Genomic DNA, 57,532 nt, shown 5'->3' on the forward strand with positions numbered 1-57,532 from the left:
TAAAAAAACATCAGGCTTGAATTTTCGCTATATTGGCTTATTTTTCAGTAATTACCAAGCCTTTTTTAAGATAGATTTCAAATCTTCCAGCGTGGCTTCTTTCGGATTGTAAATGATAGAACCATCATTCAGGGCTTTCTCCGCGACCTCATCCAACTGTGCTTCAGAAATCTTGCCGGTTTCACGTAATGTACGCGGCAATTTGGTCAGGCTGTAAATGCGGTCTCGCATGGTCAGAATGGTGGCAATGGTTTTGTCAGCACGTAAATGTGCGGGGGTTTGTGCATAAATATCGGGGCCGGCCAAAGGGAGCAACAGATCAGCAATCTTGTCGCCATTGACTTCTTTGTTGTATTCCAGCACATAAGGCAGGAACAGGTTCATGCACAGGCCATGTGGCAGGTGTGCAACCGCACCAAGCGAGTGTCCAAGTGAGTGTACAATTCCCACCATCGAATTGGAAAAAGCAATACCGGCCATGGTTGAAGCCTGTGCCAGTTCCAGACGGCCTTGCGCATCAGCAGGATTGTCCAGCACATTGAATAGATGGGCACTGATCTTCTTGACTGCGGCGGTTGCATAAGCATCCGAAATTGGATTGGCAGCCATGCAGGTATAAGCTTCGACCGCATGGGTCATGGCATCCATCGCTGTCATCGCGGTTAAATGTGCTGGCAAGGTCTGGGTCATGCGCGGATCTAAAATCGCTGCATGTGGCATCAGATAATATGAGGCAAATGGCATTTTCACATTTTTTTCAGTATCGGATACTACCGCCACCATAGTGACTTCCGAGCCTGTACCGGAAGTTGTTGGAATCACAAAAAATGGCTTCAGCGGCTTAGGCAGGTTATGCGCACCTGAATATTTCAGCAGGTCATCACCCCCTTCAGACACCAGAATATTGGTCGCTTTTGAGGTATCAATCACTGAACCACCGCCTACGGCAATGATCGCATCGCAGTTGTTGTCGCGGTACAGCTGAGCAGCGCGACGCACTGTACCTAAGCTGGAATCGGGTGGCACATCATCAAAAATCGCTGCGATCGTTGCATCAGCCATTTCAAAGGCCGCTTCAATGGGTATCAGCAGATTGTTGGCACGCACACCTTTGTCGGTAATGATCAGAGGACGTTTTGCGCCTAAGGTTGCAAGTTCAAACGGAATATGTTCTAACGCGGCATGACCGGCAATGACTTTGACCGGACAAAAAAATTCATAATAAGGTTTAGCCATGTTATACACTCCGTTTTAAATAGGATTGAGCGATTTTCAGGTAAATGCTGCTCGCTTCAGTTAATTTTTCTTTTAAGCTCAGATTGTTTGGATATTCTTTGACGGCCAGTTGTGCCACCAGTTTCGGTAAAATCAAGGCTTCCATTTTATTCAGGCAGCGTACCAGACGAATGGCATTAGAAATATCACCATCAGCAATCATGCGGTCATTGGCAAAGGCTTGAGAAGTACTTTCCTGAAAAGAAAACACCAGAAAGGCATGGTGTAGATGCTTGAACGTAATGGTTAAGTCCGGTGCCTTTTCCAGATTTTTGACCAGTTCCAGCTGTTTGTCCTCGGTGACGCGTGCCACAAAGGCCGGGCCATTCGGAAAAACTTTCATGGACAGACTGAAATTCGCCGGAAAATGAGCAACTTCCTGTTTGATTTCATCATCTACCTGACTTGCCATGACCAGACCGCGGCCAATCACATCCATCATGAGTTTGACATAGGCAAGCTGCAAGGCGGGTTTTACGGATTTTGTCGTAATCACGTGATAATCCCTATCTCAATATTATTAGTTTAGAGTAAATACTCTAATTTATTTGCGGGCGAAATGCAAAGGCTTTATCTTTGCTCGACAGTTACCTGATTAAAGTACCCGCTGTTGCGCAAAGTTTCAATAATTTCACTACATAACTGGCTGAATTGCGGCGGTTGTTGTAGCAGGTCACTGATGCGAACCATTTCCAGTCCGGCATAACCACAAGGGTTAATCGTATTAAATCCACTCAGGTCACAATCCAGATTCAGGGACAGGCCATGATAGCTGCGGCCTTTACGGATTTTAAAACCCAGTGAGCCAATCTTGCGTTCAGCGACATAGACGCCCGGTGCATCCGGTTTGGCATAGGCCTCAATACCATATTTTTTCAGTAGGTCGATCATCAGGTTTTCAGCATAAGAAACTAGTGTGCGCACATTCCAGCCCAGACGGTTCAGGTCAAACATGAAGTAAGCCACCAGTTGCCCCGGCCCATGCCAGGTCACCTGACCACCACGATCGCTCTGAATCACCGGAATATTGCTGGGTATCAGAATATGTTCTGGCTTGCCGGCCTGTCCTTGAGTGAGTACCTCCTGATGCTGCAAAATCCACAATTGATCCGGACTGTGTTGATCACGCGTTTCTGTCAAGGATTTCATTTCCAGAAAACGATCTGCATAAGGTGTTAGGTCGTTATATTGGCGAATAATGAGGGAGGGTTTTTGAACCGCATCTGTCACAGTGTGCGTCCTTAGAAAATTAAATAATACTGCCAATAATTATAATGATTTCAGCGGCAGATAGGGGAGTGATTGCTCGTCATTGTCTACAGTAAATTCATAAGCATAAAAAAACACGCCCATGAGCGTGTCTTTTTTATGCAGCCGGCATGAAGCAAAATCAGGCTTAAAGCGCAGTTTTGATCAGCGGACAAGCGGCCAGGTCGGCATATACGGCATGAACCTGTTCCAGTTCTAGAAAACGTAACTGGGCAGTGATCGAATGATATTTACCTGTACGCGAAGGCGTAACGGTCATTTTACTGCCATCAAATTCAGGAAAATGCTTTACAAAGATCTCATTTACCGCCTGATGCAGCTCAATACCAGCAAGGCCAATCAGTTTGATCGGATAGTCCATCGGGAACACCCAGAGATGTTCCTGTAATTCACGAGAAGGTGTACGGTCTAACATGGTAGTCCCCTTATTTGAAACGCCTGCAATCATGCAGGCGTTTGGGTCTGTCTTGGCTAGTTAAAATGGAGACCCTGAAGCAAATTTCAAGTCTCCAGAACAAGCATCAAATCTTAATCATTCTCAAGGAATGAGCGTAAGTGTTCTGAACGTGATGGATGGCGAAGTTTACGTAGTGCTTTCGCTTCAATCTGACGAATACGCTCACGGGTCACATCAAACTGTTTGCCCACTTCTTCCAGAGTATGGTCGGTCGGCATGTCGATACCAAAACGCATTTTCAGGACTTTGGCTTCACGTTCAGTCAGGTTTTCCAGAACTTCACGTGTTGCTTCTTTCAGGCCTTCAGACGTTGCAGCATCAATCGGTGATGTGATGTTGCTGTCTTCAATGAAGTCACCCAGATGCGAATCTTCATCATCACCGATCGGAGTTTCCATCGAAATCGGCTCTTTGGCGATCTTCAATACTTTACGTACTTTGACTTCGTCCATTTCCAGACGTTCGCCCAGTTCTTCAGGAGTCGGTTCACGGCCCATTTCTTGAAGAAGCTGACGGGATACACGGTTGATCTTGTTGATCGTTTCGATCATGTGTACCGGAATACGAATGGTACGTGCCTGATCCGCGATCGAACGGGTAATTGCCTGACGAATCCACCAGGTGGCATAGGTCGAGAACTTATAACCACGACGGTATTCAAACTTGTCGACCGCTTTCATCAAACCGATGTTACCTTCCTGAATCAGATCCAGGAACTGTAAGCCACGGTTGGTGTATTTTTTCGCAATCGAAATTACCAGACGCAAGTTGGCTTCAACCATTTCTTTCTTGGCGCGACGTGCCTTGGCTTCACCGACCGCCATACGTTTGGCAATGTCTTTGATACCTTTTACATCAAGACCGAGTTCTTTTTCAATATCGGCAATCTTCTGCTGGAATGCCAATACATCCGGACGTACTTTTTCCAGATAGCCTTTCTGGTCTGCAGGCGTTTTTGCAATCTGTTCATCTAACCAGGCCGGATTCGATTCCTGCCCCGGGAAGCTGGTACGGAACTGGGTACGGTCCATACGGCCACGACGCACGGCATAACGCATCACTTCACGCTCCGCACCACGGATCTGGTCATGCGTACCACGAATCATTTCAGAAATGATGTCGAACAGACGCGGCGTGAATTTGAACATCATGAATACAGTCGCCAGTGCTTCAAGTGCCACATCGGCTTCTTTGCTGTCACGACCATGTTTCTCAATCGTTGCTTTGGTATTTAACCAAGCATTTTCCAGTTCAGTAAAACGCGCTTTGGCAATTTCAGGATCGGGGCCAGAATCTGCTTCAGAATCATCTTCAGTTTCAGCTTCTTCTTCCTCTTCATCATCGTCCAGTTTTACATCTTTGGTCGATTTTTTCGAAGCTGTATCATCTTCAGCAATAACTGCTTCTTCTTCTAGAACTTCAGGAATTTCTTCATCAGATTCAGGATCTAAATAACCTGATAACAGGTCAGCAAGACGGCGTTCGCCTGCTTCATAATCTTTATATTCTTGCAGTACAACTTCTACCGCATTTGGCCAGTAGGCAATTGAATGCAGAACGTCACGAATACCTTCTTCGATACGTTTTGCAATACTGATTTCGCCTTCACGTGTTAAAAGCTCAACAGTACCCATTTCACGCATATACATGCGGACTGGGTCAGTGGTACGACCTGGCTCATTTTCTACAGATGCAAGGACTGCTGCAGCTTCTTCTTCTGCAACTTCGTCGGCAGCTTCTGCAGTATCCTCGAACATCGTATCATCAGATTCAGGCGCGCGATCATGTACAGGAATACCCACGTCATTCAGCATTTGAATGATGTCTTCAATCTGCTCGCTTTCTGTGATGGAGTCCGGTAGATGATCGTTAACCTCAGCGAAGGTTAAGTAACCTTGTTCTTTGCCTCGGCTAATCAGAGCCGCTACTTGAGAAGTAGGGGAAGTCATATCGCTCATCTTTTGCTTACTCTTCGTTGAATCTGTGACAGGAAAAACCGTACAACTGTGCACGATTTAAGCTCATTAAATTTATTGAATAGCTTACCTATTTCATCAGAGGATTCAGCATGAAAGCTGTCTGATAAAATATTTAAAATGAAATTCAGTAATTTAAGATGGGGATGAATTTGTTATTTTCAAGTCCAACCCCGGCATCTCTGTATCTGACCAAAAAATGTGTAGTCAAAAAACATAAGGACGCAGGGTGGATTATATCATGCCACACAATGTACTTCGAAAAAAAGCCCTAATTACAAATTTAAAATACGAAAATTTAAATAAAACTTGACTTGTAAATTCAGGCAAGATAAATAGCGCTAAAACCTTTACATTTTTCACTATGAGGAAGTTTTAGTGTCTTCTACAGATTTTGAACTAGATGATAACTTCGGTGAGGATGATGTTAATTTCGATGAGGCTTCTAGCAAGCTCAGTGCTAAAGAGTCGTTGGAAAAACGTCGTCTGATCGATGATCTGCTGACCCAACGTCGTTTAGAGCGCGAACTCAAAGATTTTGACTATGACTTCGACGATGACGACGATTTTGATGACGAAGATTAACGAATTCGGATTTAGCATGGCCTGAATAAATGCTATGCTAAACCTTTCGGTTTTCTAAGTTTGGATGTTAGATGAGTGCTTTAGATTTAGACCTGTTGAGTGAATATCTAGATGGTGACCAAAATGAACATGGTCTAGATTTCGCAGCAACCCATGGTTTCTTATGTGCTATTGCAGTAGGCCCAAAATTTGACAAATGGCTAGACGAACTTTTTGATAGCAATCAAAAGAAAGTGCCTGCAGAAATCATCACTCAGGTGCAAGCATGGTTAGAGTCTATCCGTCAAAGCTTAGCCAATGAAGAAGGGATTACATTCCCGTTTGAAATTGAAGAAGCAGATACCGAATCAAGCTTGGGTGACTGGAGTGTGGGCTTTGTCGATGCCATGTTCCTGAATGAAGAGGCTTGGTTCACTGAAGAATTTGAAGAGCAGCTGGTTGATTTAACTCTGCCAATCATGGTCTTCAGCGGCATTGATGATGAAGATCCGCAAATGGAAACTTTCCGCCGCAATGGCCAGTTAATGGACGAGCTTGCAGAAGAAATTCCAGAAAACCTGAATGAATTGTACCTGATGTATCACACACCAGAATAATTCATAAAAAAAGCACCTTAAGGTGCTTTTTTTGGCTTTGCAGCTTGGCCACCCTGTTTGATCCCATCCTGTTTGATCTTAGTGGCCCTTTAACTTGATACGCTTATTCAGGCTATAGCGGGCATAGCCATTATAGGCGATATGAAACAGCAAGCCATGCAGGGCAATCGCTCCTGCCATCAGAAATGAATTCGGACCTCTTCCGGCATACGCTATATTATTCAGGATGTGTTCGGTGTGTGGATGCATCCAGATCACTATCCATATAAAGATCAGCCCAAATGTAATCGCAATCACGGTAGAGCCCCAGACCAGTTTGCTCTTTTCCTGCTTGCTGGGTAAGCGCTGTTCTTTCTTGACAAAATATCGGGCACTGAGAAAGGCAGACGCGATCAGGGCAGGGATCAGCAGGATGATGCCCAGGTTGAGCGTATAGATAAGTACGCCCACCAACAGAACCAAGCTGAGATAAACGGTGGCAAAATATTTAAGATAGTGCGACATCGTTCTAGCCTCCTTATGCTGAGGTCTATTCAGGATGGACGATTTTTGCGCTGCTGTCTACGGTATAAAATCCAGCCAATAATGATAACCACAATAGCAATAATCAAATAGCTGACCTGACTAAAAATTTGCTGCATCAACTCTTGGTTTTCACCGAAGTAAAATCCGACACAGGCCAGAAAAGTGGTCCAGATGATGGTGCCCAGGGCGCTATAAAACATGAATTTCCAGAAAGGCATCCGGCTCATGCCGGCAGGAATGCTGATCAGTGAGCGGACTGCAGGAATCATGCGGCCGAAGAATACAATCCGGTGCCCATAATGCTCAAACCAGCTTAATGATTTTTTCACATCAGCTGATTTGATAAATAAATATTTGCCATAACGGTCGACAAATTTAAAAATGGATTCATGGTTGAATCTGTAACCGACCCAGTACAGCACGGCTGCTGCCAGCAGGGAGCCGATACAGCCGGCCATGATCACACCCATTAGCATTAACTGGCCCTGAGAGGCTGAATAACCGGCAGAAGGCATGATGATTTCGGAAGGGATTGGCGGGAAAACATTGTCAAGAAACATGAGCAGGGCAATACCCCAGTAACCCAGCTGTTCCATGACGGAAATAATCCATTCAGTTAAATTCATAGTATGGTCAAAATAAAAAATACTGCCTGTATCCTAAGCAGTATTTTATGTGCGGTAAAGTCTTGGAATATAAATGACGAGGCAGAATCAGCTATGGGTTAAGGTATAAATATAGACTTTGCGTAAGCCATAGGCCAGACAGATCGGTAAAAGACTCAGCAGCATAAAATGAATTATGCTGATATTGGTATGGTAGCCAATGAACAGGGCTAAAATCGCACCAATCATTGTTCCCAGAATAACCACAAACAAATGGGACTGGCGTTCAAGCTCGTCATTCATCTGGTCAATTCGTTGTCGTTTTATATTCTCTTTGGGTTGAAACTGAACCAGATTATCTGGATCTTGAGCAAGTGAACCTGTCATTTTATATTCCTTTTCATTTAAAATTTTAAGTTAATAATGAAAGACTTAGCTTAAAATGGACTTTTCAATAGACTAACAATCTTGTTGAGGAAAAAATGCAGTTCTTGGTAAGAAATTGGTAAGAGTTTTATTACAGCTGTAATTTTTATGTAAATAAAAAACCCTCCGAAGAGGGTTTTTATATATTGGTTTACAAAAGGCTGGCTTAAAGGCGTTTACGTTTTGCTGCCAAAATTTGTGACTGACGCATACGGAAACCTTCTTTTTGTTTTTCACTGGTCTTGTCGATGCAATAGACACAAGATACACCATGTTCATAGCTTGGCAGTGCCACTTCTTCAGGCAGTAGCGGCCAACCGCAGGCATGACACTTGGTATTTTGACCTTCTTCAACACCGTGGGTAACTGCTGTACGGCCATCAAATACGAAGCATTCGCCTTCCCACATACTTTCTTCAGCAGGGGTTTCTTCCAGGTATTTTAAAATACCGCCTTTCAGGTGATAGACCTCTGTAAAGCCTTCCTGCAAAAGAAGTGATGTTGATTTTTCACAGCGAATCCCGCCAGTACAGAACATCGCAATTTTCTTGTCTTTGTGTTGTTCCAGGTTTTGTTTTACATATTCTGGAAATTCACGGAAGGATTCGGTTTTTGGATCAATCGCGCCTTTGAATGTGCCAGCTTTGTATTCATAATCGTTACGAGTATCGACCAGAATCACGTCATCACGTGCAATCAGTTCATTCCATTCTTTTGGATCGAGGTAGTGACCGACCAGATCACGCGGTTTTACTTCCACACCCAAAGTCACGATTTCTTTTTTCAGTTTAATTTTCATTTTACGGAATGGTTTTTCAGAACTGTCTGATTCCTTGTATTCCATTTCGTTAAAGCCTTCATTTAGAAGGAACTGGTGAATTTGATCAATCGATGCACGGTCGCCTGCAACCGTACCGTTAATCCCTTCACCCGCTACAATGAGTGTTCCACAAAGGTTGATTGTTTTTACCAAGTCTAAAAGACGTTGCTGAAGACCGGCAGGATCTTGAACTTCTTTGAATTGATAAAGTGCGGCAACAACCCAACCTGAGGTCGCTTGCTGTTCTACAGGTGCAAGCTGTTCTACAGTAGCGTTCATGGAATACTCCAACGTAGCATGATAATTTGAAAGGCGCATATTTTAGCGTGATTCGAGTGAATAAGCGAGTAAAACACGGCTCTTTTAACAGGCTTCAATTCATGGGGGAGAGCGTGTATAGTCATGCCCGGGCCGAGGTTTTATGCCGTTTTAGGCAGTAATCAGCTACTGAAAATTCAGTATCGTTGGAGTATGTTTTGAGTTCAGATCGTCGTATTGCATCTTTAACCCCATGTGCAGGGCGTTGCTCGACCGTATTTGGTGATGCGGTATGTCGTGGTTGCCGCCGTTTCAATCATGAGGTCATTCACTGGAATGCCTATAGCACTGAACAGCATCATGCCGTGTGGCAGCGTCTGGATGCCCAATTAGATCAGATTCTGGTGCCCATGCTCCCGCATGCCGATCTTGTCCAGGTGCAGAGCTTTGTCCTGTCGAAACGTGTGCGTTTGCGTGAGGATGCATCCAGAGGGCGTAAGCTCTATCATGCATTGAAATTGTGTGAAAAGAACCGCCATTTTACCGATGCAAGCGGCTTGGGAATTCATTACAAGCAGGTACGTCCGCTCTGGGATGAGTTTGAGCGCCGGATCTTGGCCTTGGCCACTGCAAGTTATGATCTGGCTTTTTTACGTGCGGATAGCATCGGCCAGCGTCTGATTCAGATGCAAGAAGAGAACTAGATTGTCTTTCTTGGACTGCAGAATATCAAGGACTAAGGGGGCAGCATGAATATTAGTGAGTATCTCTTGTATTGCCTGGCTGTTGTGGTGATGATTGCCACGCCTGGGCCAGTGATGCTCCTGGTGGCCAGTGCCGGTCTCAAAGGTGGTTATGCAGCGGCTTTAAGAACCATCTTTGGTACCAATTTAGCCTCACTGCTCCTGATTGCTTTATCAGTATTAAGCTTGAAAGGGTTGCTGGTGATCAATCAACACTGGCTGGATGCCATCAAGCTGCTCGGCTGTCTGTATATTGGCTATCTGGGGCTGCAAATATTCCGCGAGGTGATCTTTCAACAAGCCGAATCAACTCAAAAGACCTTATCTCCGGTACGTGGCGGCTTTCAGCAGGGTTTTCTGGTCGGTATTTCCAATCCCAAAGATATTATTTTCTTTGCGGCTTTTTTCCCGCAGTTTATTGCTATTACATCTGATCTCGATTTGAGTCTCATGATCTTGACCCTGAGCTGGATCGTACTGGATTTTCTGACTTTATCTATGGTGTATTTGGGATTTAATCGTTTATCACATTCTCGGTTGTATCCGTATTTGCTGGCTCTGTGTGGCCTAATTTTGCTCATTATTGCGCTTTACGGCATTTATCAGATCCTGATTTAAAAAAGTACTGCACAGTTGGAAGGTTGTTGCCTGGTATATGCGTTAAAAATCATGCTAAGGTAAAATCAAATAAAAATTGAACAGACCAGCATGTCTAAAACAGTACTCAAGCCAGATCATCCATTCTCACCGCTGTTATTTATTCAACCTGCTGTTATTCAGATTCTTCAAATTATTGGAATGGCTTTAATTGCTATCAGTGTCCTCTATCTGCTGGCTGCCAACTGGTGGATGCTGCCCAAATTTGTCCAGCTGTTTATTCCTCAGGTTTTGTTGTTGGGCTCGGCGCTGCTGAGTATACGTTTTGCTGAGAAAGAGAAATTACGCCAAAGTATGGATACGGTATCCGGCTTGATGCTGGGCTTAAGTCTGGCGGTGATCGGACAGATTTATCAGACTGGTGCGGATAGTTATCAACTATTTTTGCTTTGGGCATTGTTGCTCTTGCCTTGGTTGTATCGGCCGAATATCGGTATTTTTGCTTTATTTTGCGTGGTCAGTCAGCTGGCGCTTTATTTTTATTTTAAGCAAAGCTTTTGGTTGGTGCGTGCTGAAACTGCCTATCTGCTCGGTCTGAATTTGTTGACCGGGCTAAGTCTAATCTATGCATTACGCTCTTATCCGGTTTTGCGTTATCTGTTGATTGCCGTGGTGGTGCTTATTTCGCTATGGAGCATGTTGCGATTTATCGATGTGGATTCGCTCTGGTATCTGTGTTCGGTACTGGTCTTACCCCTGTTAGTGAGTGCTTATTTCTATACCCGGCAGCGACAGCTGGAAACCAGTTTGCTGATGGCAGGGCTGGCACTCAGTTTGAGTATTCTGATTTTTGACCTGACTGAGCAATATTTACAAAATTCCGCAGCAGGCTTGTTGGTACTGGCCTTGCTGATATTTGGCTGGTTCGCGGCGATTAGCGCGCTGCTGATGAAACTGTTGCCCAAGAGCCGCTTCTCGGTCATTCCACTGGCTTTAGGTGCGTGGATTGCTGGTGTGATTTTAGCCATGTTATTGCTGACTTATTGGGAAAGTTTTTCCATCCTGATGGGGCTAATCTTCATTGCAGTGGCATGCTGGCTGATTCGTAGCGCGCCTTCGGTTTTTCTACGACAGCTGGCGTATTGTCTGTGGGTCTGTGGTCAGGCGGCTGTCCTGATTCATACTGAGATATTGACTGATAGCTTGTTACTGATCTGGCTCATACAGTTGGCTATGAGCTTGGCAAGTATCATGCGTCGCATGCATTGGCTGGTGGTCTTGTTGCAACTATTACTTGCTCATGCGTTAGCAATAGCTGTTTTAATCGAACAGCATTCATTTTCGGATGAACATCTCATCACCTGGGTCATGCTGTTGAATTACAGCACTTTGACAGGAGCTTTACTTACTGCAAGACGATGGCTCGCTTCATGCTATGCCAAAACGATGCATCTGTGGATGATCAGTATTCTGGCAGCAACGGCCATGTTTCAATGTTTGTTGCAATTTGACGTGGCGCAGCAACTGTATCCGCGCGGCGTAGATGAATTGATTGTTTTCTATATCTTGCCCGTGATTTGGCTGCTGAGTTTTATTGGCATACATCTGAAGCAATTTTCACTGACAGCGCTCTGGTTGATTCCTGTTATGGGCGTTTTGCTGATTGCGCTGGGTTATTTTGAGATTTTTATCATTCTGGTCTTGCTGGCCTGGGCAATGGTCAATCGACAAGGACTGATGCAAGCCTTGTTGATCTTGCTGCTGATCTTCTGGTTATGGCTGCTGTATTACAATCTCGGGCTGAGTTTTTTATTTAAAAGCATCAGTATTTTTGCTTCAGGTCTGCTGGTTTTGCTCTTGGCTTCTGTATTGGATTCACCGAAATTTCAGTCGAAAACAGGAGTAGCCTTATGAAAAAGTTCTGGGCATTACACCTGAGTATTTTTAGCATTGCCTTATTTGTGGGTCTGATTGTTCAGCATGAATGGCACTTAAGAAATAGCCAGAGTATTTTCATAGAATTGGCACCCGTCGATCCACGTTCGATGCTGCAGGGCGATTATATGGCGCTAAATTATCAGCTGCATTTTGCTGCTATGGCTACGGATGCAAGTTCTCCAAATCCAGCAAGTTCAGACATTCGTGTTCAAGATTTCAAACATCAGTCTCAGGTCATGAGCTATATACTGTTAGATGCCCAGCGACGGCTGATTAAAACCAGTTTTGATCCGCGGCTGTTACAGGCCTATCCGGCATCTTCCGCCCAACTGCTGTTAAAGAATCCACGCAATAGTTTTGAGGCTTTGTATCCCGCAGCAAACAGCTTTATGTTCGCCGAAGGCCTGGAGCCGTGTTATCGCAATGCCAAATTTGCTGAAATCAAGCTTCAGGAAAATGGCAAGGCTTTGCTGCTGGATCTGGTCGATTCGCAGTTAAAGCCCTTAAATTGCGAAAGTTGGAAAAACTGGCGACAGGGCAGTTGAGTACTCACAATATTCTGGGCATAAAAAAGCCCGCGATGTGCGAGCTTTGGAATATCTGGTCAAATCGGCTTATGCGACTTGTACCGGAATACAGTTGGCAGTGTGGCTAACTGTGTTGTTTGGATTGGCATAAACCAGACGCGGCTGATGTGCATTGGCTTCTGCTTCGGTGAAATCACCAAAGGTTGCAATAATCACGATATCGCCAACATCGGCCTGATGTGCAGCACCGCCATTGACTGAAATAATGCCTGAATTGTCTTCGCCACGAATTGCATAAGTTGCAAAACGTTTACCATTGGTCACGTTCCACACATGAATTTCTTCGTATTCACGAATGCCAGCCAAATCCATCAAAACGCCATCAATTGCACATGAACCTTCATAGTGTAATTCTGCATGTGTAACGTGAGCGCGGTGAATTTTGCATTTTAATAAACGAGATAGCATGGCTAGCGTCCCCTGAGTTGACCTAAGAGTTTGATCATATGGTTAAATCAATCTTGCTTGCTGTATGGTGAACAATCGAGCAGAGGCATTTTGCGCTTAAATGAACTTTCTGGCAAGCGGAATTGTCCAGCAATTTTTGAATGCTTAGTTCGGCTTGTAGGCATTGATTTGATTCATGGCTTGCTGTACTTCGCCATTGACCAGCATTTTGGTACGTCCCAGTGCATGGGAAATCGCATCATCCATCAAATTCTGTTCGCTGCTTGGGGCTTTGCTGAGTACATGACCGGAAACACGATCTTTGGCACCAGGATGGCCGATTCCGATTCGCAGGCGATGGAAGTTCGGACCGATATGCGGCACGATATCGCGCAGACCATTATGACCACCGTGACCACCACCTGTTTTCAGGCGAATGACACCGGGATTCATATCCAGTTCATCATGGGCGATGAGTATGGCTTCGGGTGCGATATTGTAGAATTTGGCGAAAGGAACAACACTTTTACCGGAAAGGTTCATAAAGGTTGTTGGTAGAAGGAGACGGACGTCTTGACCTTCGATATTGCCACGACCGCTAAATCCATTGAATTTCGGGTCTTTTTTGAGGTTAATGCCATATTGTCCTGCAAGGCGTTCTACGAACCAGGCCCCTGCATTATGGCGGGTTTGGGCATACTCAGAACCTGGGTTGCCCAAACCAACAATCAGTGAAATATTTGACACTAATTACACCATTAACACTTATGCGCGTTTGAAGTCAGCGTGCATAGGCGTGTTTTTAGCTGGGTGACGTTGTAAAGCTTGGATTTTAACGCTTTCAACTTTACCGTCTACTTCAATTTCGATAACTTCTTCGAAGAATGAATTGTTTTCTAGGAATTTAACAAGCTGACGAAGTTCAACAGTTACAGCTACAGGAGCAGCTTCGCCACCGTAGATGATTGCTGGTACTTTAGCAGCATGGCGAAGGCGGCGGCTCGAACCTTTCCCTTGTAATGCTACTTCACGTGCTTCAGCGTTTAATACGAAGTTTGCCATGATAGACATCCTATTTAAGTTTTAAATGAACTAGACCTGCGACCGATCTAGTGAGTAAAAACCCTGCCAAATGGCAGGGCTTTGAAATTCAGCGCTCTATTATAGATAAGAATCGAACATTGCGCTAATAGATTCTTCGTTGTTAATACGACGAATCGTTTCGGCAACCATGCTGGCTACTGAAACCTGGCGAATCTTACCAAGTGCTAAAGCTTCATCAGAAAGTGGAATGGTGTCAGTAACAACCAGTTCATCAATCACAGAATTCTTTAAGTTTTCAATCGCTTTACCAGAAAGCACTGGATGCGTTGCATAAGCAACAACCTTGCGAGCACCGAAAGTTTTCAATGCATCAGCAGCTTTACATAAAGTACCCGCTGTATCTACCATGTCATCGACGATGACACAATCACGATCTTTAACATCGCCAATCAAATGCATCACTTGTGATTCATTCGCTTTTTGACGACGTTTATCGATGATTGCAAGATCGATATCACCCATTTGCTTGGCAACAGCACGTGCACGAACTACACCACCCACGTCAGGTGAAACCACCATCAGGTTATGATGTGACTGCTGACGCAAGTCAGCCAGTAATGCTGGCGTACCATAGATGTTGTCTACAGGTATATCGAAGAAACCTTGAATCTGGTCAGCATGCAGATCGATCATCACGACACGGTCGATACCCACAGTTGTCAGCATGTCTGCAACTACTTTGGCAGTAATTGGCACACGGCTTGAACGTGGACGACGGTCTTGACGAGCATAACCAAAGTAAGGAATCACGGCAGTAATACGACCTGCACTTGCACGACGCAAAGCGTCAGCCATTACCAAGATTTCCATCAGGTTATCGTTGGTAGGGGCACAAGTAGGTTGTACAACGAATACGTCTTTACCACGAACGTTTTCAGTAATCTCGACAGCAATTTCACCGTCAGAGAACTGACCTACAGAGGCAGCGCCTAGAGGAATGTGTAAGTGGCTTACGACTTTTTGAGCGAATTGTGGATGCGCAGATCCACTAAAAACGACAAGATTGGGCATGAAGCACCCTTGGCGGTTGGGATATATGGGAATAGATGGCAGGGGTAGCTGGATTCGAACCAACGGATGCCGAGATCAAAACCCGGTGCCTTACCACTTGGCGATACCCCTAATGCGGCAGAACTTTAATATTTTTGCGGCAAAGTGTCAAGGTGAATTAACAGTGTTGCTGCAAATCTGTTCTGTCTTTTTTCGAGAAAATGGCAGGGGTAGCTGGATTCGAACCAACGGATGCCGAGATCAAAACCCGGTGCCTTACCACTTGGCGATACCCCTAAATTTGATGGACTGTAAGATGGCAGGGGTAGCTGGATTCGAACCAACGGATGCCGAGATCAAAACCCGGTGCCTTACCACTTGGCGATACCCCTAATACAGTACATCTACAGGTGAAAAATGGCAGGGGTAGCTGGATTCGAACCAACGGATGCCGAGATCAAAACCCGGTGCCTTACCACTTGGCGATACCCCTATCTACACTTTAAACCGAACTAAAGGTGATTCTTTCAAACTGTTCACCAGGTAAGCTTTACATGGTGCATTTGCAAGAATATCTTCGATATTCAGATTTTCAGTGACTTCAATAAACACACAAGCACCTGTACCTGTAAGTTTTGCAATACCGAACTGGTCGAGATATTGCATCGCTTCATCTACTTCAGGATATAAGCTTCTTGCCAGTGGCTCAAAGTTATTTCCAAAATCAGATGGCGTTTGCTGATAGGCGCAAAATTTAGTGCTCTTCGTGTCTCTTGTCAATGCTTTTTGCGAAAAAAGCAGTTGAGTGCTGATAAAACAGTCAGGTTTTAACACAATGAATTGTTTTTGATCTAAGTCTATGAATGTTAAGTGTTCGCCAATGCCTTCTGCCCAGGCATTTCGGCCATGTACAAATATCGGAACATCCGCGCCCAGCTTGACCCCGAGTTCGGCCAGTTGTTCAATATTTAGACCGCATTGCCATAGCTGGTTCAGCACAATCAGGGTGGTGGCTGCATTGGAAGAACCGCCACCAAGACCAGCTCCCATCGGAATGTTTTTTTCCAGAGAAATGTTCAGGCCGGATGGCGCTTGAGCATAGGGTTTCAAGAGCTGGGTAGCACGATAGATTAAATTCTGTTCCAGATCGACGGAGGCTAGACCTTCTATCTGAATCGCATCATCAGCGCTTTGTTTAAATTCCAGCCAGTCATACAAGTCAATCAGTTGAAAGATACTTTGCAGCTCATGATAGCCGTTCGGGCGGCGACCGGTAATATGTAAAAACAAATTCAGTTTAGCAGGTGAGGGAACACGAATCATCATGGGCTTGAATCAGGTCAATTAGCGGTTTTGAATAAGCATTGTAATACGGTTTTCTGCACCATTTCCAAGTGACTGCTTTAAAATCAACTGGTTTGGTAGTCGTGACTGCTGGTTATAATTGAGATCGACTGTCCAGCCTTGTTCAATAATCTGGCTGATTCGCTGTGCATCATCTTTTTTAAGCTGTGCTGCTGCGGTGGCAGGTCGTGCCTGTACCCAGTCGACTAGATGACTAATCGGCGCTTGCCAGCCGGTCGCGCGTTGTAATAATTCTTCGGCACTGGCTGCCTGAATCACACCTGTTTTGGCACTGTTTAAGGTCACTTGTCCGGGCGTACCAGAAATCTGGGTTTTGCCAACACCTAAAATGCCACTCAGCTCAATATCAAATTCTTCCTGCTGCTGTACCCAGGTGAAGAATGCACTGCCGGTCTGTTGTGGTGTGCGCACACCAATTTTGCCTTGCAGCTGGAATTGATTATCTGCCTGTACGCTTGGCGAAGCCGGAGTTTGTGGCTTGATCATCTGCTGACAGCCAGTTAAAAACAAAGCAGTCGCTGCAAAGGCACAGCAACCAAATTGGCTTATATTGCGCATAAATTTATTAACTCGTTTGGGTATGTGGTGCTAACAATAGCGAATTAAGTTGTTTCAATTCTGGGTCATTTGGATGGTTTTGTTGTAATTGTTGTAACACTTCATGGAAATGTTGTAGATCACCCTGCATATAAAGCGAGCGTGCATAACGTACCCCAATCTTGACGCTTGGATTGAGTTGATAGGCTTTGTAGAGCACATCTGCAGCGGTAGCAAAATCATTCTGTAAATAACAGATATACCCATAGGTATCCAGAATTGACGCCTGTTCTGGCGCATATTCCAATGCCTGCTCGACATAACGCCGCGCATCTTCCAGACGACGGTTCTGCATGGCCAGGGTATAGGCATAGGCATTCAGGTAGGTTGGACTATTTGGTTCAATTTTAAGTAAAGTGCTGAGTAATTCATCCAGCTTGTCACGATCCTGATGCGGGTCCATCAACAGGACTTGCGCATAGACCAGTTCCGGATCATCCGGCAGGTTTTTACTGGCTTCTTCCAGCAGGCGAATCGCAGCTTTTTTATTTTGCATACGATTTAGAATTTCGGCTTGAGCCTGATACAAAAAGCTGGCATGTTGCGGATAGTTGACCCTTTCCTGAGTCAGGAAACGCAGTGCATCATTGCGTTTATCCTGCTGGGCAAAAATCGAGATCATGTTGCGGCGCGAGACGGTATACAGGCTGCCATCGACCAAACGGTAATAGGCCTTGGCTGTTTCATAATGCTGTTTACGTTCGGCATTGACCGCCAGATAATAATAGGCTTCGTTCTGATACTGTGCAGAATAACGCAGTTCGACCAGATATTTTTCAGCCTTCTCATATTCTTCCAGATCAATACTGGTCAGTCCGGCAATAAACAGGGCCTCTTCAGCAGTTGGCCATTTTTTCAGAATATCCTGCAGTTTCTTGAGTGCCAGTGTCGCTTCATTTAACTTGACCAGATATTTAACCTCGGCCAGACGTATATCCAGATTATTCCGGTGTTTGCGACTGGATTTTTCATACCATTTCAGGGTGGCATCGGTATCGCCCAAGGCGTTGAGCAGATTGGCTTTCATCAGGATATAGCCAGTCGTATTCGGACGTTTCTTTAAGGCGCGATTGACCGTATTTAAAGCCTGTTCCAGTTGGCCATTCTGTGCTTCCAGACCAGCCACCAGTACCAGAATAGATGGATTATCTTTGGCTTTACTGGCACTGAGGGCACGAATTAAATAACTGCGGTCCTCTGTTCCTTCCGGTGAAATTCCAGCCAGAATTTCTTCCAGATCGGCACTGTCATCAATCAGCAGGATTTTTTCCAGGGTTTCTGCAGCCAGCTCATATTCATGTGCCTTTAGTGCAATATGAGATAAATAAAACAAAGCCGGAACATCTTGCGGCTCTTGTACCACCCAGTGGGTCGAGATATCCAGAGCAGCCTGTAAATCATTGTGTTCCAGGGCGACATTGAGTGCGCGCTGCTTGACGGTGGTTGAGTTGCTCCTGATCGCCAGAACGGTATAGTTGTGCAAAGCCGTGGGAATATCATGCGCGGCAAGTGAAAACTCGGCCATCATACTTTGTTTTATAGCATCATAATTTTGATTTGCATGGTAAACTGCTTCCGCTGCATAAAGATGAGCAGTTGAAGCCATGCTACCCACCAATAAGAATGTGGTAGAATATTGCTTAATTGTAGGGCCGTTGATACGGCTGATTGTTTGACGCAATTTTTCTTGATCCAAGTAATGCTTTTTATGACACCGATGTTGCACAATAGCATAAATTTATTGAAATGATGACCTGATATGTCTTTCTTTGCATTGGGTGTCAACCATCAAACTGCCTCTGTAGAACTGCGGGAACAGGTCGCGTTTAATCCTGAAAAGTTAAGCGCCATTCTTGCTGAACAAAGCCAGCACCCTGAACTGAACGACATGGTGGTGGTGTCTACATGTAATCGAACCGAAGTTTACGCGATGTCTGAAAATATCGACATGGTGCTAAACTGGCTCGCCCAAAAAAATGGGGTGGATGTCAAGCAACTGCAAAATCATGTCTATCGTTATGAAAATGCTCAGGCCATGACTCACCTGATGCGTGTCGCCAGTGGTCTGGATTCCCTGATGCTCGGTGAACCGCAGATTCTGGGACAGGTCAAAAATGCCCTTTCTCTGGCCAAAGAATCCCAGACCGTTTCACGTCATTTAAACCGAATTTTTGAATATGCTTTTTATGCGGCCAAACGGGTGCGTTCGGAAACGGCTGTCGGCAGTCATGCAGTATCCATGGGTTATGCAGTGGCACAACTTGCCTTACAGGTGTTCAGTCACCCGGACAAGCTGACCATTATGGTGGTGGCAGCGGGTGAGATGAACAGTCTGGTTGCCAAGCACCTTGCAGAAATGAGTGTGGGCAAGATTATTATCTGTAACCGTACCCGCGAACGTGCAGACCTTCTGGCGAAGGAAATTGCCCATCGGGTAGAGGTGGAAATTATTGACTTCGACCAGTTGGCGGCAAACCTGCACCGTGCCGATGTGATTTCCAGTTGTACTGGCAGTTTGCATCAGGTGATTCACTTTGCCGATGTCAAGGCGGCATTAAAAAAACGCCGTTATCAGCAAATGCTGCTGGTCGATCTGGCCGTTCCACGTGATATTGATGCCAAAGTTGAAAGTCTGGATGGGGTCTATCTATATGGTGTCGATGACCTGCAAACGGTGATTGAGGAAAATCTGGCACAGCGCCGTCAGGCTGCTGTTGAAGCCGAGGTGATGGTCAATCAGCTGGCCACTGAACTGATGACCCAGCAAAAGGTGAATCAGGCTGGTGCCACCATTCATGCCTATCGTGATCATGGTGAAACCTTACGCCAAGAAGAATTAGAGCTGGCGCTGCAGCGTATTGCCAAGGGTGAGAAAGCTGAAACAGTCATGACGGAATTTGCCCACCGCCTAACGCAAAAACTATTGCATCCAACCTCAATTTTACTGCGTGAAACGGCAAAAGCGGAAGATCCGGGTTGTTTTGACCTGATGCGCGATACCTTGCAAGCAGTAGTCGATACACGTCGCAAAACCAAATCTTAGCCAACTCTTTTACCGTATTTGCTGGGAATCAAGGCGTTTAGAAATAAGCGCCTTGTTTTGTTTATGTGATCACATCAGTTGTCATTTGCAGTAATTATAATTTAGTAACCTAGACGCCATTGCAACATAACTCATGCGGCTTGCTAAAAAAGAATTTCAATCTGAGAGTTGTTATAGTGCTAATACTTATCCAATAAATAAGAGAATTAAGTTGGTGCAATACACGGCAGAAAAAATAGTAAAAGCTCTATTACTTGCTCCTTTGCCTTTATTTTTCTTTACAGCATTGCTGTTTATCATAATAAATCGTGAATATAGCCTATATTCAATTGTCATGGTTATTGCGGTGCATGCTTTCATTTATTTAGCTTATTGTATTTTGACTGTACCTTTTAGTTTTATAATCTCAATTATTTTAAATCGTTATAGCCTTCTCAATTTGCTAACTGTTGGTATTAGCTCTCTAATTATTGCTACGCCATTTTTCATTGTTTTTGGATGGAGTCATACAGGGGAGTTCTCTAAACAATGGTGGAAAATCTATGCTGATATACCAACAATTCTTTTAGCGCTATTTCCTAGTTTATGTTATTGGTTAATTTTGAAAAAATTGACAACTTAATATTTTTATTAAAAACGATCTATATCAAATATTTATATATAAAATCAGCGACGTTATCTTATCAAAGAAATATAATCAATTTTTTATGAAGGATAAGCTATGTGGCATGCAACGTATAAATCCAAACCTGTTTAATCTTCCAGTAAGGTCATGGAGCGCTTTTTATCAATTTCATAAATCCGCATTTTCAGGTTTTTCATTTCCGCAATGCTGCTAAATTTCTTCGATTTAATTTTATTTTTCAGACACTGGTATTGCAGCTTGGTCGAGAAGTCTGCCGCCAGTTTGTCGGCCTGTTCAGGCGAAGAGGTATAATCACTGACATTGGCATGTTGTAAAATATGCTGCAATTCATGATGATGGGCTGCGCAGGCACCCAGTACATAATAGACCGAAAGTTCAGGATCATCCGGCAGGTCATCAAAAATCACATTCAGAATATTCAGAATCTTAAATAACAGCTGATCTTCAGATACCAGAGCGCGTAGTGGTTCAAAATGGATATACAAATATGGGTGGTTCATCAGGATCGCAATCACGTATTCTTCAGCATCAATTTTGGTGCTAAAGCTTAAGGATGCATCGGTATTGACCTTGGGTTGCCATTTACGGTTAAAACCGAGTTTTTCCCGAAAAAATTGCTGCAGCAAATAGCGGAATGAACCATGTTTAGGCAACAATTCCGTCAGGTTTTTCAGCTCACCCATGACCTGACTTTTACCTTCAGGCGTGGTGATGTCCTGATTTTGAGTCAGATATGCAAAGACAAAGTCTGACATCAGTGGTGCCTGATCGAGCAGGCGTCTAAAGTTTTCAATCCCTTCACGCCGGATCAATGAATCCGGGTCATGGTCGGCAGGCAAGACAAAGAACTTCAGCTCACGGCCATCATTCAGTAGTGGCAGGGCAATGTCCAAGGTGCGACGTGCAGCTTTTTGTCCGGCAGCATCCCCATCAAAGGCGATAGTTAGCCGGTTATTCTGCTTAAACAGAATATTCAGGTGATCGGTATTGCTGGCTGTACCCAAAGTTGCGACTGCGCCATGAATGCCGTATTGCTGCAGCGCAATCACATCCATATAGCCTTCCACCATCAGCCATTCCTGGGCTTTCTGCTTGCGACCTTCATACAGGCCATACAACAACTGGTTTTTATGGAAGACTTCCGAATCTGGCGAGTTGATATATTTGGGCTTGATCTCGTCATTCAGCGCACGTCCCCCAAAGCCGACCACCCGGCCTTTGCTGTCACGAATCGGGAAAATCACCCGTTCACGTAGCAGGTCGAAATCACGGCCACTGTCGCTGGTACGGATCAGCCCTAGAAGTTTCAGGCCTTCAATATCCTGAGGAAAGGCTTTTTCCAGATGTTGCCAGTCTTCAGGTGCATAGCCTAAGCGCCAATAGGCAATCGTTTCTGCCGTCAGGCCACGTTGTTTGAAATATTGCTGGGCACTGGCACTATTGGGTAGCTGACGCTCATAAAACTGGGCAATATTTTCCAAGAGGTCGTAGAGATTACCGTCTTGCTGGACTTCGGCCATCGGCATTTGCTCAAATGCAGCAAAAGGATCGCCATAGAAATCCTGTTCGGGGGCCTGAAACTCTGCAAAGGGATCAAAATTGGCAGGAGGGGCAGACACCGAAGTCTCTGCTCCTGAGTTTGGCAGCGTTTGCGTATTCTCAACCTTGGTTGTAGCAACAGGTTTCGGCTTGGCAGCTTCGCGTTTGTATTTTAATTTGCTGGAATCAGTATTGTCTTTTGGCAGTTCAATGCCGGTCTGACTGGACAGGTCTTTCATCACTTCGACGAAATTACGGCTGCCAATATCCATCAAAAAACGGATGGCATTACCATTGGCCTGACAGCCAAAACAGTGAAAATACTGTTTGTCACGATAGACATGAAAAGAAGGCGATTTTTCCTGATGGAAAGGGCAGCAACCGGAATAGGTACGGCCGGTCTTTTTCAGTTTCACGAATTGACCAATCACATCGACAATATCGGTGCGATCGAGAATCTGATCAATCGTATGCTGAGGAATTGCCATAATATGTTGAGCTTCTCGTGCTGTGTTTAAGACCTAAGTTATTGAATCAATAAGGCTGAAATGCTTCAGCCCCATCCATTCTAAATCCTTTGTACATCTTTTGCACGATTTGTTTAAGCATGGCCTGAACAACGCAAAAGGGCAGGTATAATACCTGACCCTTCGCAAAAATACATCTGAAACAAATGCCTTATTCGGCAGTTGTGCTGTACTTAATCAGCAGATTTTGGTCGGTCAAGCAAACCAAACGAGATGCGGTTGGTCCAGCTACGCTTTTCAGTTTCTGCAATTGCAGGCTGTGCATTTGGATCAGTCACGGTTTGAGCTTCCTGGCCAAAAATTCCCAAGGTGGCGCGGTTAATCCAGCTGGCTTCATTACGTGCTGCACGCAAGTTGACGCTACCATCAGATTTGACCAGATTCGGATAATTCAGCTTTAACACATCAACATACTGCTGAGAAGTCGCTTTATCGCCAAGCTTGTCATAACCATAAGCGATGGTTGCCAAAGCTTCCGGGATCTGTGGGGTTTGTGGATAATGTTCCACCACCCATTGTGCACGCTCAACTGCCGCCAGATAGGCTTTACGTTTTAAATTAAAACGTGCTGCATTCATTTCATGCTCAGCCAGTTCCTGACCGATAAATTTCATGCGCTGTGCAGCATCCACGGCATAGGTGCTAGACGGATAGCGGCGAATGAAATCGACAAAATTCTGATAAGCCACTTTCAGATAGCTGACATCACGATGCGACTGTTTTAGCGAGGTATAACGCAGTAGACCATTATAATTCTGCTCCATATTGGATACGCCGCGTACATAGTAGGCATAGTCAACGTTCGGGTGTTGCGGATTCAGACGGATAAAACGTTCTGCCAGCGCCACCGCACCTTCATAATCTTTTTGCTGGAATTTCACATACAACAGTTCAAGCTGCGCTTGCGGAGCGTACTGACTGGTCGGGAAATAGGTTTCCAGCGCTTCTAACTGTTTTGCTGCATCGGTATATTGATTACGATCTAGCGCTTTCTGTGCTTTTTGAATATAAACCTGTTCGCTAGATTCCGGACCTTTATCCACGACTTCTTTTTTTGGATTACTGCTACAGCCTACCATTGCCGATGCTATGCCAATCGTGAGGGCAAGCATTGTCATTTTATAATGTGGTAGCGACATAAAAATTCCTCTGTTAATACGGGCAATGAGCTACAATTGCACTATTAAACCACTTTTGTCTGAATGAGCAAATGAGTCAAGCACAATCTTCCAATTCTAATATCCCTGATACCGATTTCAATTTACTTGAAGATTCTGAGGATGCAGATAACCATACTTCAGAAGCAACTGCAACACGTTTATCGTTGCAATTTCAACTGGATGAAACTTATATCGGGCAACGTATCGACCAGATTGCGGCGATGGTCTGGAGCGATTTTTCCCGAGAAAAATTAAAGCAATGGATCAAAGATGGCAATTTATTGGTGAATGGTCAACCGGTTAAGCCGAAATTTAAAAGTGACGGTTTTGAAACCCTGACCTTAAATGTCGAGCTTGAAGCGCAAACCCGCAGCCTGCCGGAAGATATTCCACTGGACATCATTTATGAAGATGATGACATTATCGTCATCAACAAGCCTGTCGGCATGGTGGTACATCCGGGCGCGGGCAATAGTTCGGGAACACTGGTCAATGCATTGTTACATCACTATCCGAAGTCGGCCGAACTGGCGCGTGCCGGTCTGGTACATCGTATCGATAAAGACACCAGTGGTTTGCTGGTGGTTGCTAAAAACCTGGAATCACAATTTTCTCTCAGCAAGCAGCTTGAAAAAAAATCAGTGTATCGTCTGTATGATCTGGTGGTATACGGCAATATTATTGCGGGCGGTACCATTGACGAACCGATCAAACGCCATCCGGTAGATCGTGTAAAAATGACCGTACTTCCGGGCGGTAAAGATGCTGTGACGCATTACAATGTCAAAGAGCGTTTCCAGCATTTCACCCGTGTTCAAGCCCGTCTGGAAACTGGTCGTACCCATCAGATTCGTGTGCATTTTAGCTATATCGGATTTGGCTTGATCGGTGATCAGGTGTATATGCCGCGTGTCCGTATGCCGGCAGGTGCCTCACAATTACTGGATGATACTTTACGTGGTTTTAAACGTCAGGCCTTGCATGCAACGAAACTGGGTCTGACCCATCCGCGTACGAAAGAAGAAATGACTTTTGAAGCGCCGTGGCCGGAAGATTTTACCAATCTGATTGAAGTGTTGCGCACTGAAAACAAAGCTTATTAATTTTTTTAGTTAGCCCATGTCAAAGCAAGGAATCGAGATGCAATTTGTAGCAGGACTTCCACAAGGTGTATATGTGGGTCAGACCCGTGTTCATCATGCGCAAGTACAGCCATCAGCACAGCCTGAGCTTGCCGGTTTTAATCTGGCTCTGCATGTCAATGACGATGCTGCGCGCGTGCAGAAGCATCGCATCGGGTTGCTGAAAGATTTCGCTGCCTTGGGTGTGGATAAGATCACCTGGATGACCCAGACACATAGCACCATCTGTCATACCATCAATGAACAGATGCCTTTTGAGGCACTGGTCGGCGATGGTCTGGTGACGCAGCGCAAAGCCCATGCTTTGATGATGATGACCGCAGACTGTTTACCTGTGGTACTAGGTAATGCTGATGGTACGGAAGTTGCTAATTTACATGCCGGCTGGCGTGGTCTGGCCGGTGGGATTGTTGAAAATACCATTGCAGCCATGCAGACTCTGCCGACCTGGGCCTGGCTCGGTGCCGCGATCAGTCAGCCATGCTTTGAAATTGGTGCTGAAGTAAAAGCGGCTTTTTGCGGTAAATATCCTGAACTGGACGGTGCATTTCAGCCGGGTGAACAGGCAGCTAAATATTATGCCGACCTGTATGCGATTGCGCGTTATATCCTGCAACAACATGGCATAAATAGCGTATTGGGTGGTGATCAGTGTTCTTATCGTCAGGCGGATGAGTATTTTTCTTATCGCCGTGAAGCTAAAACCGGACGTATGGCGACATTCGTGTTTATGACATGAAAATGTTAAACTTCACTGAAACCTTTGGCTGTTGAGCATTATGTCCCTATCTTCCAAATCTGTTGCGATTGTTTATCATAGTCCTTATGGACACACCGCGAAAGTGGCGAATTTTATTGCCGATGGCGCACGGGAAACCGGTGTTCAGGTGCATATGATGAATGTCGAAGAGATTGATTGGGAAGTACTGGATGCTGCAGATGCGATTGTCTTTGGTTGTCCGACCTATATGGGTAGCCTGACCTCCGCCATGAAGCTGTTTATGGAGCAGTCTTCCAAGCGCTGGCTGGCACGTAGCTGGCAGGGTAAACTGGCAGCCGCCTTTACCAATGGTGGTGGGCTCAGTGGCGACAAGCTGGCAGTATTGCAGCAGATTAACCTGTTTGCGATGCAGCACGGCATGTTGTGGTCAGGTTTGCCTTTAATGCCGACAGGGCGTAGTCATACTGATCTGAACCGGATGTCGAGCTTTTTGGGGTTGATGACCCAATCTGATAATGCACCGGTAGAAGTCACCCCACCTGAAGGGGACTTGAAAACCGCTCTCTGGTTTGGTGAATATATTGCTTTGACCTTGGCGCGCTTAAATAGTCCTGCTTAGTCAGGGATAAAAAAACCTCCACAGATTGGAGGTTTTTTTTATCTTTAACTTTCAATCCATTATTTATGGAAAATTCGCGCTTTATCCCGTTGCCAGTCACGGTCTTTTTCAGTGGCACGTTTGTCATGCAGCTGTTTACCTTTGACCAGGGCAATTTCCAGCTTGGCATGCGGGCCTTTCCAGTAACAGGCCAATGGTACACATGAATAACCTTTCTGGTTAATCGCACCTTGTAACTTTTCAATTTCACGGCGGTTTAGCAGCAACTTGCGGGTACGGGTCGCTTCAGGCACCACGTGGGTTGAAGCACTCAGCAGCGGCTGAACTTGCGCACCAAACAGGAAGGCTTCACCATTTTTAAAGGTAATATAACTTTCCACAATGGTCATACGACCGGCACGCATTGATTTGACTTCCCAGCCCTTTAATGACAGCCCCGCTTCAAATTTCTCTTCAATAAAATAATCGTGGCGGGCACGTTTATTCAGTGCAATGGTACCGCCATTATTTTTTTTTACTACAATAGATGCTTTCGCCATAATCTGATACTTCCAAACGTGCTGCTATTGTACCGCAACTAGAAATAAGGTGAAGTTTTTTAAATTAATGAGGATTATTCACCAAAAAAACAAGTTTTTGCTAAAATAAGATTCTACATAACAAACAGAGTACAAATGGATGTCTAAAACTCGTGTGATTTATCCGGGGACTTTTGATCCAATTACCAATGGACATATTGATTTGGTAACCCGCGCAGCGCGAATGTTTGATGAGGTGGTTGTGGCAATTGCCATCGGTCATCATAAAAATCCGGTATTTAGTCTGGACGAACGTGTTGCCCTGGCAAAAGAGTCACTCAGTCATTTGGACAATGTTGAATTTGTAGGTTTTGACGGTTTGCTGGTCAATTTTTTCCGTGAACAAAAGGCGACGGCTGTATTACGTGGTTTGCGTGCAGTGTCTGATTTTGAGTACGAATTTCAACTGGCGAATATGAACCGTCAGCTTGACTCCCACTTTGAAGCGGTGTTTTTAACTCCTTCAGAGCAATATTCTTTTATTTCATCCACTTTGGTGCGTGAAATTGCTCGATTAAGAGGTGATGTAACCAAGTTTGTACCACCAAACGTGGTTGCTGCCTTCGAGCGTAAACTTCAACAAGGTTGGTAGCGTGTCTTTATATATCACCGATGAATGTATTAACTGCGATGTCTGTGAACCTGTATGCCCGAATGAGGCCATTTTCATGGGTGAACTTATTTATGAGATTCATCCAGACCTCTGTACAGAGTGCGTCGGGCATCATGATCAACCGCAGTGTCAGCTGTTCTGTCCGGTGGATTGCATTCCCCTAGATCCGAACCATGCGGAAACGCAGGAACAGCTGCAAGCCAAGTATGAAAAACTGACTGCTCAAAAAACATCAAGCAATTAGTTGAGATATTTGCTACTATGCCGCTCGAAGTGAGCCAGACGATCGCTGCTGTGGAAATCTCCGTGATTGAAGCAGGGGAGGAAAGTCCGGGCTTCATAGGGCAAGGTGCCAGGTAACGCCTGGGCGGTGTAAACCGACGGCAAGTGCAGCAGAGAGAAGACCGCCTTCATTATGTTTTCGAGCAATCGGAATCGGAGGTAAGGGTGAAAGGGTGCGGTAAGAGCGCACCGCATGGCTGGTAACAGTTCATGGCGAGGTAAACCCCACCGGAAGCAAGACCAAATAGGAATCCATTAGGCATGGCCCATGCTGGATTCGGGTAGGTCGCTTGAGCGCATGAGTGATTGTGCGCCTAGAGGAATGATCGTTCACGACAGAACCCGGCTTATCGGCTCACTTCAACAAATTTTGATCAAACAGCACAATATGGGGTTGACGTGATTTACAGAAAATCCCATAATGCGCGCACAGTTTAAGGCTATGTAGCTCAGTTGGTTAGAGCACCGCACTCATAATGCGGGGGTCACAAGTTCAAGTCTCGTCATAGCCACCATATTCTGAAAAAACCCACTCCGATTGAGTGGGTTTTTTTATGGCTGTAAGAATTACAATGATATGATGTTTACTAAATAAGCAACTGAATTTAAAGAACAGTGATAAACAATCCAGTCAATATCAAACGTGATGATTTCGAGAATATTGAAACCGCATGGGACGGAGATTTATGGGATAGAAAACGCCTAGGATTGCAATTAGAACGCTATGTTGATCGTTTGCAATGTGGAGCTGTATTGGCTCTAGATGCACGTTGGGGTGAGGGAAAAACATGGTTTGTTCGCCATTGGGCAAAGCATTTGGATGATACAAAACATAATGTGATTTATCTGGATGCTTTTGCAAATGATTATTTAGAAGATCCTTTCTTAACGATTGCAGCAGAGATTAGCCAAGCTTTTAAAGATTCTGATGAAATTGGTATTGAAGAGATTAATGATTTTAATTCAAAGACTGCCTCGGTTTTAATTTCTCTAGCAGCTGTAATACCAATGATTGCAGCTAAAGCAGGAATGCACTGGATAGGTTTAGGGGGAGCAGGCGAAACAATAAAAGCAGTTTATGATGAGGGAAAGGATGTTTTTGATGTTGCTAGTGAGGAAGTAGCATCTAAAGTAAAAGAGCAAATAGAAAAGAAAATAGAAAGTCATCATATTGAAAAACAAACAATTCAAGATTTTAAAAAAGAGCTTGCTCAACTTGCATCACAGCTAGAAAAACCTTTAGTTTTTATTATTGATGAATTAGACCGTTGTCGTCCTGATTTTGCCATTCGTTTAATTGAGCGGATTAAGCATTTTTTTGATATTCCTAAAATTGTATTTATTTTAGTAATGAATAAGCCACAATTATTACAATCTATCAAAAGTGTATATGGTTATGAAGCGGAAATGAATGGTGATTATTTAGAAAAATTTATTGATTTTACAGTACACCTTTCTTCAGAAAAGTGTGAAAAAAATTATGAAAATATTATCAAAGAACAACTCTTTCGAATAGGAGAGTTGGCTAATAAAGATGAAGTGAACGAGTTCTATTTTTGGGTTTTAGCTTTACAATTAGAGAAAAAATTAAATCCGCGTGAGTTGGTTAAAAAGCTAAATCAATATGCTTTATTAAGGACAAATGAAACTAACAAGAATTTAATTCTTATTAGCCTAATAATGACACCGTTATCAGTACAACATGATTATATTAGGTATTTTGAAATAATTATTAAAATCTTATCTAATAATCTGTATTTAAATAAGAGGGATTTTATGAAAAAACATAACCTTAATTTAAATTTTGATACTAAGTTTGATTTAATTACTGATGCTACATGGGTGCGAGATATATTGAAATGGGATTATAAAATTGAAGATTTTTTTATGAGTAGCTTTATTCATGAGCATCATAATATTGAGCGAATTAGAGATGATGCTAGTTGGAAAGAAAGCAAGTACATAGAGTATTTGTCTGCATTTTCAATAAGCCCTTTGAGTAAAACTAGTGATTTTATTGAATCTTGGATGAATTATATAAGAACTGGACTGTAATTTTATGAATTATATATAAAATTTACCAAGCTAACCACATCATCCGTCTGCAACTGCTCACGCATTTTTAGAAACTGCTTTTCATCTAAGTCATAGAGTTTAAGTGAAAGCAGTTTTTCTATATCTTCCTCAGGAAAGCGGTATTTAATAATTTTTGCAGGTACACCGCCAACGACTGCATAAGGTGGTACATCTTTCGTCACAACCGCACCTGTTGCGACCACAGCACCTTCGCCAAGTGTCACACCTTGCATAATCATGGCGCGAGAGCCAATCCAGCAACCGTCACCTATGACAGTGTCACCGGCAGGGACAAAACTGCGTGTATCAAACGGGAAGGCCGAAATCCAGTCGGTACGGTGCAGTTGGTTGCCACCCATCATAATCACGCATTCTGCGCCAAAACAGACGAAATTACCGATATGAAGCTGGTCAATCGGCTTCTCAGGCGTAGAGGGCTTATCATGCAGATAACGCACCACACAACGCTCAAAGCCCTGATCCCAGTAGGCCGAATAGTAAGAATAGTTCCCTTTGATATGAATGTTCGGATTTTTCACCGTTTTAGAGATGAACTCGAACTCACACCAATGATTGACCGGAGAGTTAATCAGCTTTTCAGACATAGGAAAAAGGAGCGGATAGGATTGTGGGATTATAGCGTAAAAGTTTTAAGCCCTCATCCCAACCTTCTCCCAACGGGAGAAGGAGCATTCATTGTGAATATAAATTTTATTGGATAGGCAAAAAGTAATTCCCTCTCCTTTTAGGAGAGGGGTAGGGAGAGGTGAATAAAAAGCAATCCCTCCCGACCTCCCTTTGAAAAGGGAGGACTAATAAAACAAAAAACCCCTCAAAAGAGGGGCTTTAAATTAAATAACTTTAAATATTAAAGATATTCAACCTTCACAATTTCGTATTCAACTTCACCGTTTGGCGTATTGATTTTTACGTCATCGCCTTCGTTTTTGCCCAAAAGCCCACGTGCAATCGGAGAGTTCACAGAAATTTTATTGATCTTAAAATCTGCCTCGTCATCGCCTACAATTTTATAGGTTTTTTGTTCTTCAGTATCCAGGTTTTCAATGGTAACAGTCACACCAAAAACCACACGACCTGATTGTTCCAGTTCTTTTACATCGATGACCTGGCAAGCGCCAAGTTTACCTTCGATGTCCTGAATACGGCCTTCACAGAAGCCTTGCTGTTCACGGGCTGCATGATATTCCGCATTTTCTTTTAAGTCGCCATGTTCGCGCGCTTCTGCAATCGAAGCCGTGATACGGGGGCGGTCAACTGTTTTCAGCTGATGTAATTCTTTCTCTAAGGCAATTTTGCCTTCAGGTGTCATAGGATAACGTTGCATGTTGTCCCTCAAAAGTCAGTTGAAAGATATAAAATCTATAAATAAAAAAAAGCCCGCCACCAAGAAGGCAGCGGGACTTCTTGGAAACTTAATTAACCTTTAGTTAGGTCTTGCAAGCGATATACATCCATTGGCAACTTGATTGCTAAAGCTTGGCACACAGCATCAGCACCGTTCAAGGTGGTAGTGTAATACACTTTGCCTTGTAGTGCCGAGCGACGGATCGAGAACGAATCCTGCTGAGCCTGTTTACCTTCAGATGTATTGATAATGAGGTGAATTTCGCCATTTTTCAAGCGGTCCACGATATTAGGACGGCCTTCGGTTACTTTATTTACACGTTCACATGCAATACCTGCTTCAGTGATCACGGTATGTGTACCACCTGTTGCAAGCAGCTTGAAGCCATAATCTACCAGTTGCTGGGCAATGCGTGCGACATGTGGCTTATCTGAATCACGTACAGACAAGAATGCATGTTTCACTTCGCCTTCGGTTGGTTTACCAGGTAAACGATCATTTGAGCCTAATACAGCTTTATAGAACGCTTCACCGAATGATTTACCAACACCCATCACTTCGCCAGTCGATTTCATCTCAGGGCCAAGAATCGGGTCAACACCAGGGAACTTGTTGAATGGGAACACGGCTTCTTTTACAGAGAAGTGCTCAGGAATGATCTCTGTAGTGAATCCTTGAGATTCCAGAGATTGACCTGCCATACAACGTGCCGCTACTTTTGCCAAAGATTCGCCGATACATTTAGAAACGAACGGAACCGTACGTGATGCACGTGGGTTCACTTCCAGAATGTATACGTCATTGCCTTTAACCGCAAACTGAACGTTCATCAAACCGATTACGCCAAGCTCTTTTGCCATAGCCACGGTTTGACGACGCATTTCGTCCTGAATCTCTTTAGAGAGAGAGTAAGGAGGAATCGAACATGCTGAATCACCTGAGTGAATACCCGCTTGTTCAATGTGCTGCATGATTCCGCCGATTACCACATCTTTACCGTCAGATACGCAGTCTACGTCAACTTCGATCGCGTCATCCAGGAAGCGGTCAAGAAGTACAGGCGCTTCGTTAGATGCTTGAACCGCATCACGTAAGTAGCGTTTGAGTTCTTCATCGTTGTACACGATTTCCATCGCACGACCACCAAGCACGTAAGAAGGACGTACCACAAGTGGGTAGCCGACTTTAGATGCTTCAGCCATACCTTCTTCAGCAGATTTTACGATGCTGTTGTTTGGTTGACGAAGTTGCAGACGTTGAATCATTTGCTGGAAACGTTCACGGTCTTCTGCGCGGTCAATCGCGTCAGGTGATGTACCGATAATTGGTGCACCGGCTTCTTCTAGAGCACGCGCCAATTTCAAAGGTGTTTGACCACCGTACTGTACGATAATGCCTTTAGGCTTCTCGATACGAACGATCTCTAAAACGTCTTCAAGTGTAATCGGTTCGAAGTACAAACGATCTGAGGTGTCGTAGTCTGTAGAAACCGTTTCAGGGTTACAGTTCACCATGATCGTTTCATAGCCGTCTTCACGCATTGCAAGGGCAGCGTGTACACAGCAGTAATCGAACTCGATCCCTTGACCAATACGGTTAGGACCACCGCCGATCACCATGATCTTGTCTTTAGCAGACGGATTCGCTTCACATTCTTCATCGTAAGTTGAGTACATGTAGGCTGTATCAGATTCGAATTCTGCAGCACATGTATCGACACGTTTGTAAACTGGAGTTACGCCCAGGTTCCAACGGTGTTTACGGAATTGTTTTTGTGAAATGCCCATCAAGTCCGCAATGCGAAGATCTGATAAACCTTTGCGTTTGAATCCACGGATGTTGTCCGCATTCAAGTCGCCAAAACCTAAAGTTTTGATCTGGTTTTCAGTTTTGATGATGTCTTCGATTTGAATCAAGAACCAGCGGTCAATGTTTGTTGCAGCGAATACTTCGTCTAAGGTAAAGCCGTGACGGAATGCATCGCCCACGTACCAAATACGCTCTGGGCCTGGTACTTTAAGTTCTTGCAAGATTTTGTCGCGCGCGCCTTCTGCACCCACTTCAATTTTTTCGTCAAAACCAGAAGCGCCCACTTCAAGACCACGAAGGGCTTTTTGTACAGACTCCTGGAAGTTACGACCAATCGCCATCACTTCACCGACAGATTTCATCTGAGTTGTAAGCGTTGCGTCAGCTTGTGGGAATTTCTCGAAGTTGAAACGAGGAATCTTGGTCACTACGTAGTCAATTGCAGGTTCAAACGATGCAGGAGTTGTACCGCCTGTGATGTCGTTTTTCAACTCATCAAGGGTATAACCTACAGCCAGTTTCGCCGCAATTTTCGCAATCGGGAAACCCGTTGCTTTAGAAGCCAGTGCAGATGAACGTGATACACGTGGGTTCATCTCGATCACCACCATACGGCCAGTATTTGGGCAAATACCGAACTGTACGTTAGAACCACCTGTTTCTACGCCAATTTCACGGAGAACCGCTAAAGATGCATTACGTAGTAACTGGAATTCTTTATCAGTCAGTGTTTGCGCAGGAGCAACAGTGATGGAGTCACCTGTGTGCACGCCCATTGGGTCAAAGTTTTCAATGGTACATACAATGATACAGTTGTCGTTTTTGTCACGAACAACTTCCATCTCGTATTCTTTCCAGCCAATTAAAGATTCATCAATCAATAACTGTTTGGTTGGAGAAAGATCGAAACCGCGTTCACAAATTTCGATGAATTCTTCGCGGTTGTAAGCAATACCGCCACCTGAACCACCCATGGTGAATGATGGACGGATAATCACTGGGAAGCCGAAACGTGCTTGAATTTCTAAAGCATGTTCCATTGACTCAGCAACGTCAGCTTTTGGACATTCAAGACCAATTTTACGCATTGCTTGGTCAAACAGTTTACGGTCTTCAGCTTTTTCAATTGCTTCTTTGGTCGCGCCGATCAATTCAACATTGTATTTTTCTAAAATGCCATGCTCATCGAGGGCAAGGGCACAGTTCAATGCAGTTTGACCACCCATGGTCGGAAGAACCGCGTCTGGGCGTTCTTTCTCAATGATTGCTGCAACAGTTTGCCAAGTAATTGGCTCAATATAAGTTGCATCCGCCATGGTTGGGTCGGTCATGATGGTCGCTGGATTCGAGTTGACCAAAATAACGCGGTAGCCTTCTTCACGAAGGGCTTTACATGCTTGAGCACCTGAGTAGTCAAACTCACATGCTTGACCGATGACAATCGGACCAGCACCAATAATCAAGATGCTTTTAATGTCAGTACGTTTAGCCATGATGCTTCCTTAATTACTTCTTAGATGCTTCGATAAGTTCGATGAAATGATCGAACAATGGTGCGCAGTCATGTGGGCCCGGGCTTGCTTCAGGGTGACCCTGGAAGCTGAACGCAGGTTTGTCTGTACGATGAATACCCTGGTTGGTGCCATCAAACAGTGAGCGATGCGTTACACGCAACACATCAGGCAGATTGCTTTCATCGACTGCGAAGCCATGGTTTTGAGAAGTAATCATCACTGTACCGTTGTCAAGATTCTGTACAGGATGGTTCGCACCGTGGTGACCGTGAGGCATTTTTAAGGTTTTAGCACCACTTGCAAGCGCAAGGATCTGGTGACCCAGACAGATGCCAAATACTGGAATTTCAGTGGTTTCTACAATGGTTTTTACAGCTTCAATTGCGTAGTCACATGCAGCCGGATCGCCAGGGCCGTTCGACAGGAACACGCCATCTGGATTCAGTGCAAGTACATCGGCAGCAGGAGTTTGTGCAGGCACAACCGTCAGTTTGCAACCGCGGTCTGCAAGCATACGTAAGATGTTGGTTTTGACACCGTAATCGTATGCAACAACATGGAATTTAAGTTCAGGTTGGGAGAAACCTTTGCCTAATACCCAAGAGCCTTCGGTCCATTCAAAACCTTCAGGGTCGCAACATTCTTTTGCTAGGTCTAAACCGTTTAAACCACCAAAGGCACGGGCTTTTTCAAGCGCTTCAGCTTCAGTGATATTTTCGCCAGCAAGGATACAACCGTTTTGCGCACCTTTGTCACGTAGAATACGTGTCAATTTACGCGTGTCGATATCAGCAATCGCTACAACATTGTGTTGTACCAGATATTCAGCTAATGATTGGGTTGAACGGAAGTTACTGTGCAATAAAGGCAGGTCACGAATGATCAATCCGTTAGCCCAAACCTTATGAATACGACCTGATTCAGCGTCTTCTTCATTGCAGCCTGTGTTACCGATATGTGGGTAAGTCAGTGTCACAAGTTGCTGTGCATAACTCGGGTCAGTCAAAATTTCTTGATAGCCAGTCATGGCAGTGTTGAAAACGACTTCGCCAGTCGTACTACCCGATGCGCCAATCGAAATACCTTTAAAGATAGTTCCGTCGGCAAGGGCTAAAATTGCTGGGGTGCTCAAACCAAAGCTCCTGAAATTTAGGCTGTAAAAAAGCGAGAAGACGAAAAAAAAGGAAGGCTAATTTTTAAACCTACCCTCCTATGTCTGCTCGCTTGAACTTAACACGGCATTATACGCAGAATGACTGTTGAAGTCCAATGGCTTTGCAGCGAAAGTATAAGATAAATACCTTGCTTTTTGAGTGGAAGTCTGTTTTGTATACAGCGGCAAAAAATGTAAGCAATTAATAATTGTCAGACAAATCAAATCTTAAATTTTATCGAATCTACTAAGATAGCTTAGGTCAATATAACAATAGGAACAAAAGCAATGACTACAGCATCAAAATCTACCCAATCCAAGAAATCGACTCCAAGCGTGGTGGCAGAAACTGCCGAAAAGCTTGAAAAAGTAGCAGTCGAGGCGAAAGATCAGGCAATTGAAACCCTCGAAGAAAGTAAGGAAAAGCTTGAAGTTGAAGCCAAGCAATTGACCGATACGGTACAGGAGCAATTGCGCCAATTTAAGCAGGAAGTGTTACAGCTCATCGATACCTTAAAGGAGCAGATTTTTGGTTCACAAAAAGAATTAACCGAATTAAAAAGCTTTATCAAAACAGAATTCAATGCAGTGGTCGAAGACCTGTCCAGTCTGGGCAAAGAACTGAAAGAAGATGTCAGTCAGATCTCGACCAAGCATAAAGAGCATTTGACCGATACCTTGAAGCGTTCTAAAGACAGCACTATTGAAGTGCTTAAAAAAGTCAAACCGGTGGTGAAAGCGGAAAGTTCAGATAAAAAACCGGAGCTGAACAGTTAGGCTGCGCTAAAAGGCCACGATTCAAATGGAGAGCACGCTATGTTCTCCTTTGTCTTTATGCAGCAAAACGGACTCACAATAACAATTGAAGGGGGTCACGATGCAACAGCATTATTTCGTAGGTGTACTTGGTTTGCTGATATTGATCATGCTACTGAATCTGGAAAGCGGGCTAGGGCGCATGCTTTATCTGGGTGTGATTGTGTTGTGTTTGGGAGTGCTGGGGCTGGTTTTTGGCACCATCCTGCTTACTGTACTCACTTTTGCGTTTATTCTATATGCCGCTGTAAAATCCATTCAGAAACAGCATCAGCTAAATCATTAAAATATACATATCTAGCAATATTGAAAATCTTTAAAACAACGCTACAGAGCTTGGCTACTTTTCTGGGCATAAACAAAAACGTGAGACTTCAAGTCTCACGTTTTATCAGCCTATGCTAGATTCAGACAGCGGTGCCTGATTTAAAACACATGTAGCCAGTCTCGTTTATTATGAAAATCTGCCTGAGGACTACTGTGCTGCATCGCGTAGTACTGATCGCCTTGCGAGGTTTTTAAAACAGCAGATAAACCCAGGAATAAATCTTCCCATTTCAGTTTATGTGTTGCCATAAAATCCGTCAGATCTACGCTGACATTAAGACCATAATGCGTACGTTTGAGCTGATTCAGCTCAATATCATCTGCAGCTTGCGGTGGCATATCTTCAGGATAGCGGTATTCTTCAAATTGATAAGCCTGCCAGGCCTGAGACGGGGAAAGATTGATCTCACGATAAAAATCTTCGCCCTGAACCCCGATAAAAATTTCAAAGCAGGTTTGTTCCCACAAAAAATCCTGACGGGGATGTGCAGCGACCATGTCGGGCCACAGAATGTACTGGTTGGGGTCGCGGATCCAGAAGCCCACATTTAGACTGCATGGGCCTTGCTGTTCAATGGCAGCAACCAGAGAGATGGCCTGAAAACGGCGATCAAATGCGCTAAGTTCGTAACTTGCCATAAGTCCTGTACTTAGTTAGACAAATGAGCAAAGCGGACAAGATTGGACAGTTTTTGGTTCTGTTTTGCCGCTTTCTTATAAAGAAGTGCAATTTTACCAATGGTTTGCACTACTTCAGCACCAGTTGCTGCTGAAATTTCAGCAATCAGTGCTGCACGGGCTTCACGATCTTCAGCCACAATTTTAACTTTAATCAGTTCGTGATCGTTTAAAGCGCGTGCCAATTCTTCGATTACAGTTTCAGTCAGACCTTTGTCACCTAGCATCACGACTGGGTTGAGAGTGTGTCCGATTTGACGTAAACGCTTACGTTCCTGAATAGATAAAGCCGCCATGAGAGATAACCTGAATTTTAAAACGGCTTAGTATAGCAAAAGCAAAAAATAAACGCTGTAAATTATCAGGAAATAATCATACTCAATCTGTCCACTTAGAGCGCAAAAGCCATAGATTTAGATACACATGTATACTGCAAAATAAGTCTTTTTCACGTACAATTAATAATTAGACATTTTTTTATTTAGAGAGTTATGGCTACACGCATTACCAACCAAAAGTTATCTAAAAGTAGTCGTGATTGGATGAGAGAGCATTTAGACGATCCTTATGTGAAAAAGGCACAAAAGGAAGGCTATCGTGCGCGTGCAGCATATAAGCTCTTGGAGATGCAGGAAAAGTATAAAATCATTAAACCAGGCATGACTGTGGTCGACTTGGGCGCAGCACCAGGCAGCTGGTCACAGATTGCCGGTAAGCTTGTAGGTGATAATGGTTTATTGATTGCATCAGATATTTTACCGATGGACGCTTTACCGGATGTAACTTTCCTGCAAGGTGACTTCCGTGAAGAAGAAGTGTTCCAGAAATTGCTAGAAATTTTAGATGGTCGTACTGTAGACGTTGTAATTTCGGATATGGCCCCCAATACATCAGGTAATAAGGCTGTAGATCAACCGCGTCAGATTTACTTATGTGAACTTGCACTGGATTTTGCCAATAAGGTACTAGGCCCTAAAGGTCAATTTGTGGTAAAAGTTTTCCAAGGCTCAGGTTTTGATGAGTTTCGTAAACAAGTAGTTGATAGTTTTGATGTTCTGAAAACATCTAAACCCTTGGCATCACGTGCCCGTTCTAAAGAAGTTTTCCTGATCGGGCAGGGACGCAAGAAGACTTTAAAATAAGTCTACTTGCCAAGTCGTTAAAAATTGTGCATTTTGTACGTTTTCAGATAATTGTAAGTTGATTTACAGCTTAAGTATTAAGGTCACCCTGAACAGGGCATGATCAAATTAGATTGGAATGGGAATAAAGCTTTGAGCGATCTTTTTAAGAATGCCGTATTGTGGCTCGTAATACTGGGTGTGCTGGTGTTAATCTTCAGCAACGTCAGTGACCGCAATCAACCGACTACAATGAACTACTCAGAGTTTGTTGCCGCGGTCAATGCTGGCCAAATTAAACAAGTTGTGATTGACGGCGAAAGAATCCGTGGCGAAAAATCAAACGGTTCAGAGTTTGAAAGTATTCGTCCGGCAGTTCAGGATCCTGAACTGATGCCAAGCCTGATCAAAAACAATGTTGTGGTTGAAGGTGAAGCACCACAACGTCAAGGCCTGCTCATGCAGTTGCTTATTGCAAGTTTCCCTGTGCTTTTAATCATTTTGTTATTCATGTTCTTTATGCGCAACATGGGTGGCGGTGCAGGTGGTAAAAACGGCCCAATGAGTTTTGGTAAGTCTAAAGCCAAAATGCTGTCTGAAGACCAGATTAAAGTGACTTTCGTCGATGTTGCCGGCTGTGATGAAGCCAAGCAAGAAGTCGTAGAAATCGTTGACTTCCTGAAAGATCCAACCAAATTTAAACGTCTCGGTGCCAGTATTCCCCGTGGTGTGTTAATGGTCGGTCCTCCAGGTACGGGTAAAACCTTACTTGCCAAAGCCATTGCTGGTGAAGCGAAAGTTCCGTTCTTTAGTATTTCCGGTTCTGACTTCGTAGAAATGTTCGTGGGTGTTGGTGCATCGCGTGTGCGTGACATGTTCGAACAAGCCAAACGCCATGCACCATGTATCATCTTTATTGATGAGATTGATGCCGTTGGTCGTCACCGTGGTTCAGGTACCGGTGGTGGTCACGATGAGCGTGAACAGACATTGAACCAGATGCTGGTGGAAATGGACGGCTTTGAAGGTAATGAGGGTATTATCGTCATTGCTGCGACAAACCGTGCAGATGTACTGGATAAAGCTTTGCTTCGTCCGGGCCGTTTTGACCGTCAAGTGATGGTTGGCTTGCCAGACATCAAAGGCCGTGAACAGATCCTGAATGTGCATTTGAAAAAATTGCCTTCAGTGACCGGTGTCGACGTTAAAGTGCTGGCACGTGGTACGCCTGGCTTCTCTGGTGCGCAATTGGCCAACCTGGTCAATGAAGCGGCTTTGTTTGCGGCACGCCGTAACAAGAATACTGTCGATATGCATGACTTTGAAGATGCAAAAGACAAGCTGTATATGGGTCCTGAGCGTAAGTCGATGGTACTGCGTGATGAAGAGCGTCGAGCGACGGCTTATCATGAAGCGGGTCATGCGATTGTGGCTGAAAGCTTGCCAGGTACAGATCCTGTACATAAGGTAACGATCATGCCGCGTGGCTGGGCTTTGGGTGTGACCTGGCAGTTGCCTGAGTTTGATCAAACCAGCCATTACAAAGACAAAATGCTGAATGAACTTTCTATTTTGTTTGGTGGCCGTATTGCAGAAGAAGTCTTCATTAACCAGATGTCGACAGGCGCTTCAAACGACTTCGAACGTGCTACCAAAATGGCACGTGCGATGGTGACTAAATACGGTATGTCTGACAAACTCGGTGTTATGGTTTATGAAGAAGATGCACAGCAATCCTTCATGGGCAGTATTGGTAGCCGCAGTATCTCAGAAACTACCCAGTTAGAAGTCGATCGTGAAATTCGCCGCATTCTAGACGAGCAGTATAAAATCGCACGTGATATTCTGGAAAGCAAAAAAGATATTGCGCATGCGATGGTAAAAGCTTTGATGGAATGGGAAACCATTGATCGTGATCAAATCCGTGACATCATGGAAGGTCGTGAACCTCAGCCACCAAAAGTCTATGTTGCAGAAAATCCGGTGATTGATGTAACCCCAGATGATGGTCCGTTGACTCCGCCACCATTACCAGCGAACTAAGTGAAATAAAAAAACCACCTTCGGGTGGTTTTTTATTGCGCTTATCTTGGCGTTATTTTCTGTAGGCGCTATTTAGTCCAAAACACCGCAGTAAATTTCTTATCGAGCTTTGCTTTATTGGGCTATCCATAAGACAATATTCGGATTATTTTAATGAGGATTACAACATGCAGTTGATGCCTTTATTACCCCATGTATGGACATTTGGTAATTTAACACTGGATTTATCTCAGCCGCATGTGATGGGGATTTTAAACGTCACCCCAGACTCTTTTAGTGATGGCGGTCAGCATAACCAGAAAGATCAGGCTGTCGCAAAAGCGCTGCAAATGATCGCCGAAGGTGCGACGGTAATTGATATCGGCGGGGAATCGACCCGTCCGGGCGCTTCAGTGGTAGAGGTAGAGGAAGAAATCCGCCGTGTAGTGCCTGTCGTTGAAGCCTTGGCAAAACATCAGGTCATTCTCTCGATTGATACTTCACAGCCAGAAGTCATTCGTGCAGCCGTTCAGGCTGGTGCGCATATCTGGAATGACGTCCGTGCTTTGACCCGCCCCAATGCCTTGGCCACAGCCGCAGAGTTGAATATTCCGGTCATCATTATGCATATGCGTGGTGAACCGACCACCATGAACAATCTGGACCAATATGAGGATGTCACTACCGAGGTCATTCGCGAACTATCGCAACGTGTTCAGGATGCTTTGGACGTCGGAGTGAAAGCGGAAAATATCATGATTGATCCGGGTTTTGGTTTTGCCAAGAATGCTCAGCAAAATCTGAAATTGCTGCAAGAGTTTTATAAGCTGACTGAAATGGGCTATCCGATTTTGTCTGCCTTATCACGAAAACGTTTTATTGGTACAGTTTTGGATGGCGCAGAACCGCAGGCACGTGCGGTGGGTTCGGCCACAGCACATTTGCTCAGTATCCAGCAGGGCGCCTGTATGGTACGGGCACATGATGTTAAAGCCACTGCAGATGCGATTAAAGTCTGGCGAGCCATGCAAACCGCTTGAAATTGAGAACGGTAAATCCATGACTGAGGAGAATGTTGTTTGGCTTTCAGGCAACAATATGCTATATAGGCACGCTTAGATTAAATTGTCATCTTTTAGAGTGCCTGTAATGTTTGCAGATTTACTTCTCCCCATGTTCGATGATGGATATTATCCCGATATTCTGGTTGCTGAAATCAAGCAGCACATCGAGCGTTTTGCCCAAAAAGTCGCTAAATCAGGCTTGTCAGATCAGGAAATTTACCAGCTTGCCAATCTGACCGTGGCTGATATTAATGTCATGAAACCGCAGTTTGAAGATCTGGATTCATCGCTGGATGATACCGCTGCAGATTATATTGCTGAAGCCATGATGATGGTGGTGCAAGAGTATGGCCTGTTCGAGATTGAAATGGAAGAGCTGATTACCAACCGTGAATGGTGATTGATAAAACCCTGCAATGGCAGGGTTTTTTATTGTCTGCGGAAATAGTCTTTAAAGCTTTTAAAGCGGATTGAGCCGAGTAATTGTTGTTCTTCATGCATGCATTGCTGATAAAGTTTCTGATAATAAGCTTGTAGATTCGGCTGACCTTGAATCTGTTGCGGTGTTTTGGATCTGGACTGCTGATAGGCCCAGAAGGCCAGTTGCCGCAGTTTTTGTAATTTGATCTGATCAATTGCGCTAGAGGAACTTTTAAATAAAGGCTCCAGGATCACACTACCAAAAGATGAGATCGCAAGCATGAGCATGCTGATGATCACCAGCATGTCTGAATGAATCAGATAAAGATTCAGCAATAAACCCAGAAAAATAGGAATTTGCAGATAGAGGCAGTTTTGCAAAAGCTGACTATAGGCTCTGGAGCTGAATTGGGCCTGATATTGTGCATAGCAGATATAGGGATAGAGCAGCGCCATCAGCACAATTAAAGTGACATTAAAGGCAATGGTGGCATTCTTGAAAAAATAATATTCCAGAAATACTGAGCTGATGCTGCAGGCGACACAGATCAGGAGAGACAGTAAATTTATCGCAATAACAAACTGCAGATTTTGCAGGGCATTAAATTTAAAGCGGCTATAGCGCAGCTTAAGAAAGAATGCATCCGGATGGCGTAATTGTAATGTAGCGAGATCGAAGTGTTTTAATTCTGACATGAGGATTTCGCGTTAAAAGATAAAATTCAGGCACAAAAAAACCAGCTAATGCTGGATTTTTTATTGCACCATTTTAATCAAGATTAAAATGGTGCCCGAGGCCAGACTCGAACTGGCACGCTTTGTGGGCGGGGGATTTTAAATCCCCTGTGTCTACCGATTTCACCACTCGGGCATGTGCGCAATAATAGAGGACGAAATAAAGCTTGGCAAGCAAATTTCTAAATGATTGCTTTCTTTTCAAGCAATTCCGAGTGTGTATTTCAAAATACCGCCACTCAATCTGTTTTTAATTCCATATTTTCAGATATTCAGGGCAGCCAATTGAAAATGATAGGGAAAACTATGAATTTTCATCCAGATAACTGTCGATATCCAGATGCTTAATAGTTTTGCAATATTGATGCTCGTGTTTGAGCAGCTGGGTATAGAGCTTGGCATAGTGGTTGAGCTGTTGTTCTATCTGGGCATGTTGTGGATCATAGCTTGAACAAAAACGTAATTTTAGTCGCAGCAGACAGGTCTGTTTATAAGCCCAGAAGCAGATTTTGCGTAATTGTTGTAGTTGATAATGTTCTGTACTTTGACTGCTTTGGCGAAATAAATTTTCCTTATAAAAGCGTACAAAGCCAAAGCTGATTCCAAAAAACAATAAGCTCCACATCAGCAGACTATTTTCCAGAAAAACCTGATTTAAAACCTGTAGGCCAATCACGGCTGTCATCTTGATCGGTGTCTGACGCAAGAATTGATACAGGGAATAAGAGGAATGCTGAATCTGCTGCAAAATCAGGGTAAACATCAACATCAGGAAAAGCAGAATCGCCAAAATGGCATAGCTCTGCGCCTGAAATTCGCTGATTGACATCAAAGATTGCTGGATCAGATCTCGTAAAATCAGGCTGCCGGGAACAAAAATCATGGCTGCCAAAACCCAGGGAACCAAGACTTTGCCTTGATCCCAGATCCCGCGGATTTTGATCTGGCCGTAAAACAGGTAATTCGCTTTGAATGCAGCAGGATACTGTTGTTGAAGTTGTTGCAGTAATAAAGTCACTTGGCTAGTGGACATCATCCAGAGATTAATTCAGAAAATAGACACAGGCCACTATAGTCGATTTGGCGCAGAATCACAGAACAAATCCATTTTCAGCGCTTATCAGTGCTTTAATCATGAAGATTTTAGTTTTTTAGCCACAAATTATGCGAAAATAGCCGATTCAAGATTTATTTTTTAAGGACAGTTTATGACTGATCAATCTCCTGAGGCGTTAAGCGACATCGAAATTTTAGACATCCTGCAAAGCATGAAAAAGGATGAGCTAAATACTGAGGCGAAAGAAGTGATTCGTCAGGGTGGTAAAGCTGGTCGTCAGGAAGCGCACAAAGAAGCGTTAGTGGCATTGAATCAGTCATTTGAAGACAAGTTTGTCGAAGCGGTATCTTTGGCTTTGGGTCTGAATGCAGCACAAATCAAGAAAATCCGTTATAAAAAAGACCGGATTCGTATTTTAAAAGCGCGCGGTATCGACTATATGGCGATTGATGGCGCTGAAACGGCACAAGTACTATCACAAATTGCCCAAGCAATTTTGCGTGAAGATGCGATTGTTACGCGCGATCTGCACAATATTTTCCCATTCTGGAAAGAAGGCTGGCCAATGGTGCAATTTGATAATGCCTACAAGATTCTGGAAGATGATATTCAGATTCATTATCAAGCTGTTCTCGAAGCTTTATTGGCAAAAATCTAAGCTTATAAATACAGATCGGCAAAAGCACCTTCGGGTGCTTTTTTAATCACGGTATAGCAGTGCAATCAGCCAGCTGATGGGCAAAATAAATAGACGCCACCAGGTGATAAGCGGCCAGTAAAAATACTCCCCAAAACTTAAGGTGGAATTGAAACCATTGCGACGACGTTGATGCGGATAGGGGATAATAAATGCGGTGGCAATCAGCAAGATGATGGCTGCCAATAACAGCAATGGGTTCTGCTGTTTCGCAAAAAAATAATAAAGCAAATATAAGGATGAATAGAAAAACAGACATCCCAAGAGTGCAGAAATATTCATAGCTCACCTGATGATTAGATATTATTAAAATAATTTTTGAGCATACAGGGCTTCAAAAAAGAAGCAGATTAATCTGCTTCTTCCTGAATTAATGGATTGATTTCGATGATCCGGGTCACCAGCAACTGGTCAATCTTGAAATGATCGACATCGACCACTTCGAACTTGTAACCGGCATGAATTACCGTGTCGGCAGGACGGGGAATTTTACGCAACTTGAACATCATAAAACCGGCCAGCGTTTCGTAATTATCTTCATCGGGCATTGAGTCGATTTCAAGCGCATGTTTCATATCTTCAATCGGTGTGCTGCCTTCAATCAGCCAGGAGTTATTGTCACGCTTGATAATTTGCTGATCGGCTTCAATAGGCGTCACCCAGTCACCCATCACGGTAATCATGATGTCGGAAAGGGTAATCACCCCGACCACCAGCGCATATTCATTAATAACAACGGCAAACTTTTCCTTGGTCGAGCGAAAACGGTCCAGTACTTCCGATAAGGTCAAGGTGTCAGGAATGGTCAGCACGTTACGGATGGTGCTTTCATTTAACTGTAGCAGCGACTGGTTATTCAGAATACGTACCAGTATATCTTTGGCATCCACATAGCCAATCACACTGTCAATGTCATTGCTACATACCAGAAACTTGGAATAAGGATATTCCGCCAGCTTTTGCCGAATACTGACTTCTGGTTCATTCAGGGTGAAGAACACCACATTTTCCCGTGTCGTCATACTTGAAGGCACGTTACGTTCTTCAAGCTCGAATACATTTTCGATAAAATGATGTTCCTGTTTCTGCAATACACCGGCCTGTGCACCGGCATCCATCACCGCAGAAATATCATCAAAAGTAATATTGTCATCACGAATGGTATTCACCTTAAACAGGCGGAACAGCATATTGGCAATGGCATTGATAAACCAGGCCAGAGGCTTGCAGACTTTAATGAAAATCTGAATCGGCTCAATCACCAAGACTGCGATTTTTTCTGGCGCAATCATGGCCAGACGTTTCGGCATCAAGTCCGCAAATAAAATAAATAATGAAGTGACGACAGTGAAGGAAAGTACAAAGCTGATATTTTCAGCCCAGGGACCCTGATAAAAGCGGGTAACAAAATTAAAAATATAAGGACGGAAGGCACCTTCACCTAAAATACCGCCCAGAATGGCGACCGCATTTAAACCGATTTGAGAGGCTGCAAAGAAGTCAGCAGAATTTTCTTGTAGATCTAAAACTTTTTGAGCGCGATGTTCACCCGATTCAGCCAGAATTTTCAGTTTGACTTTACGGGCACCTGCGAGGGCGATTTCTGTTAAAGATAAAAAACCGGCCCCCGCGATGAGTATTAAGATAATCACGATATTTTGTAAGAGGCTCACAAATCCACCTGTGGATGAATAGTATCTTGGAATATTTTTAACACAAAAAAAGACTTGAGGTGTAACAACTACCTCTCAAGCCTTCAAAGTATAATCTTAAAAAATAAGAATTTAGAAGAATTTGAGTTTAATAATGTGAAAATTGCGAATTATTGTTCAAGAATTCACGATTTTCTTCTTCAATCATTTGTCGGGCAACATATAAAATCAGCTGACGTAACCAGCGATGGGCAGGGTGATGATGCAATAAAGGACACCAGGCCATTTTCAATTCGAATTCCGGAATATAAAATGGCGGATCTTTCAGAATCAGATTGTGATTTTTGGCTTGCAGACGTGCGATACGTGACGGCAGGGTTGCCACCAGATCGACATTGGAAGCCAATAAGCCCGGCATTTGATAGTGACGGGTAAACACCGAAATTTTACGTTTCTGGCCAATCCGTTCTAAAGCCTGATCAATCCAGCCCAGCCCAGCCTGTTTCTCGGGATTAACACCGAAGCCAACACCCATACCGGTTTTAGACACCCAGATATGCTGAGCATCGAGGTAGCTTTTCAAGTTCAGATTGGTTGCAGCCGGATGTTTATGATTCAGCAAACAGGAAAAACTGTCACGCCAGACTAAAACCTGATGGAAGCTTTGCGGTATTTCATTAAAGCGGTTAATCGCCAGATCGACCTTGCCTTGCTCCATATCGCGATAAGATACATCACTCGGAGTCAGGAAGTCCAAAACCACATTTGGCGCTTCGGAACGTAATGCCTTGACCAGACGTGGTACCAGAGTCGCTTCCGCATAATCCGAAGTCATGATCCGGAAGACACGATTCGAGGTATAAGGACGGAACTCGGTACGCGGTTCCAGAATCATGGACAAGTCAGCAAGTGCATCGCGAATACGTGGCTGTAACTCAAGCGCACGTTCGGTTGGGGTCATCCCTTCAGAAGAACGGATCAGCAGGGGATCATTAAATAAATTGCGTAATCGGCGTAAAATATTACTCATGGCAGGCTGGGTCACGCCCAATTGTTCTGCTGCACGGGTGACATTTTTTTCGCGAAGAAGTACATCAAGATAAATTAATAGATTGAGATCAACCCGCTCCAGATTCATAAAAGAAATACCGAGAATAAATACAAGAAATTATGCTGATTATGCCATAACTGCCGGGCTTTGTGTAAAGCACCGATGAAAAAAAGGCCATGACAAAGCCGATGAAGATGCTGGAATTTATCCCGGTTTAAACCAGAACAATCAGCTTCTTTTTCAGGGTGAATTCAGATCATTTCAAATCTGGAAATGAGTATGTTCAAGCAGGCAGGTGCAGATTGCATATCTGTACTTTAGCGCTTCAAAAAGCGACTTTGTTTGTGTGAATAATCGTGTGAAAAGTACACTATTATGAAAATATGTTGAGCTGCAGAGATACTCGAACATCATTATTTTCTTTCAATAAAAGTGTTTCCAGACCTAGTCCAGACTTAAGTCTAATGAATTATTTTTAAACAGATTGGTGCAAAAATACGCATCTTTGTTTTAATTAAAATACATATAAAACAAAAACTTAATCTATATACCGGGGATTATACTAAGACTTTCATCTACCCATTTTTTAAATAAATGTTGAAGATTCTTACAGACTATTGGATTAATTTTCAGAAGCCCACTAATCTTTAGCTATCCCAACGGATCGGCGAAAATCTGAACAAGTTACTGAGGGTGTGATTTGAACGGTTCGTTGCAGAAAAATCCTAATATTATTACAGGAATATATCATGACTACATACCAAACAGCGATTGATGCAATCCGCGAATTGAAAGCGAAATTCGGTAACACTTGGGCAGACATCAGTCCTGAAGATGCTGCGCGTATGCAAATCCAGAACCGTTTCAAAACCGGTTTAGACATTGCGAAATATACAGCGGCAATTATGCGTCGTGATATGGCTGCTTATGATGCAGACTCTAGCAAATACACTCAATCATTGGGTTGCTGGCACGGTTTCATCGCACAACAAAAAATGATTGCGAACAAAAAATACTTCGGTACAACTGAACGTCGCTACATCTACCTTTCTGGCTGGATGGTTGCAGCACTTCGTTCAGAATTCGGTCCACTTCCTGACCAGTCTATGCACGAAAAAACATCTGTTCCTGCATTGATCGAAGAAATCTACACATTCTTACGTCAAGCTGACGCGAAAGAATTAAACGACCTGTTCCGTTCGCTTAAAAAAGCACAAGAAGCAGGCGATACGGCTAAAGCAGCTGAAATAACTTCACAAATCGACAACTTCCAAACTCACGTTGTGCCAATTATTGCGGACATCGATGCTGGTTTCGGTAACGAAGAAGCGACTTACCTGTTAGCGAAGAAAATGATCGAAGCGGGTGCGTGTGCACTTCAAATCGAAAACCAGGTGTCTGATGCGAAACAATGTGGTCACCAGGCCGGTAAAGTAACTGTTCCACACGAAGACTTCATCGCGAAAATCCATGCATTACGTTATGCATTCCTTGAAATGGGTCTTGATGACGGTATCATCGTTGCGCGTACTGACTCTGAAGGCGCTGACTTGACTCAAAAAATCCCAGTGGTTAAAGAGCCAGGCGACATCGCATCTCAATACATCAGCTACCTGGAAACTTCTGAAATTGACATCGCTGATGCACAAGAAGATGAAATCCTGATCAAACGTGATGGTAAATTACACCGTCCTAAGCGTTTAGCTTCTGGCTTGTACCAGTTCCGCGAAGGCACTCAAATTGACCGCGTTGTACTTGACTGTGTAACCAGCCTTCAAAACGGTGCTGACCTGCTTTGGATCGAAACTGCGACTCCAAACGTAGCTGAAATTGCTCACATGGTTAACCGTGTACGTGAAACAGTTCCAAATGCGAAACTTGTTTATAACAACTCGCCATCATTCAACTGGACGCTGAACTTCCGTCAACAAGCCTATGACCGTTGGGTTGCTGAAGGTAAAGATGTTTCTGCTTACGACCGTGCGAAGTTAATGAGCGCTGAGTACGATGCAACTGAACTGGCTGCTGAAGCTGACGAAAAAGTACGTACCTTCCAGGCAGATGCTGCGCGTGAAGCGGGTGTGTTCCATCACTTGATCACACTTCCGACTTACCACACTGCTGCGCTTTCTACGCATGAACTTGCTCAAGGTTACTTCGGTTCTGAAGGTATGTTGGCTTATGTTGCTGGCGTACAACGTAAAGAAATCCGCGGTGGTATCGCATGTGTTAAACACCAGGCAATGGCTGGTTCAGACATCGGTGATGATCACAAAGAAATCTTCGCTGGTGACAATGCATTGAAAGCTGGTGATGACGCTAAAAACACAATGAACCAGTTCAGCGCTTAATCCGCTAAATTGATTCACCAAAAAACCCTGCATCTGCAGGGTTTTTTGTTTGGAAAAATGCTATTAATAAATAGGCAAGGACAAGCCTGGAAAAGTATTCAGTTGGCTTTATTCATAATTTCTTCATGATTGGTTTTTATCACAGTTTTTATGTGTTTAATTCTTGCATTTTGATGCTATGTCACTGAATATTTAGATATAGTTTGCTTGTGTTTGGTCTTCATTTACTCCTATTTAATTAAAAAAGTGACTCGGACTTATGCTGTCTAAATTTTTTATCCACCGCCCGATCTTTGCTGGGGTACTGGCGATTGTCGTGATGGCAATCGGCCTGTTCGCAGTGATGAACCTGCCAGTGGAACGTTATCCGGACATTGCCCCGCCGCGGATAACGGTGGCAGCAACCTATACTGGCGCTTCTGCAGAAACCGTAGAAGAAAGCGTAACCCAAGTCCTGGAACAGCAGATTAAGGGGATTGACCATCTGCTGTATTTTAGTTCGAGTAGTGATTCTTCAGGGCGCAGCCGGGTCAGCATCAGTTTTGAAAATGGTACCGATCCGGACACTGCACAGGTTCAGGTACAAAATGCAATTAATGGGGTATTGAACCGGTTGCCAGAAGAAGTACAGCGTCAGGGTGTCAATGTCTTTAAATCCCTGGGTGATACCCATATGGTGATCAGCCTGTATGACGAGTCCGGTCGCAGTAATAATATTGAACTTTCCGACTATCTGATGACCCATCTGGAGCAGGACATTTCCCGGATTGAAGGTATTGGTGAAGTCGATGTCTTTGGTTCTCAATATGCGATGCGGATCTGGCTGAATCCAGGAAAACTCAAACAATATAACCTGATGCCGAGTGATGTTCGTGCGGCCATTGAAGCACAGAATACCCAGGTGGCTGCCGGTGCGATTGGGGATTTGCCGGCAGTGGATGAACAATATCTGAATGCCAAAGTCACCTCGGGTTCGCGGCTAAAAACCGTAGAAGAATTCCAGAATATTATTGTCAAATCGGATCGTGCTGGCAGCTTTATTTATTTAAAGGATATTGCACGGGTCGAACTCGGTGCTGAAAATTATTCTTCATACAGTACCAACAATGGTTATCCATCGGCTGGTCTGGGCATTTCGCTGGCCTCTGGCGCCAATGCCATTGCAACCTCTGACCGGATTAAAGCTGAAATTGCCCGTATTTCCTCGCAATTGCCCGAAGGCTATAAAATTGCCTATCCGCGAGACAATACGCCCTTTGTGCAAGAGTCGATTAAAGAGGTGGTTAAAACCCTAATCGAAGCCGTGATTCTGGTCATCATTGTGATGTTCATTTTCTTGCAGAACTGGCGTGCTACCTTAATCCCGACGGTGACGGTGCCGGTGGTGATTTTGGGCACCATGGCAGTGCTGTATGCACTAGGCATGAGTATCAATACCTTGACCTTGTTTGCGCTGGTTCTGGCCATTGGCCTGTTGGTTGATGATGCAATTGTGGTAGTAGAAAACGTGGAACGGCTGATGCATGAACAGCATTTGTCTGCCAAAGAGGCTGCATTGGCGTCCATGCAGGAAATTAGTGGGGCACTGGTCGGAATTACCCTGGTCTTGACGGCTGTCTTTATTCCGATGGCGTTTTTTGGCGGTTCTACCGGTGTCATTTACCGGCAGTTTTCGATTACCCTGGTTGCGGCCATGTCATTGTCGTTATTGGTGGCCCTGATTCTCACACCGGCACTGTGTGCGCTTATTCTAAAACCCAATCCCAAGCCGGCAAAATGGGCATCCTGGTTTAACCAGAAACTGGATGATTTAAAACATCGTTATCTGCGTCTTTCCAAAGTAACGATTCAGCATCAGGCGATTTGTTTGTTGCTATTTGCCGGATTAATCTGTGTTTTTGCGCTGTTTTACCGGGCCTTGCCAACCAGTTTTTTGCCAAGTGAAGATCAGGGGATTTTAAGCCTGCAAATTAAATTGCAGGAAGGCGCCCCGATGAAAAATACCATTCAGATCGGGGAAGAGGTGCGCAAGTATTTTCTGGATCAGGAGCAGGCCAATGTCAGTCTGGTCATGATTCGTTATGGTCGAAATTTCTCGGGAACTGGTCAGAACCTGGCGACCGGTTTTGTGGCCTTGAAACACTGGGATGAGCGTTCCGGTCAGGACAATACCGCCCAGGCGATTCGTGAACGCGCCTTGAAGCATTTTCAAAGCAACCGCAATGCACAAATTAATGTGTCCATGCCTGCTTCTGTCAATGGTCTGGGGCAAACCGATGGTCTGGACTTCTGGATTCGCGATATCAACGGCAATGGCCGGCAATATCTGGAACAGCAATATCAGGCGTTGGAGGCTCAGGCTGGCAATTATGCAAGCTTTGAAAATCTGGGCAAACGTTCCAATCCCGAGAAAGCAGAGCTGCGTGTCAATATTGACCAGAAACAGGCCATGGCCAATGGTCTGACCCAATCGGCAATTAACAGTACCTTATCCACGGCCTGGGGCGGCAGTTATATCAATGACTTTATTGACCGTGGCCGGATTAAACGGGTGATCATGCAGGGCGATGCCGAATTCCGCTCCAAACCGGAAGATCTGGCGCAGTGGCATGTCCGTAATGACCAGAACCAAATGGTGCCGTTTAGCAATTTCTCGCAAGTAGACTGGAGTGGTGGCCCTGAAGTGGTCAACCGTTTCATGGGCTATACCGCCTTGCAGATGGAAGCGGATCGTACTAAAGGTAGCAGTTCGGGGCAGGCCATGCAGGATGTGGAAGCGCTGGTCGCCGGGCAGGAAGGCGTCGATGTGGTCTGGAGCGGTTTATCTTTTGAAGAAAAGCAGTCCAACAATCAGGCCATCTGGCTCTATCTGATTTCAATCGGTTTCATCTTCCTTTGTCTGGCTGCATTGTATGAAAGCTGGAGTATTCCAACGGCGGTGATGTCAGCAATTCCTCTGGGTATCGGGGGTAACATCATTTTCAGTTATCTGGCCGGTTTCCCGAATGATATCTATTTCCAGATTGCTTTGCTGACCACCATTGGCCTGTCCTGCAAGAATGCGATCCTGATTGTAGAGTTTGCTTCACTGGCACAGCAGCAGGGTAGATCGGTGGTCGAAGCAGCACTTGAAGGTGCTTCCTTACGACTTCGTCCGATCCTGATGACCTCTTTGGCCTTTGGCGCGGGGATTTTACCGCTGGTGTTTGCCACAGGTGCCGGTGCGGTGAGCCGTCAGGAAATTGGGGTCAGTGTATTCGGCGGGGTGGTTTTTGGAACGGTACTGGTGCTAATCTTTATTCCATTTATGTATGTGCTGATTCGCAGCCTGATCAAGACAAAGCCGGTCGCTGAATAAGCTGCTCACCGGTGTCACTGATAAAAAGCCTGATTCAGTCAGGCTTTTTGTTAGATGCTGAGTAAACGATTGATATAAAAAATGTAATGATATTGCAGCATAAGCATCGAGATCATTCACATAAAAATGAAAAATAGGCAATACTCGCAACAGCAACAAGAAGACCATGGATCGCCAGACTTTTATAATGAGCTGCTTATGCCGAAAATTTCAGAAAAAATCCAGCATATTCAACAACAATTACATTCAGAAAATCATGATATCGCTGTAGGCCTGCTGAATCAGCTGAATGTTGCAGATCAGGCCAGCATTTTAAAGGGCCTGGATACGCTGGAGCAGGCCCGGATTTTAACAGAACTGGATGAACCGAGTCGGGTCTACACTTTTATGCCTTTAGGGCAGCAGGTGAGCGTGGCACAGCATCTTGATCTTCCCGGGCTGGTACCGATTCTGGAAGCCATGCCTGCAGATGATTTTGTTGATATCTATAAGCAGTTTTCGCCGCCGCTCCAATTGCAATTGATGGATTTGTTGTCGGAAGATTCCCAGCAAACCCTTAAAGATCTGGCCATCTATCCGGAAGGTACTGCCGGTGCCATGATGAGCTCGAGTTTTGTGACGCTGTCACCCGACCTGCGCATGGATGAAGCCATTCAGGCCTTACGTGTAATTGCATCGGGGCAGGAAACCCTGTATCTGATCTATATTGTCGATACAGAAGGGCGTCTGATCGGGGTGATTTCCTTGAGGCAGATCATTCAGGCCTTGGCTGAGCAGACCATTGCCGAAGTCATGCAACGTGAGGTGATTTCTGCCCAGGTGAGTGATGATCAGGAAATTGTGGCCAGAGCCTTGGCTTATTATGATTTTATGGCTTTGCCAGTGGTGGATGCCCAGAAGAAACTCTTGGGTATTGTGACTTATGATGATGCCATGGATATTGTCGAGGCAGAAACCACTGAAGATATTTTAAAGTCGGGCGCAGTCACGCCGTTGACCGAGCTGAGCCTCAAAACTGCACCGATTTTAACCCTGTATCAGAAGCGGGTCTTTTGGCTGGTGATTCTGGTTTTTGGCAGTCTGTTGTCCGGAATCGGGATTGCCCATTTTGAAGAGATCATTGCCGCGCATATTGTACTGGTGTTCTTTCTGCCACTTCTGGTGGGGAGTGGCGGAAATGCTGGTTCACAATCTGCCACCCTGATGGTACGTGCTTTGGCCACTGGTGATGTTGAATTTAAGGACTGGTTTAAGCTGCTGAGTCGTGAATCTCTGGTTGCACTTTGTCTCGGCGGTACCATGGCAATTGCCGTCTCTATTTTGGGTTATGTTCGGGGAGATGTCATGGTGGCACTGGTGCTGGCGATCAGCATGCTCGGTATTGTGCTGATGGGCTGCTTGATCGGCATGAGTCTGCCTTTCATTTTAAATAAGCTCAAGCTGGATCCGGCCAGTGCTTCCGCGCCATTGGTCACTTCGATTTGTGATGCCACCGGTGTGATTGTGTATTTGTTTGTGGCCTCCAAATTGTTGTTTTGATTCACAGATTGCTACATCAACTGAGGAAAAATGCTTTATGCTCATGATAATCAGCAGTATTTCTGGAATAAGCTATGCCTGAGCCTGGACAAAAAACAAAACTGAGCCAACAAGAGGTCATTCGTCTGGAACGTGATCTGGCCAAGTTTGCCAATATGATGGATTCTGTGGTGCGTATTCCGTTTACCAAGCAGGGCGTAGGCGCAGATGCCGCGCTGAGCACCATTCCGGTCGCTGGAGATATCGCCGGTTTTGTCCTGACCTGTTATGCCATTTACAAGGCCAGACAGATAGGCGTACCGAGTGAAAAACTCAATCCGGTCATGAAACTGGCTGTGATGGATGCAGTGGTGGGGTTTATTCCTGTAGCAGGCACCATTTTTGATATTTTTATTCGGCCTAGCCGCAAGGCGCTCGATGTGGTGCATGTGCATATCCGAGAAGAATATCAGATTCATAGTGACCGGCATGTGGTGCATCCTTTTCTGCATGAAAGTCTGGAACGCAAACAGCAGCACTCTGCGTTTTGGCGCAATCCGCTGGTGGCTTGGCTCTGGATTCATATCCCGGATATTTTAGGAACCGTGTTCCTGATATTATTTGTTTTCGCAATCGGGTGGGGGGCGATGGCACTGTATCAATGGATCAGTCCATAAAGCCTGTTAAAACATGAGCCATAAAAAAAGCCTGCAATCGCAGGCTTTTTTTAATTAACAAAAGAACATGGCTTAAGCACAGTCAAGCTGTTGTAATGCTGCAACACGCTGTTCGATGCTTGGATGCGTCTGGAACAGGGCAGCAAGGCTAAAACCTTGTTCTTTACCAGCAGAAATTGCAAAAGCTTTCATCTCTTTTGGCATGGCATCCGGCATTTCAGATTCTGCCTGTAAGCGCAGAAGTGCTGAAATCATGGCCTGTTTACCGGCCAGGCGTGCACCTGCTTCATCGGCACGATACTCACGCTGACGCGAGAACCACATCACAATTGACGACGCCAGGATACCAAAGACGATATCCAGCACAATGGTAATCACGAAATAGGCAATACCCGGTGCTTCACCTTCTTCACGGCCAAAGACATTGCGGTCAATAAAATCACCGGCAACACGTGCGAAGAACATCACAAAGGCGTTCACAACACCTTGAATCAGTGCCAGAGTGACCATGTCACCATTGGCCACGTGACCGATCTCATGCGCTAAGACTGCACGCAGTTCGTCTTTATTCATGCGCTCAAGCAGACCGGTAGATACCGCAACCAAAGCATCGTTTTTATTCCAGCCAGTTGCAAAGGCATTGGATTGATACGATGGGAAAATACCCACTTCCGGCATTTTAATGCCTGCACGCTGGGAAAGTTGTGCAACTTCTTGGAGTAACCAGGCTTCAGCTTGGTTACGAGGTGCATTCGGGTCAATCAGCTCAGTACCCGTGGTCTTTTTCGCCATCCATTTAGACATGAACAGAGAAATCATTGAGCCAACCATACCGAACACGAAACAGATGACCAACAGGTTGCCCAGATTCAAGCCACCCGCGCCATGGTAACTACCGACACCGAAGAGTGACAAGATAATGCCAGCTACAACCAGTACCGCGAGGTTGGTTAGCAAGAACAAACCAATCCGCATCATTGAGAAATCCTCTTATTACAGAAAAATAATCTGATTATTGAATGAAAATCATTGAAATCAATATGAGGTGAAATCAACAAGATTTCAAGAAAAAAATAGCAATTGGCTACAAAAAACTCAGACTGTTTTTTGCTCAAACTGAAAGATAGGTCTTTAAAAACAAAGCTGTTTCGAAATTATTCACTTAAATATATTTTTGCAGATGCTGTGGCATTAGCCGTGGCATAAGATCCCATCGGGGCATCGGTAAAGCTGCCATCTGCCTGTGCAATGATCTGACGCTGATATTTTGCAGCCTGAACATTCGATGCAGTCGTGGTTTCCGTTGAATAATTGGCTGAACTGGCAATGATACGACCTGTATCGGAAGAGCTTGTAGAAGTGCCAGTATTGCCTAGACCTTGCGCATACAGGTTTTGATAACGGCTGCTGACCCGGCGCACATAATCCTGAGTTTCACGAAAAGGCGGCACACCCTTATATTTCGCCACATTGCCTTCACCGGCATTATAACCTGCCAGTGCCAAGGTGGTATTGCCATTAAAGCGTTTCAATAACCAGGCCAGATATTTGGCACCTGCCATAATATTCTGCTGCGGGTCATAAGCGTTGCTGACATTAAAGCGGCGTGCTGTTGCCGGCATCAGTTGCATCAGGCCTTGTGCACCAACCGGAGAGCGTGCCTGTACATTGAAACCGGATTCAGTATGCATGACGGCTTTAATCAAGCCCTCAGAAACACCATAAGTTTGTGCTGCCTGACGAATAATCGAATCATAGGCATTTTTATTTTTGCTATAGCTTGGCAAGACTGAAGCTTCACTCGAACCCCAATTGCTATAACTATGCATATTACTGTCAGGATAATAGGTTTTCTTTTCAACCTGAAGGTGATTATAACGACTTTTCTTGTTGGTTAATAAGGTACTGCCGTTGCTATCACGTAACTGATAAATGGTTTGACCGGCATAGGCAAAGTGGCAAGCGCTCGCCAATAGCAAAGCACTGATCCCGTGACACCCCAAAACATGCACATTTATTTTCATTGTTTATATTAAGTAAACACAATCGAGAAAAATTCAATGATGAGTTTAACAAAAAATTACGGAATGAAAAGACTTG

57 protein-coding genes, 6 tRNA genes and 1 other RNA gene are annotated in these 57,532 nt (G+C 44.4%); 27 read left to right on the forward strand and 37 right to left on the reverse strand.

Features of this window, described 5'->3' with window-relative positions:
• Positions 1–51: 51 nt before the first annotated feature.
• From AC3IT7_RS03695 to rpoD, 5 genes are all read right to left on the reverse strand, one after another.
• Positions 52–1,236 carry an iron-containing alcohol dehydrogenase gene (locus AC3IT7_RS03695; protein WP_489249437.1) on the reverse strand — a complete coding sequence of 395 codons (1,185 nt, stop codon included), beginning with the start codon at positions 1,234–1,236 and terminating at the stop codon, positions 52–54.
• A gap of 1 nt (position 1,237) precedes the next feature.
• The gene (locus AC3IT7_RS03700; protein WP_489249438.1) at positions 1,238–1,771 is read right to left on the reverse strand and encodes a hypothetical protein; all 534 of its coding nucleotides are present in this window, start codon (positions 1,769–1,771) and stop codon (positions 1,238–1,240) included.
• Between the two features lie 74 nt (positions 1,772–1,845).
• A complete protein-coding gene (gene lipB, locus AC3IT7_RS03705; protein WP_489249439.1) occupies positions 1,846–2,505 on the reverse strand; it encodes a lipoyl(octanoyl) transferase LipB in 660 nt (219 codons plus the stop codon).
• Between the two features lie 166 nt (positions 2,506–2,671).
• The gene (locus AC3IT7_RS03710; protein WP_004814884.1) at positions 2,672–2,959 is read right to left on the reverse strand and encodes a YbeD family protein; all 288 of its coding nucleotides are present in this window, start codon (positions 2,957–2,959) and stop codon (positions 2,672–2,674) included.
• Positions 2,960–3,072: 113 nt separating this feature from the next.
• A complete protein-coding gene (gene rpoD, locus AC3IT7_RS03715) occupies positions 3,073–4,959 on the reverse strand; it encodes an RNA polymerase sigma factor RpoD (RefSeq protein ID WP_489249440.1) in 1,887 nt (628 codons plus the stop codon).
• A gap of 396 nt (positions 4,960–5,355) precedes the next feature.
• On the opposite strand from rpoD, the gene AC3IT7_RS03720 reads away from it, so the two are divergent.
• Complete coding sequence (locus tag AC3IT7_RS03720) at positions 5,356–5,562, forward strand: PA3496 family putative envelope integrity protein (protein ID WP_004280622.1); 207 nt, start codon at positions 5,356–5,358, stop codon at positions 5,560–5,562.
• A 71-nt stretch (positions 5,563–5,633) separates the two neighbouring features.
• Entirely contained in the window at positions 5,634–6,158 is a 525-nt protein-coding gene (locus AC3IT7_RS03725; protein ID WP_411686037.1) for a YecA/YgfB family protein, read from the forward strand.
• A 78-nt stretch (positions 6,159–6,236) separates the two neighbouring features.
• Here AC3IT7_RS03725 and AC3IT7_RS03730 read toward each other — a convergent pair whose 3' ends face one another.
• The 4 genes from AC3IT7_RS03730 to trhO form a co-directional block, all read right to left on the reverse strand.
• Entirely contained in the window at positions 6,237–6,662 is a 426-nt protein-coding gene (locus AC3IT7_RS03730; protein ID WP_489249441.1) for an ABZJ_00895 family protein, read from the reverse strand.
• A gap of 29 nt (positions 6,663–6,691) precedes the next feature.
• A complete protein-coding gene (locus AC3IT7_RS03735; protein WP_489249442.1) occupies positions 6,692–7,309 on the reverse strand; it encodes a DedA family protein in 618 nt (205 codons plus the stop codon).
• An 87-nt stretch (positions 7,310–7,396) separates the two neighbouring features.
• Positions 7,397–7,675, reverse strand: a complete 279-nt coding sequence (locus tag AC3IT7_RS03740) for an FUSC family protein (protein WP_489249443.1) — start codon at positions 7,673–7,675, stop codon at positions 7,397–7,399.
• 205 nt (positions 7,676–7,880) lie between these two features.
• Complete coding sequence (trhO, locus tag AC3IT7_RS03745; protein WP_475654683.1) at positions 7,881–8,813, reverse strand: oxygen-dependent tRNA uridine(34) hydroxylase TrhO; 933 nt, start codon at positions 8,811–8,813, stop codon at positions 7,881–7,883.
• A 197-nt stretch (positions 8,814–9,010) separates the two neighbouring features.
• Between trhO and AC3IT7_RS03750 the strand changes: the two genes are divergently transcribed.
• The 4 genes from AC3IT7_RS03750 (at position 9,011) to AC3IT7_RS03765 (ending at position 12,615) form a co-directional block, all read left to right on the forward strand.
• Entirely contained in the window at positions 9,011–9,496 is a 486-nt protein-coding gene (locus AC3IT7_RS03750) for a DUF1289 domain-containing protein (protein WP_489249444.1), read from the forward strand.
• A 45-nt stretch (positions 9,497–9,541) separates the two neighbouring features.
• Positions 9,542–10,153 (forward strand): LysE family translocator, encoded by a 612-nt coding sequence (locus AC3IT7_RS03755; protein ID WP_489249445.1) that lies wholly within the window; start codon positions 9,542–9,544, stop codon positions 10,151–10,153.
• A gap of 90 nt (positions 10,154–10,243) precedes the next feature.
• Positions 10,244–12,046, forward strand: a complete 1,803-nt coding sequence (locus AC3IT7_RS03760) for a DUF2157 domain-containing protein (RefSeq protein ID WP_489249446.1) — start codon at positions 10,244–10,246, stop codon at positions 12,044–12,046.
• A complete protein-coding gene (locus tag AC3IT7_RS03765) occupies positions 12,043–12,615 on the forward strand; it encodes a GDYXXLXY domain-containing protein (RefSeq protein ID WP_489249447.1) in 573 nt (190 codons plus the stop codon). Before AC3IT7_RS03760 ends, AC3IT7_RS03765 begins: the two co-directional genes overlap by 4 nt.
• A gap of 69 nt (positions 12,616–12,684) precedes the next feature.
• Here the strand turns inward: AC3IT7_RS03765 and panD are convergent, their stop codons facing one another.
• The 11 genes from panD to AC3IT7_RS03820 form a co-directional block, all read right to left on the reverse strand.
• A complete protein-coding gene (panD, locus tag AC3IT7_RS03770) occupies positions 12,685–13,065 on the reverse strand; it encodes an aspartate 1-decarboxylase (RefSeq protein WP_004280606.1) in 381 nt (126 codons plus the stop codon).
• A gap of 144 nt (positions 13,066–13,209) precedes the next feature.
• Positions 13,210–13,791 carry an aminoacyl-tRNA hydrolase gene (gene pth, locus AC3IT7_RS03775; RefSeq protein ID WP_489249448.1) on the reverse strand — a complete coding sequence of 194 codons (582 nt, stop codon included), beginning with the start codon at positions 13,789–13,791 and terminating at the stop codon, positions 13,210–13,212.
• A gap of 18 nt (positions 13,792–13,809) precedes the next feature.
• Positions 13,810–14,106, reverse strand: a complete 297-nt coding sequence (gene rplY / locus AC3IT7_RS03780) for a 50S ribosomal protein L25 (protein ID WP_489249449.1) — start codon at positions 14,104–14,106, stop codon at positions 13,810–13,812.
• 99 nt (positions 14,107–14,205) lie between these two features.
• Entirely contained in the window at positions 14,206–15,159 is a 954-nt protein-coding gene (locus AC3IT7_RS03785; RefSeq protein ID WP_475654690.1) for a ribose-phosphate pyrophosphokinase, read from the reverse strand.
• 36 nt (positions 15,160–15,195) lie between these two features.
• A tRNA-Gln gene (locus tag AC3IT7_RS03790) sits at positions 15,196–15,270 on the reverse strand.
• A gap of 90 nt (positions 15,271–15,360) precedes the next feature.
• Positions 15,361–15,435, reverse strand: a tRNA-Gln gene (locus AC3IT7_RS03795).
• A 20-nt stretch (positions 15,436–15,455) separates the two neighbouring features.
• Positions 15,456–15,530 (reverse strand) — tRNA-Gln (locus tag AC3IT7_RS03800).
• 26 nt (positions 15,531–15,556) lie between these two features.
• Positions 15,557–15,631: transfer RNA gene (locus AC3IT7_RS03805), tRNA-Gln, on the reverse strand.
• Positions 15,632–15,633: 2 nt separating this feature from the next.
• Entirely contained in the window at positions 15,634–16,461 is an 828-nt protein-coding gene (gene ispE, locus AC3IT7_RS03810) for a 4-(cytidine 5'-diphospho)-2-C-methyl-D-erythritol kinase (RefSeq protein ID WP_489249972.1), read from the reverse strand.
• A gap of 21 nt (positions 16,462–16,482) precedes the next feature.
• A complete protein-coding gene (gene lolB / locus AC3IT7_RS03815; protein WP_475654691.1) occupies positions 16,483–17,061 on the reverse strand; it encodes a lipoprotein insertase outer membrane protein LolB in 579 nt (192 codons plus the stop codon).
• A gap of 7 nt (positions 17,062–17,068) precedes the next feature.
• Positions 17,069–18,781 (reverse strand): tetratricopeptide repeat protein, encoded by a 1,713-nt coding sequence (locus AC3IT7_RS03820; protein ID WP_489249450.1) that lies wholly within the window; start codon positions 18,779–18,781, stop codon positions 17,069–17,071.
• 78 nt (positions 18,782–18,859) lie between these two features.
• Between AC3IT7_RS03820 and hemA the strand changes: the two genes are divergently transcribed.
• Positions 18,860–20,143: a glutamyl-tRNA reductase gene (hemA, locus tag AC3IT7_RS03825; RefSeq protein WP_489249451.1), complete on the forward strand. Its 1,284-nt coding sequence runs from the start codon at positions 18,860–18,862 to the stop codon at positions 20,141–20,143.
• 214 nt (positions 20,144–20,357) lie between these two features.
• Entirely contained in the window at positions 20,358–20,765 is a 408-nt protein-coding gene (locus AC3IT7_RS03830) for a hypothetical protein (protein ID WP_489249973.1), read from the forward strand.
• 131 nt (positions 20,766–20,896) lie between these two features.
• Here AC3IT7_RS03830 and AC3IT7_RS03835 read toward each other — a convergent pair whose 3' ends face one another.
• The gene (locus AC3IT7_RS03835; RefSeq protein ID WP_489249452.1) at positions 20,897–22,816 is read right to left on the reverse strand and encodes a DNA primase; all 1,920 of its coding nucleotides are present in this window, start codon (positions 22,814–22,816) and stop codon (positions 20,897–20,899) included.
• A gap of 212 nt (positions 22,817–23,028) precedes the next feature.
• Positions 23,029–23,994: an outer membrane protein assembly factor BamD gene (locus AC3IT7_RS03840; protein WP_489249453.1), complete on the reverse strand. Its 966-nt coding sequence runs from the start codon at positions 23,992–23,994 to the stop codon at positions 23,029–23,031.
• Positions 23,995–24,065: 71 nt separating this feature from the next.
• Here AC3IT7_RS03840 and rluD point away from each other — a divergent pair, with 71 nt between their 5' ends.
• The 3 genes from rluD to AC3IT7_RS03855 are packed head-to-tail and all read left to right on the forward strand — an operon-like array spanning position 24,066 to position 26,497.
• On the forward strand, positions 24,066–25,118 hold the full coding sequence (rluD, locus tag AC3IT7_RS03845) for a 23S rRNA pseudouridine(1911/1915/1917) synthase RluD (protein ID WP_489249454.1): 1,053 nt from the start codon (positions 24,066–24,068) through the stop codon (positions 25,116–25,118).
• 37 nt (positions 25,119–25,155) lie between these two features.
• A complete protein-coding gene (gene pgeF / locus AC3IT7_RS03850) occupies positions 25,156–25,896 on the forward strand; it encodes a peptidoglycan editing factor PgeF (protein ID WP_489249455.1) in 741 nt (246 codons plus the stop codon).
• Positions 25,897–25,936: 40 nt separating this feature from the next.
• On the forward strand, positions 25,937–26,497 hold the full coding sequence (locus AC3IT7_RS03855) for a flavodoxin family protein (protein ID WP_489249456.1): 561 nt from the start codon (positions 25,937–25,939) through the stop codon (positions 26,495–26,497).
• Between the two features lie 59 nt (positions 26,498–26,556).
• On the opposite strand, the gene smpB is transcribed toward AC3IT7_RS03855, so the two are convergent.
• Positions 26,557–27,036: an SsrA-binding protein SmpB gene (gene smpB / locus AC3IT7_RS03860; RefSeq protein WP_064096341.1), complete on the reverse strand. Its 480-nt coding sequence runs from the start codon at positions 27,034–27,036 to the stop codon at positions 26,557–26,559.
• 139 nt (positions 27,037–27,175) lie between these two features.
• On the opposite strand from smpB, the gene coaD reads away from it, so the two are divergent.
• The 5 genes from coaD to AC3IT7_RS03885 all read left to right on the forward strand — a co-directional run bounded on the left by coaD (position 27,176) and on the right by AC3IT7_RS03885 (position 30,025).
• Positions 27,176–27,667: a pantetheine-phosphate adenylyltransferase gene (gene coaD, locus AC3IT7_RS03865; protein WP_475654699.1), complete on the forward strand. Its 492-nt coding sequence runs from the start codon at positions 27,176–27,178 to the stop codon at positions 27,665–27,667.
• Position 27,668: 1 nt separating this feature from the next.
• On the forward strand, positions 27,669–27,932 hold the full coding sequence (locus AC3IT7_RS03870) for a YfhL family 4Fe-4S dicluster ferredoxin (protein WP_180049613.1): 264 nt from the start codon (positions 27,669–27,671) through the stop codon (positions 27,930–27,932).
• 26 nt (positions 27,933–27,958) lie between these two features.
• Positions 27,959–28,336: RNase P RNA component class A (gene rnpB / locus AC3IT7_RS03875), an RNA gene on the forward strand.
• Positions 28,337–28,408: 72 nt separating this feature from the next.
• Positions 28,409–28,485, forward strand: a tRNA-Met gene (locus tag AC3IT7_RS03880).
• A 100-nt stretch (positions 28,486–28,585) separates the two neighbouring features.
• Entirely contained in the window at positions 28,586–30,025 is a 1,440-nt protein-coding gene (locus AC3IT7_RS03885; RefSeq protein ID WP_489249457.1) for a KAP family P-loop NTPase fold protein, read from the forward strand.
• A 2-nt stretch (positions 30,026–30,027) separates the two neighbouring features.
• On the opposite strand, the gene AC3IT7_RS03890 is transcribed toward AC3IT7_RS03885, so the two are convergent.
• The 4 genes from AC3IT7_RS03890 to carA all read right to left on the reverse strand — a co-directional run bounded on the left by AC3IT7_RS03890 (position 30,028) and on the right by carA (position 35,867).
• Positions 30,028–30,651: a CatB-related O-acetyltransferase gene (locus AC3IT7_RS03890; protein WP_489249458.1), complete on the reverse strand. Its 624-nt coding sequence runs from the start codon at positions 30,649–30,651 to the stop codon at positions 30,028–30,030.
• Positions 30,652–30,914: 263 nt separating this feature from the next.
• The gene (greA, locus tag AC3IT7_RS03895) at positions 30,915–31,391 is read right to left on the reverse strand and encodes a transcription elongation factor GreA (RefSeq protein WP_180075255.1); all 477 of its coding nucleotides are present in this window, start codon (positions 31,389–31,391) and stop codon (positions 30,915–30,917) included.
• 92 nt (positions 31,392–31,483) lie between these two features.
• Positions 31,484–34,714: a carbamoyl-phosphate synthase large subunit gene (gene carB, locus AC3IT7_RS03900; RefSeq protein ID WP_489249459.1), complete on the reverse strand. Its 3,231-nt coding sequence runs from the start codon at positions 34,712–34,714 to the stop codon at positions 31,484–31,486.
• A 13-nt stretch (positions 34,715–34,727) separates the two neighbouring features.
• Positions 34,728–35,867 carry a glutamine-hydrolyzing carbamoyl-phosphate synthase small subunit gene (gene carA / locus AC3IT7_RS03905; RefSeq protein WP_489249460.1) on the reverse strand — a complete coding sequence of 380 codons (1,140 nt, stop codon included), beginning with the start codon at positions 35,865–35,867 and terminating at the stop codon, positions 34,728–34,730.
• A gap of 309 nt (positions 35,868–36,176) precedes the next feature.
• Between carA and AC3IT7_RS03910 the strand changes: the two genes are divergently transcribed.
• On the forward strand, positions 36,177–36,665 hold the full coding sequence (locus tag AC3IT7_RS03910) for a hypothetical protein (protein WP_489249461.1): 489 nt from the start codon (positions 36,177–36,179) through the stop codon (positions 36,663–36,665).
• Between the two features lie 100 nt (positions 36,666–36,765).
• A complete protein-coding gene (locus AC3IT7_RS03915; protein WP_489249462.1) occupies positions 36,766–36,990 on the forward strand; it encodes a hypothetical protein in 225 nt (74 codons plus the stop codon).
• Between the two features lie 140 nt (positions 36,991–37,130).
• Here AC3IT7_RS03915 and AC3IT7_RS03920 read toward each other — a convergent pair whose 3' ends face one another.
• Together AC3IT7_RS03920 and yhbY are read right to left on the reverse strand one after the other, a co-directional pair.
• Complete coding sequence (locus AC3IT7_RS03920; protein ID WP_489249463.1) at positions 37,131–37,670, reverse strand: DOMON-like domain-containing protein; 540 nt, start codon at positions 37,668–37,670, stop codon at positions 37,131–37,133.
• A gap of 11 nt (positions 37,671–37,681) precedes the next feature.
• Complete coding sequence (gene yhbY / locus AC3IT7_RS03925; RefSeq protein ID WP_489249464.1) at positions 37,682–38,005, reverse strand: ribosome assembly RNA-binding protein YhbY; 324 nt, start codon at positions 38,003–38,005, stop codon at positions 37,682–37,684.
• 195 nt (positions 38,006–38,200) lie between these two features.
• Here yhbY and rlmE point away from each other — a divergent pair, with 195 nt between their 5' ends.
• From rlmE to AC3IT7_RS03945, 4 genes are all read left to right on the forward strand, one after another.
• Positions 38,201–38,851: a 23S rRNA (uridine(2552)-2'-O)-methyltransferase RlmE gene (gene rlmE, locus AC3IT7_RS03930; RefSeq protein WP_475654709.1), complete on the forward strand. Its 651-nt coding sequence runs from the start codon at positions 38,201–38,203 to the stop codon at positions 38,849–38,851.
• 132 nt (positions 38,852–38,983) lie between these two features.
• The gene (gene ftsH / locus AC3IT7_RS03935; RefSeq protein WP_475654710.1) at positions 38,984–40,873 is read left to right on the forward strand and encodes an ATP-dependent zinc metalloprotease FtsH; all 1,890 of its coding nucleotides are present in this window, start codon (positions 38,984–38,986) and stop codon (positions 40,871–40,873) included.
• Positions 40,874–41,040: 167 nt separating this feature from the next.
• Positions 41,041–41,892, forward strand: coding sequence for a dihydropteroate synthase (gene folP, locus AC3IT7_RS03940; RefSeq protein ID WP_489249465.1), 852 nt, complete (start codon positions 41,041–41,043; stop codon positions 41,890–41,892).
• 109 nt (positions 41,893–42,001) lie between these two features.
• Entirely contained in the window at positions 42,002–42,316 is a 315-nt protein-coding gene (locus AC3IT7_RS03945; RefSeq protein ID WP_489249466.1) for a DUF5713 family protein, read from the forward strand.
• 29 nt (positions 42,317–42,345) lie between these two features.
• Here AC3IT7_RS03945 and AC3IT7_RS03950 read toward each other — a convergent pair whose 3' ends face one another.
• From AC3IT7_RS03950 to AC3IT7_RS03960, 3 genes are all read right to left on the reverse strand, one after another.
• Entirely contained in the window at positions 42,346–43,032 is a 687-nt protein-coding gene (locus tag AC3IT7_RS03950) for a hypothetical protein (protein WP_489249467.1), read from the reverse strand.
• Between the two features lie 89 nt (positions 43,033–43,121).
• Positions 43,122–43,207: transfer RNA gene (locus AC3IT7_RS03955), tRNA-Leu, on the reverse strand.
• A 168-nt stretch (positions 43,208–43,375) separates the two neighbouring features.
• A complete protein-coding gene (locus AC3IT7_RS03960; RefSeq protein WP_489249468.1) occupies positions 43,376–44,104 on the reverse strand; it encodes a hypothetical protein in 729 nt (242 codons plus the stop codon).
• 175 nt (positions 44,105–44,279) lie between these two features.
• Here AC3IT7_RS03960 and AC3IT7_RS03965 point away from each other — a divergent pair, with 175 nt between their 5' ends.
• On the forward strand, positions 44,280–44,786 hold the full coding sequence (locus tag AC3IT7_RS03965) for a hypothetical protein (RefSeq protein ID WP_489249469.1): 507 nt from the start codon (positions 44,280–44,282) through the stop codon (positions 44,784–44,786).
• A gap of 42 nt (positions 44,787–44,828) precedes the next feature.
• On the opposite strand, the gene AC3IT7_RS03970 is transcribed toward AC3IT7_RS03965, so the two are convergent.
• The 3 genes from AC3IT7_RS03970 to AC3IT7_RS03980 form a co-directional block, all read right to left on the reverse strand.
• Complete coding sequence (locus AC3IT7_RS03970) at positions 44,829–45,107, reverse strand: hypothetical protein (RefSeq protein WP_489249470.1); 279 nt, start codon at positions 45,105–45,107, stop codon at positions 44,829–44,831.
• A 68-nt stretch (positions 45,108–45,175) separates the two neighbouring features.
• On the reverse strand, positions 45,176–46,498 hold the full coding sequence (gene paeA, locus AC3IT7_RS03975; RefSeq protein ID WP_489249471.1) for a polyamine export protein PaeA: 1,323 nt from the start codon (positions 46,496–46,498) through the stop codon (positions 45,176–45,178).
• Positions 46,499–46,625: 127 nt separating this feature from the next.
• Positions 46,626–47,615 (reverse strand): LysR family transcriptional regulator, encoded by a 990-nt coding sequence (locus tag AC3IT7_RS03980; RefSeq protein WP_475654718.1) that lies wholly within the window; start codon positions 47,613–47,615, stop codon positions 46,626–46,628.
• Between the two features lie 662 nt (positions 47,616–48,277).
• Here AC3IT7_RS03980 and AC3IT7_RS03985 point away from each other — a divergent pair.
• The 4 genes from AC3IT7_RS03985 to AC3IT7_RS04000 all read left to right on the forward strand — a co-directional run bounded on the left by AC3IT7_RS03985 (position 48,278) and on the right by AC3IT7_RS04000 (position 55,432).
• Positions 48,278–49,879: an isocitrate lyase gene (locus AC3IT7_RS03985; protein ID WP_475654719.1), complete on the forward strand. Its 1,602-nt coding sequence runs from the start codon at positions 48,278–48,280 to the stop codon at positions 49,877–49,879.
• A 259-nt stretch (positions 49,880–50,138) separates the two neighbouring features.
• Positions 50,139–53,237, forward strand: coding sequence for a multidrug efflux RND transporter permease subunit (locus AC3IT7_RS03990; RefSeq protein WP_489249472.1), 3,099 nt, complete (start codon positions 50,139–50,141; stop codon positions 53,235–53,237).
• Positions 53,238–53,435: 198 nt separating this feature from the next.
• The gene (mgtE, locus tag AC3IT7_RS03995) at positions 53,436–54,776 is read left to right on the forward strand and encodes a magnesium transporter (protein WP_489249473.1); all 1,341 of its coding nucleotides are present in this window, start codon (positions 53,436–53,438) and stop codon (positions 54,774–54,776) included.
• Positions 54,777–54,850: 74 nt separating this feature from the next.
• Complete coding sequence (locus AC3IT7_RS04000) at positions 54,851–55,432, forward strand: DUF4112 domain-containing protein (protein WP_475654722.1); 582 nt, start codon at positions 54,851–54,853, stop codon at positions 55,430–55,432.
• 72 nt (positions 55,433–55,504) lie between these two features.
• Here the strand turns inward: AC3IT7_RS04000 and htpX are convergent, their stop codons facing one another.
• Positions 55,505–56,410 (reverse strand): protease HtpX, encoded by a 906-nt coding sequence (gene htpX / locus AC3IT7_RS04005; protein ID WP_475654723.1) that lies wholly within the window; start codon positions 56,408–56,410, stop codon positions 55,505–55,507.
• Positions 56,411–56,586: 176 nt separating this feature from the next.
• On the reverse strand, positions 56,587–57,456 hold the full coding sequence (locus AC3IT7_RS04010; RefSeq protein ID WP_489249474.1) for a lytic transglycosylase domain-containing protein: 870 nt from the start codon (positions 57,454–57,456) through the stop codon (positions 56,587–56,589).
• Positions 57,457–57,532: the final 76 nt, after the last annotated feature.

This window comes from Acinetobacter sp. KH_038, from assembly GCF_057839405.1.

Excerpts from the sequence above, each read along its gene's own strand:
- panD (WP_004280606.1), bottom strand. The coding sequence starts at position 13,065 with ATGCTATCTCGTTTATTAAAATGCAAAATTCACCGCGCTCACGTTACA.
- AC3IT7_RS04010 (WP_489249474.1), bottom strand. The coding sequence starts at position 57,456 with ATGAAAATAAATGTGCATGTTTTGGGGTGTCACGGGATCAGTGCTTTG.
- AC3IT7_RS04000 (WP_475654722.1), top strand. The coding sequence starts at position 54,851 with ATGCCTGAGCCTGGACAAAAAACAAAACTGAGCCAACAAGAGGTCATT.
- AC3IT7_RS03945 (WP_489249466.1), top strand. The coding sequence starts at position 42,002 with ATGTTTGCAGATTTACTTCTCCCCATGTTCGATGATGGATATTATCCC.
- AC3IT7_RS03725 (WP_411686037.1), top strand. The coding sequence starts at position 5,634 with ATGAGTGCTTTAGATTTAGACCTGTTGAGTGAATATCTAGATGGTGAC.
- AC3IT7_RS03965 (WP_489249469.1), top strand. The coding sequence starts at position 44,280 with ATGACTGATCAATCTCCTGAGGCGTTAAGCGACATCGAAATTTTAGAC.
- AC3IT7_RS03980 (WP_475654718.1), bottom strand. The coding sequence starts at position 47,615 with ATGAATCTGGAGCGGGTTGATCTCAATCTATTAATTTATCTTGATGTA.
- coaD (WP_475654699.1), top strand. The coding sequence starts at position 27,176 with ATGTCTAAAACTCGTGTGATTTATCCGGGGACTTTTGATCCAATTACC.
- AC3IT7_RS03740 (WP_489249443.1), bottom strand. The coding sequence starts at position 7,675 with ATGACAGGTTCACTTGCTCAAGATCCAGATAATCTGGTTCAGTTTCAA.
- AC3IT7_RS03970 (WP_489249470.1), bottom strand. The coding sequence starts at position 45,107 with ATGAATATTTCTGCACTCTTGGGATGTCTGTTTTTCTATTCATCCTTA.
- AC3IT7_RS03835 (WP_489249452.1), bottom strand. The coding sequence starts at position 22,816 with ATGGCAATTCCTCAGCATACGATTGATCAGATTCTCGATCGCACCGAT.
- AC3IT7_RS03855 (WP_489249456.1), top strand. The coding sequence starts at position 25,937 with ATGTCCCTATCTTCCAAATCTGTTGCGATTGTTTATCATAGTCCTTAT.
- rluD (WP_489249454.1), top strand. The coding sequence starts at position 24,066 with ATGAGTCAAGCACAATCTTCCAATTCTAATATCCCTGATACCGATTTC.
- AC3IT7_RS03735 (WP_489249442.1), bottom strand. The coding sequence starts at position 7,309 with ATGAATTTAACTGAATGGATTATTTCCGTCATGGAACAGCTGGGTTAC.
- AC3IT7_RS03920 (WP_489249463.1), bottom strand. The coding sequence starts at position 37,670 with ATGGCAAGTTACGAACTTAGCGCATTTGATCGCCGTTTTCAGGCCATC.
- ispE (WP_489249972.1), bottom strand. The coding sequence starts at position 16,461 with ATGATTCGTGTTCCCTCACCTGCTAAACTGAATTTGTTTTTACATATT.
- AC3IT7_RS03695 (WP_489249437.1), bottom strand. The coding sequence starts at position 1,236 with ATGGCTAAACCTTATTATGAATTTTTTTGTCCGGTCAAAGTCATTGCC.
- AC3IT7_RS03755 (WP_489249445.1), top strand. The coding sequence starts at position 9,542 with ATGAATATTAGTGAGTATCTCTTGTATTGCCTGGCTGTTGTGGTGATG.
- greA (WP_180075255.1), bottom strand. The coding sequence starts at position 31,391 with ATGCAACGTTATCCTATGACACCTGAAGGCAAAATTGCCTTAGAGAAA.
- folP (WP_489249465.1), top strand. The coding sequence starts at position 41,041 with ATGCAGTTGATGCCTTTATTACCCCATGTATGGACATTTGGTAATTTA.
- htpX (WP_475654723.1), bottom strand. The coding sequence starts at position 56,410 with ATGATGCGGATTGGTTTGTTCTTGCTAACCAACCTCGCGGTACTGGTT.
- AC3IT7_RS03785 (WP_475654690.1), bottom strand. The coding sequence starts at position 15,159 with ATGCCCAATCTTGTCGTTTTTAGTGGATCTGCGCATCCACAATTCGCT.
- AC3IT7_RS03760 (WP_489249446.1), top strand. The coding sequence starts at position 10,244 with ATGTCTAAAACAGTACTCAAGCCAGATCATCCATTCTCACCGCTGTTA.
- smpB (WP_064096341.1), bottom strand. The coding sequence starts at position 27,036 with ATGGCGAAAGCATCTATTGTAGTAAAAAAAAATAATGGCGGTACCATT.
- rpoD (WP_489249440.1), bottom strand. The coding sequence starts at position 4,959 with ATGAGCGATATGACTTCCCCTACTTCTCAAGTAGCGGCTCTGATTAGC.
- rlmE (WP_475654709.1), top strand. The coding sequence starts at position 38,201 with ATGGCTACACGCATTACCAACCAAAAGTTATCTAAAAGTAGTCGTGAT.
- pgeF (WP_489249455.1), top strand. The coding sequence starts at position 25,156 with ATGCAATTTGTAGCAGGACTTCCACAAGGTGTATATGTGGGTCAGACC.
- rplY (WP_489249449.1), bottom strand. The coding sequence starts at position 14,106 with ATGGCAAACTTCGTATTAAACGCTGAAGCACGTGAAGTAGCATTACAA.
- mgtE (WP_489249473.1), top strand. The coding sequence starts at position 53,436 with ATGCCGAAAATTTCAGAAAAAATCCAGCATATTCAACAACAATTACAT.
- trhO (WP_475654683.1), bottom strand. The coding sequence starts at position 8,813 with ATGAACGCTACTGTAGAACAGCTTGCACCTGTAGAACAGCAAGCGACC.
- lolB (WP_475654691.1), bottom strand. The coding sequence starts at position 17,061 with ATGCGCAATATAAGCCAATTTGGTTGCTGTGCCTTTGCAGCGACTGCT.
- AC3IT7_RS03990 (WP_489249472.1), top strand. The coding sequence starts at position 50,139 with ATGCTGTCTAAATTTTTTATCCACCGCCCGATCTTTGCTGGGGTACTG.
- AC3IT7_RS03985 (WP_475654719.1), top strand. The coding sequence starts at position 48,278 with ATGACTACATACCAAACAGCGATTGATGCAATCCGCGAATTGAAAGCG.
- AC3IT7_RS03730 (WP_489249441.1), bottom strand. The coding sequence starts at position 6,662 with ATGTCGCACTATCTTAAATATTTTGCCACCGTTTATCTCAGCTTGGTT.
- AC3IT7_RS03950 (WP_489249467.1), bottom strand. The coding sequence starts at position 43,032 with ATGTCAGAATTAAAACACTTCGATCTCGCTACATTACAATTACGCCAT.
- AC3IT7_RS03915 (WP_489249462.1), top strand. The coding sequence starts at position 36,766 with ATGCAACAGCATTATTTCGTAGGTGTACTTGGTTTGCTGATATTGATC.
- AC3IT7_RS03960 (WP_489249468.1), bottom strand. The coding sequence starts at position 44,104 with ATGTCCACTAGCCAAGTGACTTTATTACTGCAACAACTTCAACAACAG.
- AC3IT7_RS03890 (WP_489249458.1), bottom strand. The coding sequence starts at position 30,651 with ATGTCTGAAAAGCTGATTAACTCTCCGGTCAATCATTGGTGTGAGTTC.
- carB (WP_489249459.1), bottom strand. The coding sequence starts at position 34,714 with ATGGCTAAACGTACTGACATTAAAAGCATCTTGATTATTGGTGCTGGT.
- AC3IT7_RS03840 (WP_489249453.1), bottom strand. The coding sequence starts at position 23,994 with ATGTCGCTACCACATTATAAAATGACAATGCTTGCCCTCACGATTGGC.
- AC3IT7_RS03910 (WP_489249461.1), top strand. The coding sequence starts at position 36,177 with ATGACTACAGCATCAAAATCTACCCAATCCAAGAAATCGACTCCAAGC.
- hemA (WP_489249451.1), top strand. The coding sequence starts at position 18,860 with ATGTCTTTCTTTGCATTGGGTGTCAACCATCAAACTGCCTCTGTAGAA.
- AC3IT7_RS03710 (WP_004814884.1), bottom strand. The coding sequence starts at position 2,959 with ATGTTAGACCGTACACCTTCTCGTGAATTACAGGAACATCTCTGGGTG.
- AC3IT7_RS03765 (WP_489249447.1), top strand. The coding sequence starts at position 12,043 with ATGAAAAAGTTCTGGGCATTACACCTGAGTATTTTTAGCATTGCCTTA.
- yhbY (WP_489249464.1), bottom strand. The coding sequence starts at position 38,005 with ATGGCGGCTTTATCTATTCAGGAACGTAAGCGTTTACGTCAAATCGGA.